We start from the raw sequence: 52,198 nt of genomic DNA on the forward strand, positions 1-52,198 counted from the left end.
CGACGACGCCGTAGAAGCCCTCATGCAGCAGGAAGCTGACGGCATAGTAAGGATTGAAGGCGGCAAGAATGCCGAAATCGTCCGAGATATGCGAAATGCCGGCGGCGGCCATGACGAGGAACCAGACGGCGGTGATCGGGCCGAAGAATTTGGCGACGGCGCCGGTGCCGCGCGATTGCACGACGAAGAGCAGCGCCAGGATCACCACCGAGATCGGCACGATATATTCCGAGAGCCTGGGCGTGACGAGCTTCAGGCCTTCGACCGCCGACAGCACCGACAGCGCCGGCGTGATCATCGCGTCGCCGAGGAAAAGCGCAGCCCCCAAGAGGCCGAGCAGCATCAGGATGGCGGTATGGCCGTTGGCGGTCTTCATCAAAAGAGCAAGCAGCGACAGCGTGCCGCCCTCGCCTTCGTTGTCGGCGCGCAGCAGGAAGAGCACATATTTGATGGTGACGATGATCGTCAGCGCCCAGATCATCAGCGAGATCAGGCTGATGACCTCGAAACGGGTGAGCCCGTCATGGGCCACCGGCTTCAACGCCTCGCGAAAGGCGTAGAGCGGGCTGGTCCCGATATCGCCGTAAACGACGCCGATGGAACCCAGCGTCAGATAGAACAGCTTTTTCGGCGTCATCTGGGATTCGGTCGGATGGCTTTCTGCGGACATGATTTCAACAGGCTCTTCGGAGCCCCAGCCTCCTTTTCCCGCATCGTTTAAAACGCAACAAAGGCTTTCGCAACGGCGTTGGAAAATTGACCGGTCGAAGAATTCTTTGATGATGCAGGCGTTTCTTTGAGGCCTTATCTCATGATCTCAACAGAGCTGAAACGTCGGATCGAGCTTCATCTGTAACGCTCACAAAGTTGCAAATCCGTTCGGCAAACTGATGCGCTGATCGAGGACCACTCGGGCTCTTAAAGCGACGAGTTTCGCAGGGGCGGCTTTCAGAATTGCCGATCGCAGACGCGGCGGCATACCAAGCCGCTTTGAACGACTTCAAATCGCGCGCTTCGCTGAGGACGTCAAATTTGATTTCATTTGTAACAGGGGACCACGCGTCGATTGAAATCCGAAGCGCGTTCAACATAAAAACATCGGGAAGACTTCCTTTTGAAACGTTTGGGTCAGCCTGTCATGTTCGTGCGTTCCGATGCTCTCTCCCGTATAAAGCCTTCTGCCACTATCGTTGTCTCGCAGAAGTTTCGCGAGCTTAAAGCTGAGGGCAGGGACGTGGTCCGCCTCAATATAGGAGAGCCGGATTTCGATACGCCCGACAATATCAAGACGGCCGCCATCGACGCGATCAACCGCGGCGAAACGAAGTACACGCCGGTGTCCGGTATCCCCGAGCTGCGCAAGGCGATCGCCTCCAAGTTCAAGCGCGAAAACGGTCTGGAATATTCCTGGGAGCAGACGATCGTTGGCACCGGCGGCAAGCAGATCCTGTTCAACGCCTTCATGGCGACGCTGAACCCGGGCGATGAAGTCGTCATCCCGGCGCCTTACTGGGTGTCTTATCCCGAGATGGTGGCGCTTTGCGGCGGCACGCCGGTTTTCGTTTCGGCCACCCAGGAGCATGACTTCAAGCTTCAGCCGGCGGATCTCGAAAAGGCGATCACGCCGAAGACCAAGTGGTTCATCTTCAACTCGCCGTCCAACCCGACGGGTGCGGCCTATACGCATGCGGAGCTGAAGGCGCTGACCAACGTGCTGATGCAGCATCCCCATGTCTGGGTGCTGACCGACGACATGTACGAGCACCTGACCTATAGCGACTTCAAGTTCGTCACGCCCGTTGAAGTCGAGCCCAGCCTCTACGACCGGACGCTGACGATGAACGGCGTCTCCAAGGCCTATGCAATGACCGGCTGGCGTCGGCTATGCCGCCGGCCCGCTCCAGCTCATCAAGGCCATGGACATGATCCAGGGGCAGCAGACCTCGGGTGCGACGTCGATCGCCCAGTGGGCGGCTGTCGAAGCGCTGAACGGCACCCAGGACTTCATCCCGGCGAACAAGAAGATCTTCGAAGGCCGCCGCGACCTCGTCGTCTCCATGCTGAACCAGGCCAAGGGCATCGTCTGCCCGGTGCCGGAAGGCGCCTTCTACGTCTATCCGTCCTGCGCCGGCCTGATCGGCAAGACGGCGCCGTCGGGCAAGGTCATCGAGACGGACGAGGATTTCGTTTCCGAGCTTCTGGAATCGGAAGGCGTTGACGTCGTTCACGGCTCGGCCTTCGGCCTCGGCGCGAACTTCCGCATCTCCTATGCGACGTCGGAAGCGCTTATCGAGGAAGCCTGCCGCCGCATTCAGCAGTTTTGCTCGAATTGCTCGTAAGAGCGTATCCTCCAGAGGTTATTTTATGAATGGTAGAGTTTCTCAAAAAGTGTCGGAAGAGTCCGGGCCAATGATATCGGCGTCGATCGACCCAGACAACGTTAGTATCGCGGACTTAGATCGGTTCGGCCACGCTATTTTTAAAGAATGGCGGCCGAAGCGGCCCTTCCTCCGCAGGCAGGACGGCGTATACCTCGTACTTAGGGCGGACGATGTATTGGGCTTAAGTAGTGACCCTCGGACCCGTCAGATAGAGACGGAACTGATGCTCAATCGGGGGGTCAACGAAGGAGCGGTCTTCGACTTCGTTCGCTACAGCATGCTTTTTTCAAACAAGGAAACCCACAGCAGGCGTCGCTCTCCTTTTACTCGGACTTTCGCATTCCGGATGATTGAAAATCTACGTCCGCAAATAAGGCAATTGACGGAGATCCTTTTTCGAGATTTGAAGGAGCTTGGTTCCTTCAATTTCGTGGGGGAATATGCTTCAAAGCTCCCAGCCGTTACGATAGCCAGCCTGTTAGGCCTCCCGCCAAGCGACATTCCCTATTTTACTCAACTCGTCTATCGCGTTGCTCGCTGCCTGAGCCCTTCATGGCGGGATGCCGACTTTCCGGACATCGAAAAATCAGCGGTCGAGTTTAAGAACTACGTGCAAGCGGTAATTGACGATCGCCGAACGGATCCGCGTGATGACTTCCTCTCATCCTACATAAACGCAACGCGAGAAGCGGAGGATCTCTCGCCCGTCGAAGGCCTAACCCAGCTGATGCTTATCATCTTGGCTGGAACTGACACGACCAAAACCGGCCTCACTGCACTGACCGGACAGCTTTTGCAACATCGACAGGCATGGGACGCACTGTTGAACGATGGTACTCTCGTGGCCGCCGCCGTCGAGGAGGGACTGCGCTTTGAGCCTCCAGTCGGATCCTATCCCCGTTCAACACTGGCAGATATTGATCTTGACGGGTTCATACTACCCAAAAATAGTCTTCTCGCACTTTGCACCATGTCCGCGCTAAGAGACGAGAAACACTATGTCCACCCTCAACTTTTCGATATTCATCGCAAGCAGATGCGCTGGCATATGGTATTTGGCACCGGTGAACATCGATGCCTTGGGGAAGCGTTGGCTCGTTTGGAATTGCAAGAAGGACTTGCTACGGTGCTTAGACATGCTCCCAATCTCTCGATTGAAGGTGAATGGCAGGCGGTACAGGGTCATGGAGGTGTGCGCCGAATTGCGGAGATGAGAGTTGGCTTCAATCGAGAAAATTGAAGCGAGTTGCTTTCTCTCGTTGGCTGATGGGAAGAAAGCGCATAGGAGTCGCCGCCAAATTCTTGTCGGACCAGCTTGGTTTGTTCGGTCGGTGTTTTTCACCGTGGATGCGGAGTAATGAGAAACTGGGTCAGACCACTGGGCTCCGTTGATTCCGCGAAATCTGCTTAGTTGGATTGGCTGTCAGAAGGAGAGGTGACCGCATGATTTGGGATCATTTATCACCTTCCCGAAGGGTTCTGCTTGATATCAAATCGTGGTCTGTATTGGTACTGGTAATTGCCTCGATATCTTTTGCGGTTCTGGCCATAGGATCTTGGCAAGACAACGAAAGCAACGAAGCGATCCTGACAGAGCTGCAATCGATCGACGTGGATTGCGCGATGCTGCAGCGGAATGTGTTGCGTGCTCACGCCGGCCTTCTTCGGAATTACCATCCTCTTATCGTCCCTCTGGGGCGACTGCGCACGAGCGTCGCAGATTTACAGCAGCTTTTTAGGCGGGCGGGCCTCGACGGGGCCGGTGAATTTTCTGAATTGCTGGCGCGGGTGAAGAGCTCAGTAGATGCGACCGACGCAGCCGTTGCAGCGTTCGGTACGCAAAATGTAATGTTCCAGGATTCGTTGGCGACCTTTAACCAGTCGATAGCTTCGCTTCCGAGGTCTTTGGATACGAGGGATTTGAACTCGCTAGAAGTCGCTGAGTTGGGCTATCTGATGCTCCAGTTTTCGTCTCAGCCAAATTTCGAGTTTGCACGGGAAATCAACCAACGTCTCGACCGGCTTCAGGTTTCGGCGAACGGGGATAAGGCAGGCGTCAAGGAGATCGTTCGCAGTGGGAGGATTATCCTGACTCTACTGCCGCGATTGAAAGACACCGTTGGAGTGATCCAAACTTCTGAAACCATCGACAACACGAAGAAGTTGCAGCGAGCATACCTTGAAGCTTATAGCTTGGCCAGCGCGGGTGAACAGCGGGTACGGGTCTTCCTCGGCGCAGTTTCGGTTTTCTTTTGCTTTTGCATAATTTCCCTAGTCCATAGGTTACATCTGCGAACCAAGGTGTTGACGAGACGACTGGACTTCGAAGAAGTGATCAAAAAGATTGGGCTTTGCTTCGAAGATGCTTCAGAAGCAAAACCGTCGTTGGAATCCTCAACGAATGCCGCGTTGGGAATTATCCAATTATTCTTTGAAGCTCATCAATGCGCGCTGGGACTGGTCAACATCAATGAGAATGACGTTGGCGTCACCTTTTTTGGAAGCACTCCTGCGCCAGAGTGGAACGAACAACGGGTGCGCGAAATTGTTTCCACGGTAGGGGCCGAGGACGGCGGGCGGATTTTCCGAGCCTATCCTCAACGAAAAGCGAGCTGCTTCGGTGAGGACTCTCCATTTCTGTGGGTGCTGCTTGCGTTCAAGGTATCCGATCGAATAGTCGCTGTCTTTGGCCTGGGATTTGATCGAGAGCATCTACAGACGCCGACCGCACGTGAAATGCAGCTGATGGAACTAGCGGCTGCATGTGTTAGCCACTATGCGGTCATTCGGCGCAAGCAGTCCCAGCGAGATATTCTGGAACGTCGTTTGAAACATGCGGAACGGCTTGAAGCAGTTGGTACGCTTGCCGGCGGCATTGCGCATGAATTTAACAACATTTTGGGTGCAGTTCTGGGTTACGCGGAAATGGCACACAACGTTCTGCGCCGTCGTACTCATGCTCGAGACTACATCGATCACATCATTTCTGAAGGCAATCGAGCGCGGTTGATTGTCAACCAGATCCTTGCCCTTAGTCGAAAGCGGGATCGAACAACAAAACCATTCGATCTTTCGGAGTTAGTGACCGTGATCGCGCCGTCGTTACGTGTTGCGTTGCCTCCGGGCGTCGAGCTCGATTTCAAATATCAGAGCGCTCCAATGGTTATCGAAGGAAACTCACTTGAGGTCGAGCAAATACTGATGAATTTGTGCAAAAACTCTGCTGAAGCATGCCGAGAGTTAGGGCGTGTGGAGGTCAGCGTTAGGAGGTCTGTCGTACGGAAACACAAGGTTCTTACAAACGGTACTATTCCCACCGGCGAGTATATCCTTCTTTCAGTTGAGGATAACGGCGCAGGCATAACAGAGGCGGTATTATCGCACATTTTCGAGCCTTTTTTTACTACCCGCGCCCGCAGCGGTGGCACGGGCCTGGGATTATCCACGGTTCACGGTCACGTTAGCGCGATGGCTGGTTACATCGACGTGGTATCAACTGTCGGCAGAGGTACGCGCTTCGACGTCTACTTGCCACCTTCGTCGAAGCAGCCGGTAAATTCAGAGAGTTTTTTTGACCCTGGAAGAATCCCGCTTGGGAACGGCGAGATTGTCGCGGTGGTCGAACCCGACTTAGCCACGCTGGAAATGTACGAGGAAAAGATCGCGGCGCTGGGCTATGAGCCAGTCGGCTTTAACACGTTGGATGGTTTAATCGACTGGGTGTTGGAAGGAAAAGAACCTGATCTTGTTCTAATTGATCAACCGTCTTTGCTGGATGGAGACGGTGCAGGGTCCTTAATCTCAAAGCTGGCAAAAGCGCCCATCATCATTATTGGCGAAAACCAGAAAAATGTTCCCCTTTCTGCGGATCGCGAGGGATCTGCCCGTTTTTTGGAAAAGCCGATTTCAGCAAAGACTCTCGCCTATGTCGTTCGTGCGAATATCAGAACTGAACGAATGGTCGGCTCGAATAGCAGCGGAATCGTGATTGCGTCATAAACCGATACGCCCTCTGAACAGAAGCCGGCCGCACAACGCGATTGCTTATTAATTTAATCCCCAGTCGCGGAATCAGCCGGTCAGTCCCGACATCCGCAACAACGCAACTCCGGTTGCGGCTGCAATCACCGCCAGTGATATACAGGCAAAAAACCGGTAAACCTGCTCTTTTGATGTTAAGAGGAGATGGATCGAAGCGATCATCAGAAGGAAAATCGTCGCAAGTGCGCCATACGCCCAATACTCGTTCGAATAAAGCCATGTTCCCAAAGCCAACAGACCGCAAACAAAAAAAACGAGTTCGAGCTTTTGCAAGACAACACCTCAAAAAGATCTCGTTGTGATCCTAGGACATCGGTCTCGCAGGTCAATACTGCGATCGCGTTTCATGCAACGGACTTGATGTATCTGCCGCGCGGCACTAGGAGACGTGAGGAACGGCCCCCTGTCTAGGGTGCAGTCGGTGCCGATCTCCGCTTCGGGGGCGCTTTGCGAAATCTCCTGCGGCTGCACCATCCTCCGCGCCAGCCTGCGAAAATTTTCGAAAACCGCCGCTATGGTGAATTCGCTCTCATGGCCTAGGGATCACCGCTTGGGCCGCCGATTCCCTCGATTCAAGAAATCAAACGGCTTCGCTTCGATGCTTCAAATGAAACCGAGAGGTAAGATAATAAAATCAGAAAGTAACAGACACCTCCCATAGTCGCGACTGTTAGCGATCGAGTCATTTCATGCTGACCAAGATCATTGCGATACAGTGGGGAATAAACAATGCGGAAGACGGCAGGATCTTTCGGGATCATTTTTCTGATGGTCCAGCCAAGCAAAGCTGCGCCGCTCTCGTTCGCTGAATTTAACCAACTCGCTCGCGAATGCGCACCTTCAGTCGCTCCATCGACGCTTGGAGCGATTGCGAAGGTTGAAAGTCAGTTTGATCCGCTCGTGCTGCATGACAATACCACCGGCGAAACTTTACATGGCAAGAATCCGGCGGATGCTACGCAAAGCGTAAACAATCGCGTCGCAGCAGGGCATTCAGTCGATGTAGGCCTAATGCAAGTGAACTCGAAAAATTTCGCGAACTTGGGCTTGACTGCCGGCAATGCAATCAACCCTTGCGTGTCCCTGTCGGCGGCGGCGGACCTGCTCGTACGGCATTATAGTGGCGGCGACACGGTAGAGTCAGAACAACTTGCCATCCGGCGAGCAATTTCGGCTTACAATACCGGCAACCCGACACGCGGCTTCGCGAACGGCTATGTGCGGAGGGTCGAAGTGGCGGCTCAGCTACTCGTCCCCCCGCTGGCTCAGTCGGGGAAAAAAGGCGACCGTGATGAGCGGAGTCCAGAAGAACCCTGGAACGTCTGGGGTTCATACGACCGCTCCCACTCAGCAGTCGGTTCGTCCGCGCCGCCAGAGGCGCAGCAGCCGAATGAGCGCAAATCCCCCGAACAAGATCAAGTTTTCGAACCGAATGATGGAGATGCACCATAATGGCATGGCTTGAAGGATACCGCGCACCGTCGAAATTCCGTGGCCTCTGGCACAGAGCTGTGCGCCTGCTGGCTCCGCACGTGCCGAGCGTCACCGGCGCGATCGGCTGGAGCTTGTTTTTCTGCGAGCCAGCTGCCGCGCAGGCCGCTGGGGGCACTGACCCCGCCACCATGGTCAACAATATCTGCACGTTTATTCTCGGTCCGTTTGGTCAATCGCTCGCCGTTCTTGGTATCGTAGCCATCGGGGTATCGTGGATGTTCGGCCGAGCTTCCCTTGGTCTGGTAGCAGGTGTTGTTGGCGGGATCGTTATCATGTTTGGAGCCAGCTTTCTCGGCCAAACACTGACAGGGGGCGGGGGATGAATGCCGATCTTGAAGAAGCCACACTCTACTTGGCGGCAACGAGACCTGCATTGTTCTTTGGGGTACCGCTGACGCTTGCTGGAGTTTTCATGATGTTGGCGGGGTTTCTCATCGTTGTTGTGCAGAACCCCCTCTATGAAATTGTTCTCTTGCCGCTGTGGCTTGGAGCGCGGCTCATCGTAGAGCGGGACTATAACGCGGCAAGCGTGGTCTTGCTGTTTCTCCAGACGGCAGGGAGAAGCGTTGACGGCCATGCGTGGGGCGGCGCGAGCGTCAGTCCCAACCCCATCAGAGTGGCGTCGCGAGGAAGAGGAATGACGTAATGTTCGGAGCAAGCGGACGGACCGAGAGATCTGGGGAAATCTACCTGCCTTACGTAGGGCACCTCAGCGACCATGTCGTTCTTCTAGAGGACGGTTCCATCTTGACCATGGCGCATATCAGTGGCCTTCCCTTCGAACTGGAGGAAGTAGAGGTCCGAAATGCGCGCTGCCGTGCCTTTAACACGCTCTTTCGCAATATTGCCGATGATAACGTCTCAGTATATGCCCATCTCGTCCGTCACAACGATGTGCCAGTACCGCCGGTACGCCATTTTCGCAGCACCTTCGCGTCAAGCCTAAGCGAAACGTTCGAGCGGCGTGTTCTGTCTGGTAAACTGTTTCGAAACGACCACTTCCTCACGCTCATTGTCTCTCCTCGCACCGCTCTCGGTAAAGTGGGAAGCAGATTCACCAGGCGCTATGGGAAGAACCCAGGCGATCTTGCGCATCAGATCCGACATCTGGAGGATCTTTGGAACGTTGTCGCTGGCGCGCTTGATGGGTATGGACTTCGTCGACTTGGCATCCGAGAAAAAAATCAGGTGCTTTTCACGGAAATTGGTGAAGCCCTTCGCCTGATAATGACTTGTCGTTTTTTACCGGTGCCGGTCGTTAGCGGATCCCTCGGCGCCTCAGTTTATACCGACCGGGTCATCTGCGGCAAGCGTGCCCTCGAGATTAGAGCGCCGAAAGATCGTTACGTTGGATCTATCTTTTCATTCCGCGAGTACCCGGCAAAGACGCGGCCCGGAATGCTTAACACACTCCTGTCATCAAGTTTTCCGCTCGTTTTGAGCCAGAGTTTCTCTTTCCTCACACGTGCACAGGCTCACGCCAAGCTCAGCCTCAAATCGAACCAGATGACTAGCTCCGGTGACAAGGCGGTCACCCAGATCGGTGAACTCGCCCAAGCAGAAGATTCATTGGCCAGTAGCGAATTCGTCATGGGTTCGCATCATCTCAGCCTTTGTGTCTATGGCGATGATCTCGATACCCTTGCCGACTATGGTGCGCGAGCCCGCACGAGCTTGTCGGACGCGGGCGCGGTTATCGTGCAGGAAAGCATTGGAATGGAGGCTGCATACTGGTCTCAGCTTCCAGGAAACCACAGATGGCGTACCCGTCCCGGAGCGATCACTTCACGCAACTTTGCCGGCTTGGTTTCATTCGAGAACTTCCCTATCGGAAGGAAGTCGGGCCATTGGGGAGGTGCGGTTGCTCGTTTCCGTACAAACGGCGGGACGCCCTTCGATTATATTCCGCACGAAAACGACGTGGGCATGACCGCGATCTTCGGGCCGATTGGCAGGGGAAAAACGACACTTATGACCTTCATCCTGGCGATGCTTGAGCAGAGCGTGGTTGACCGCAGCGGGACGATCGTTTTTTTCGATAAGGATCGTGGCGGTGAACTGCTTGTGCGCGCCACCGGGGGCACGTACCTCACGTTACGACGAGGTGTCCCAAGCGGCCTTGCACCTTTGCGCGGCCTAGAGGATACGGCAGCGGCGCGGGACTTTCTCCGCGAGTGGATCGTGGCGCTGATTGAAAGCGACGGCAGGGGGGGAATTTCGCCGGAGGAAAATCGCCGCTTAGAGCGCGGTATCCAACGGCAACTTTCGTTTGAGCCTAACATGAGATCCCTTGCGGGCTTAAGGGAGTTCTTATTGCACGGGCCCTCCGAAGGTGCGGGAGCTAGATTGCAGCGGTGGTGCCGAGGCAACGCTCTTGGCTGGGCGTTTGACGGCGAATCGGACGAAGTGAAGTTAGATCCTTCGATTACGGGCTTCGATATGACCCATCTCCTCGAATATGAGGAGGTATGCGCGCCGGCCGCAGCATACCTTTTGCATCGAATAGGAGCGATGGTAGATGGCCGACGCTTCGTCATGAGCTGCGATGAGTTTCGTTCCTACCTGCTTAATCAGAAATTCGCAGCAGTCGTCGACAAGTTCCTGCTGACCGTCCGGAAGAACAACGGAATGTTAGTTCTTGCGACGCAGCAACCCGAGCACGTACTTGATTCACCATTGGGCGCAAGCCTCGTAGCACAATGTATGACCAAAATCTTCTACCCATCACCCACTGCAGACCGCTCTGCTTACATAGACGGGTTGAAGTGCACCGAGCGAGAATTTCAGGCTATTCGCGAGGAGATGGCGATTGGCAGCCGCAAATTTCTGCTGAAGCGCGAGAGCGGAAGTGTTGTGTGCGAATTCGATCTGCGCGACATGCCGGAATACGTCGCCGTACTATCCGGGCGTGCCAATACGGTGCGTTTTGCCCAGCAGTTGCGCGAGACGCATGGAGAGGAACCCTCTGCCTGGCTGGAAAAATTCATGACGCGCTACCATGAGGCACAGGATTGATCTGGAGTTCGAAGTCATGAATATTACGAAGCTCGTAATAAACGCACTTTTCATATGCCTTGTTCTGTCGGGGACTGCCAAGGCGCAGTTTGTTGTCAGCGACCCTGCAACGGAGGCCGAAACGCTGACGACAGCGATCAATACTGCGGCGAACCTCGAGCAATTGATCACGATGGTGACAATGTTGACCTCGCCCTTTGGCGTCACCGGCATGTTATCAGCGATCGACCAGAAAAACCAATATCCCTCTGCCGGCCAACTCGACAAGGAAATGTTTTCGCCGCAGATGCCTGCTTCGACAACTGCGCGTGCAATTACCTTAGATGCCGATCGCGCAGTCGTGGGCGACGACGCTGAAGGAAATCTTTTGCGACAGCAGATTGCAGGCGCCGCAAATGCTGCCGGTGTCGCGGCTGACAATCTGGATGCAATGGACAAGCGCCTTGCGGCAAATTCTGAGACATCGGGCCAGCTCTCCCGCTCACGCAATATCATGCAGGCCACCGTCACCAACGGTTTGCTTCTCAAACAGATCCATGACGCAATTATTCAAAACATTCAGGCGACCAGCCTGTTGACGATGACCACCGCACAGGCGGGGCTGCACGAGGCGGAGGAGGCGGCGACCCAACGAAAGGAACATCAGGCAACTGCGCTTATATTTGGCGCCGCTCAACTGCACTGATCCGCTACTGTTCATTCAGGGCCCTCTTTCTCCGTAGAAAATCGAAGCTAAATCCAGGTAAGGGCAATGAATTTTAGCATTCCTGCGCCTTTTACGGCGATACATACGATATTCGACCTCGCCTTCACCGTCGGGCTGGACACGTTGCTTGGGGACATTCAACGGGCAGTCAGCGCTCCTCTCGTGGCCTGCGTGACGCTATGGATCATTGTCCAGGGCATCCTCGTAATGCGTGGGGAAATGGACGCACGGGGCGGAATCACCCGGGTAATCATGGTATCGGTAGTTGTTGCTCTTATCGTTGAGCAGGCGGAATATCATGATTACGTTGTCTCGGTTTTCGAGGATACGATTCCGAATTTCATTCAACAGTTCGGTATCAGTGGGCTTCCTTTGCAGACGATTCCTGCTCAGCTCGACACGATGTTTTCACTCACGCAAGTAGCCTTTCAGAAGATTGCTTCTGAAATTGGGCCGATGAACGATCAAGACATCCTCGCCTTTCAAGGCGCACAATGGATTTTCTATGGAACGCTTTGGACTGCGTTTGGAATCTACGATGCCGTCGGAATCCTCACCAAGGTGCTATTGGCGATCGGTCCATTGATGCTCGTTGGCTATCTCTTCGATCGCACTAGAGACATGGCCGCGAAATGGATCGGCCAGCTCGTCACTTATGGCATACTTCTGCTTCTTCTAAACATAGTGGCAACTATCGTGGTTCTGACGGAAGCGACGGCACTCGTGCTAATGCTCGGGGTTATCACTTCTGCTGGCACAACGGCGGCCAAGATAATAGGCCTCTATGAACTCGACATGTTCTTTCTGACCGGCGACGCCTTGATCGTCGCTCTTCCGGCAATCGCCGGGAATATTGGAGGGAGCTATTGGAGCGGTGCGACGCAAACGGCCGGTAGCTTAAATCGCCATTTCGCCCGGACAATCCGCCGTTAGTCCCAGCTTCACAAATGGAGGATTTCCTTGAAGTACTTTCTATTGTTTTTGATCATCGGCTTGGCGTCTTGTCAGACAAGCGATCAGTTGGCGACTTGTAAGGGGCCTATTTTTCCGCTGAACGTCGGGCGATGGCAGCCTGCTCAGTCGGACCTTCAGCCTACCAACGCAGGAGAGGCTAATGAACGGCTCTGAATACGCGCTGTTAGTAGAGCGGGAAGCATTGGCGGACCACTATAAGGAAGTAGAAGCATTTCAGTCTGCACGTGCTAGATCAGCTCGGCGAATCTCTAGAGCCTTGGCTGCTTTGGCTGTCATTGCAGTCGCAGGAAACGTGGCGCAGGCCTTCGCTATCGCCGTCATGCTTCCGCTGAACAAACTTGTTCCAGTATATCTGTGGGTGCGCCCAGACGGTACAGTTGACAGTGAGGTATCTATTTCGCGGTTGCCGGCGACGCAGGAGCAAGCGGTCGTGAATGCGTCTCTATGGGAGTATGTTCGTCTGCGGGAGAGCTACTCGGCGGATACAGCCCAATACGCCTATGATCTGGTCTCGAGCTTCAGTGCCCCAACGGTGCGTCAAGATTATCAGCAGTTCTTCAATTACCCCAGTCCTAGCTCCCCCCAAACCATCATTGGTAAGCGCGGAAAGCTGGAAGCCGAGCACATCGGCTCAAACGAACTTATGACTGGCGTCCAGCAGATCCGCTACAAACGCACTCTCATCATGGAAGGGCAAGCTCCAATAGTAACCACCTGGACCGCAACGGTACATTATGAAACGGTAACTAACTTGCCCGGCCGATTGAGGCTGACAAATCCAGGCGGCTTAATCGTTACCTCCTATCAAACTTCGGAAGATACCGTTTCGAACACGACGCGGAGCCAGCAATGATCAAGAATTTGTTTCTGGGCCTGGTTTGTATCCTCTTTGTAACCAGCGGCGCGAACGCGGAAGACACGCCAGCGGCAGGCAAACTGGATCCACGTATGCGCTATCTCGCCTACAATCCCGATGAGGTTGTGCACCTTTCAACCGCTGTTGGAGCCACATTGGTCGTAACATTTGGGTCCAATGAAGCGGTGACAGCCGTCGCCGTTTCCAACAGCAAAGATCTCGCTGCGCTCCCACGCGGCAATTATCTGTTTTTCAAGGCCAGCAAAGTGCTGCAGCCGCAGCCTGTGATCGTCCTTACCGCAAGCGACGCAGGAATGCGGCGCTATGTTTTCAGCCTCGCGACCAGAACGATGTCTCGGCTCGATAAAGAGCAGCCTGACCTCTACTACAGCGTACAGTTCACTTATCCTGCCGACGTTGCCGCTGCTCGCCGAAAAGAAGCGGAGCAGAGAGATCTTGCGGATCGGATGCGGGCGCAAGCACAATATCAGCGTCGAGCCGAGGACTTGCTCGAGCGTCCGCCAGCAGGTGGCAGCACAGATGCGAAAAATTGGAGCTATGTCGCGCAAGGAGACCGCTCGCTATTACCGCTCGAGGTTTTCGACAACGGGTATTCCACGACATTTCGCTTTCCCGGAAACGTGCGTGTACCTTCAATCTACGTGATTAACCCAGATGGCAAGGAAGCCACGGCCAACTATTCAGTTAAGGGAGATTACGTTGAAGTAGCATCAGTTTCCAGGGAATGGCGTCTGCGGGACGGCCATACAGTACTTTGCATCTGGAATAAGGCATATGACGCCGTCGGACGGAAGCCGGGCACTGGCACAGTCAGACCCGATGTAGTGCGCGTGCTGAAGGAGACGAGGTGATGGAGGACGTGAATGCCCAATCCAGAGAAGGTATCGACGCGCCCGGATCCCTCGTCACCGATCCTCATGGCCGGCGCCTCTCGGGGTCGCAAAAGCTCCTTGTTGCGGGTTTAGTCCTGGTACTGTCGTTGAGCCTCATTTGGCTCGGGGCGCGTTCAAAGAAAAGGACCGAGCCGTCTCCACCAAACACAATGATCGATGCCAACACGAAGCCCTTTCGGCCGGCCCCGATTGATATTCCCGCCAAACCGGCAATGACACCGCCAGCTGCGGAAGCAACGGTTTTGCCGTCGGATCAACATCAGCGAGAACACAACGAACTGAGGCCCGAAGAAACACCGATCTTTGCCTACAGCGGAGGTGATCAGAATGGTGTCAAATCCGCCCCACACGCTGATATTCAGAACGGTGGCCAAGACAATAGAAACGCCAACTCCCTAGCCGCGTCGGAGGATTCTGCTGAGAACGATCTCTCTGTGCGCTTGAAACCGACAGTGTTGCAGCCTAGCCTCGCTATACTTTTGCCGCACCCAGATTTCACTGTTACGCAAGGAACGATCATTCCCTGCATACTGCAAACCGCCATTGATACAAATCTGGCAGGGTATGTGAAATGTGTACTTCCTCAAGACATACGCGGAGCAACCGGAAATGTTGTGCTTCTGGATCGCGGAACGACAGTTGTCGGCGAAATCCAGCGTGGACTGCAGCAGGGAGACGCCCGCGTTTTCGTTCTCTGGAATCGCGCGGAGACGCCCTCACACGCCGTCGTCTCTCTTTCCTCCCCGGGGGCCGACGAACTCGGCCGTTCCGGACTGCCGGGTACGGTCGACAATCATTTCTGGAAACGCTTTAGCGGGGCCATGCTCCTGAGTGTCGTCCAGGGCGCAGTCCAGGCGGCAAGTAGCTACGCAGGGAATTCGACCGGCGGGACCAGCTTCAATAGTTTCCAAAACAATGGCGAACAAGCGGCCGATACGGCCCTAAGGGCGGCCATAAACATTCCCCCAACCTTGAAAAAAAATCAGGGTGACACGGTCTCGATCTTCGTCGCGCGGGATTTGGATTTCTCAGGAATCTACCAGCTTCATATGACTGGTGGATCGGTGAAACGTCGGCATCTGCGCTAATGCACAGATAGCCAAAGCTGCGAGATGCATCCAATGGAAGTAAATCCGCAATTGCGCGCCCTTCTTAACCCAGTCTTGCAATGGCTCGATGACCCGAGGACTGAAGAAGTTGCCATAAACGGACCGGGAGAAGCCTTTGTACGCCAAAGTGGCGTCTTCACGAGGTTCGCCGCACCGTTCTCTTATGATGATCTCGAAGACATCGCCATTCTAGCAGGGGCATTGCGAAAACAAGATGTCGGCCCCCGCAACCCTCTTTGCGCTACCGAGCTCCCAGGTGGCGAGCGGATGCAAATCTGCTTGCCGCCAACGGTACCCTCTGGCACCGTGAGCTTGACAATTCGACGACCGAGCAATCGTGTCTCTGAATTGGGGGAAGTCTCGGCTCGCTACGATGTTCGTCGATGGAATCAGTGGCAAATCCGGACGCAGCGACGAGATCAACTAGACGAAGCGATTCTGCGCGACTACGACAATGGCGATCTGGAATCATTTTTACGTGCATGTGTTATCGGTAAGCGGACGATGTTGCTTTGTGGGCCGACCGGAAGCGGCAAGACCACGATGAGCAAGACCTTGATCAGTGCTATTCCGCGGGAAGAAAGGCTGATAACCATTGAAGATACGCTCGAACTCGTCATTCCACATGAGAACCACGTCAGACTGCTCTACTCCAAGAGTGGGGCAGGGCTAGGTGCAGTGACTGCGGAACAGCTGCTCCAGGCAAGCCTTCGGATGCGGCCTGACCGAATATTGCTCGGTGAGATGCGCGACGACGCGGCGTGGGCGTACCTGAGTGAGGTGGTCTCAGGCCACCCCGGATCGATTTCAACCATACATGGGGCGAATCCCGTCCAAGGCTTCAAAAAGCTGTTCTCACTTGTGAAGAGCAGTGTGCAGGGGGCATGCTTGGAAGATCGCACACTGATTGACATGTTGGCAACGGCAATCGATGTCATTGTTCCCTTCCGTGCTTACGGCGATGTTTACGAAGTGGGCGAAGTATGGCTCGCCGCCGATGCCCGCCGACGCGGTGAGACGATAGGGGATCTTCTAAACCAGCAATAGAGCCGCACGGAGGTCTGCTCGCGCAGATTTTAAAGCGTTACAAGTGTAGCGCGCTGCAGCAACTCCTGTCATCAATCTGAAACCTTCCGTTAGCATTTTTGTCATGCACGGCTTGGCCGAAATTTTGCCGAACTACCCTCATAGTGAGAGAAAATGATCAGGTTGAGGCTGAGACGTACATCCTCTGCTTGCACGAATCTATCGATTCTGCAGAATCCCATACGGAGGCGAACTGGTGAAACATGTTCTTGTCATCGATGACGATGCCGCGATGCGCCATCTTATTACCGAGTATTTAACGATTCATGCCTTAAGGGTCACCGCGGTATCAGATAGCCAGCAATTCAACCGGGTACTTGCATCAGAGACGGTCGATGTCGTCGTCGTGGATCTCAATTTAGGGCGTGAAGACGGACTTGAGATCGTTCGCAGTCTCGCCACAAAATCCGATGTTCCAATTATAATCATCAGCGGTGATCGCCTTGAGGAGGCGGATAAAGTGGTGGCGCTCGAGCTGGGAGCAACGGATTTTATCGCGAAACCTTTCGGAACGCGCGAGTTCCTAGCACGCATCCGTGTCGCATTACGCGTGCGACCGAATGTCATGCGAACCAAAGACCGGCGTTCATTTTGTTTCGCCGGCTGGACACTTAGTCTCAGACAGCGGCGATTGGTATCCGCACAAAATGGCGAGGTGAAGCTTACGGCAGGGGAATTCAATCTGCTCGTCGCTTTCCTGGAAAAGCCACGCGACGTGCTTTCCCGAGAACAGCTCCTCATCGCGAGCCGAGTGCGTGAGGAGGAAGTATATGACAGAAGCATTGATGTTCTCATTTTGAGGCTCCGCCGAAAGCTTGAGCAGGATGCAGCGAGCCCAAACTTGATCAAAACTGCCAGGGGTGCCGGCTATTTCTTCGACGCTGATGTGGATGTTTCCTATGGAGGTCTGATGGCGGCCTGAAGCAGCGACGCATATGCCTTTTTCGATCTGATCCTAGGACGCGGACTCGTTAATTGAAGCGATCCAGATTCTCGTCGCGGCAAGTTTGAGCCCGGCAAGGTAGTTGTCAGCACGTCTGTCGTATCGTGTTGCCAGACCACGCATCTGTTTGATGGTTGAAGAAACGCTCGATCAGATTGCGCTGGCGATAGACCCAACGGCTGAAACTGAAGGTCTGTTTTCGGTTGGCCTTGGCGGGGATGTTTGCCCAGCATTTGCGTTGCTTGGCGAAGTTACGGATCGCGTCGGTGTCATAGGCCTTGTCGGCAAGCAGTGTCGTTCCGGGCCGAATGTCACTCAGCAGCTTTTCGGCCATAGGAGCATCGGCGGCCTGACCGGCGGTCAATGCCAGTCGAACCGGCAAACCATCAGCATCGACGAGCGCGTGGATCTTTGTCGTCAGGCCGCCACGCGAACGTCCCATGCAAGGATCGGCAGATCCCCCTTTTTTTCGTTTGCACCATGCTGGTGAACGCGGACGCAGGAAGAATCGATCATGACGATCTCTCCGGCATAATGCCTTGAAACAGCGCCGGGAAGGCGATCCCAGACGCCTGCCTTGCGCCAGCGAGAGAAGCGATTGTAGAGCGTCGTGCGCGGACCATAGCGCTCCGGTACATCACGCCAGGATGAACCTGTCCGGAAACGCCATAGGATACCATTGATCACCCGGCGGTCATCCACGCGCTCAACTCCACGGCTGTTGGTCGGCAGCAAAGGGGCGATAACCGCCCATTCCTCGTCGGTCAGTTCGTGACGGCGCATAACAATCTCCTTTCCAGGAAATTGAATCACACAACGTCATCAACATGAACCCCGTTATGGGGACACAGCCTAGAGTGAGCTGGCTGTGTTGTAGCTGGGTAGGGGCTGCCTCATTGCCTGCTGTCGAATACAATACCGCCGTCAAGTGACCGGCCTCATCATATTAGCGTTCTTTTCTTATCTTCTCTTCGGCAAAGAAAGATGCAAGTGCGGCCGTAGCCAGTTTGTGGCCAAAAGCCCTGGCGGTCTCCAATCTCAATGGATCAAAGTGATTGCGTGCGACTTCTAACAGCGATACCGGGAACATGCGAGAAGTCAGGACAACGATAGGTTTTTCGACTACTTTTGAGATCGGGTAGCTTTGAGGCCCCGTGCTAAATGATCCGTCCGCCAACATGTTCTCAAAATCGGCGAGCGCACGGCGCAAGATCATCTGCAGCGCCTTGGTAGCGCTGTACTGCAGAATCAAGTTGTCATATATCTTCGATACCTCAGGAGCGGGGGGGCGTGCCGAAAGAAAGACCTGGACTTTTTCCGGCGGCGCAGTCGAACTCAAGGCGTCCGCCGTTAGCATTGATTGCCGATCGAAGTTGTCACGACGTTTGGCGGCGATAGGAGGCGCTGGTCGTTTTTCCTTTCCGGCTCTTTCAGGTAATTGCGAAGGCGCCAAGTTTTGCGAGGAAAGAGCTGGGATTGGGTGAACGATCGGTCGCGCGGCAGCAAGCCGTCTTGCTTCACCGACAGACAAAGCAGGTTTGCGGATCCCCATCTTCAATTCCCCAAGGTATCGCCAATCAATTCTGAAATTGTTACGAGTTCCTCCATCGCAATTCTGAGGTTCCGCTCAAGGAGGCGCATCGTCGGATCATTTGTCGTGTTCAGCAATGTGAGATGCAACATGCCACGCTCTTTCATTGCAGCGAACGCGTCTCGTTCATGCATTGGAGATTGTACGACAGGCAGATTCACCAGCATGTCTGACATCGCGCGTTGTGACGTGGTTAATCGGCCAACCGGGACTCGCTGGCGTAACACGGCGGTCGGAATCACTAAGTTCTCGCTCAGCAGCAGCTCGACAACATAACGATATGTCGAAAGTGCCTCATCGATATCCAGCGGCGTTAACATTGTCGGGATCAGAAGCAGGTTTGAGCTAGCGATGATTGTGTTATTGAGCTCGCTCGAACCACCATGCGTATCGGCCAGCGCATAATCAAATTCCTGAAGCTCGGCGTCCTCATAAGCCGCTTCAAGAAGCGACATTTCTTCTGCAGCGTACACCTCGCAGGATGTATCCCAGGTGTTGCTACGCATCGCGTTTTCTTTCCATCGCGTTAACGGCCGGTTCTCGTCCGCATCGAAGAGAGCCACTCTTTTGCCGTCTCTTGCAAACGCAGCGCAAAGGCCCATGAGCGCCGTGGTTTTGCCGGCGCCTCCTTTAAATGAGCAAAATGTCAGAAGTTTCATAAGTTTATCCTGGCGACGTTGTGAACGAAAGTGCGTCTGTATCATTGTTTGTATGTGTGACTGTCTGTATAGCGAAATTATCAGGAGTATATTTCAATTGCATTGAAGGATAGTTGCAAATGTAACTATATAGATCCGAATATGAACAGTATATTCTTGAATTTATTCTGTTGGCGGCTAGGCTCCCTCAGTCTCAACTGGAGAATTTCACTCCGGAACAAATCCAGATCATTCCGTTTTCTATGGAGCAAGCCATGTCGCAAAGCGAAAAATCCACTTCAAGTGACATTGTCGACCGGCGTGAAGGCCCGAAGATTGAAGGTTTCAAGGTCGTTAGCACTCGTTTGCGATCGTCGGAATATGAGAGCTTCTCTCGCCAAGCCCGTCTGCTGGGGCTCTCCGACAGCATGGCCATAAGAGTTGCGGTTCGCCGCATTGCCGGCTTTCTCGAAATCGATGCAGAGACTCGTCAGATGATGGAAGCCATTCTTCATTCAATAGGAGCACTCTCAAACAACATTGCCGCGCTGCTGTGTGCCTATGCTGAAAATCCGACAACGGATTTGGGCGCTCTGCAAGCTGAACGAAACGCTTTCGGTAAATCGTTCGCTGATCTCGACGGTTTGCTCCGTTCCATTTTGTCCGTATCACGGCGACGGATCGACGGTTGCTCCATGCTGGCGGACGCCTTGCAGCATTAACGTAGCACTTGGGGGAATCTGTTGGATGCCCGATCGGTCTCAAGTCATCATCCGCATTGTGCCGGGAGGTGGGACGAAGACCCTCCAACAGATTATCAACCAGTTGGAGTATCTATCTCGGAAGGGCAAGTTGGAGCTGCAGCGTTCGGCCCGACATCTCGATACTTTCGTACCACCGGATGAAATCCGCGAACTCGCCCTAAGCTGGGTTCAAGAAACCGGGACTTATCACGAAAGTCGGCCAGACGAGGAAAGGCAACAGGAGTTGACGACCCACATTATTGTAAGCTTCCCTGCCGGTACAAGTCAGGTAGCAGCTTATGCAGCGAGCCGGGAGTGGGCAGCCGAGATGTTTGGGTCAGGCGCAGGGGGAGGCCGATACAACTATCTTACAGCCTTTCACATCGATCGCGATCACCCACATCTGCATGTGGTCGTTAATCGTCGCGAACTTTTGGGGCACGGCTGGCTGAAAATATCCCGGCGCCACCCCCAACTGAATTATGACGCCTTGCGCATTACAATGGCCGAGATTTCACTTCGTCATGGCGTCGTCCTCGAGGCGACGAGCCGAGCTGAGCGCGGCATCTCGGAGCGGCCGATGACTTTTGCCCAGTATCGACGCCTGGAGCGGCAGCAGGCCAATCAAATTCGTTTCGAGGATATTGATTTCGAAGAATTCTCGCCTGGGGGAAACGACGGAGAACCGGATCAATCTTTTAATTCTTCGTACGGTTCGCTGCCTCAAAACGTGTCAGAAAACTTGCGACGAAACGGCGGTCTGCAATCGGTGTCTGAAGTACGTTCCCGGGCACTGATCGGATCGAACGGCAACGGTGTCACGCCCGATCGTGTATCATCTGGAAACGATTCCCGTTCTCAATCCGGCAGCGATAAAGCCTTTGTGGACGATGGCAACTTGAGGAACGGCCCTCTCACCATCGCCGGAGACGGCCAGGATCTTGAAGGCCGTTCTGGCATGCATCGTTTGGCAACCGAACCCGTCACGCACACAACAAGCGAAGATGATGTTCGGCAACGGCCTCATCGAAAACGGCCTCGCGGTGATGAGGAAGAGCAGAGCGGCGCAAAACTGACCAGGGTAGACGGAATTCGGACGGGAGTGACAATCAGCGCCGTACCGGTTGCCCAGGACGATCCGATTACATCGCCGATCCAGCCCCCTGGATCAAATCCGTTGGATGACCCGGGGCAGACCAACATCGCTACGGACGCATTGCCTCCGACAGCCGATCGCCGGCAGCAGGGAGAGCCAAATTCTAAGCGTCCTCGTGATGATGACGCCGAGCCGAGCATTCGTAAGCGGTCAAGGGACGGGCGCAGCCAAGGGGATGAGGGAAACAGAAGGTAGAAAAGGATCGATCATGGCAGATGAAGAATTTCGTCGAGACTTCAGCCGCTCCGCTACGTTGAACTCGAATAACGAAGGCGCTACAGGCGCACCAATCCCGGATACATCGGTGTCGACTGCCTTCCGACAAAACCGCAGAGAACACTTAACGACCAGTTCCTTACGGCCATTAATTACTGGTGGGGCCGGCGACCTTCCAGGCACTTCCCCCGAAAATCAACGGCCGACAACCCATGCCCCGAATACAGCAGAAATACTCCCGGTGAGATCAGCCGAAGCTCCGGCTGGCCAATCAGCGGTCTTTCCGAGGAGCAAGGGGTATTTTCGTACGGCCATGCAATACCTGCGGGAGATTGAAATGCAGTCCACTGCCAGGGCGGACCACGAGGCGACGTCGTCGTCACGTTTTGGCAAGGGGGAAAGAAAGCAGCTGCGCGAACACGAGCAAACCGGTGATCAAAGTGAATCAATGGCGAAGCGGAGTACCAGCTCGGGAATGCAGGTGGGAACTATTGCCGCGTCTTTGGCTATGAAAGATAGCTCGACCGCGACGCCGGCTTCGCAAGGGCCGCACCGGTCTGGGATGGAGCTGGATAATATCGAAGGGACTGGAGAGAGCCGTACGCAATCTCAGCACGAAATTGCGACACAACCTATTGCCACAAGCGCTTTTGGTTCAGGTCATGATGTGATCATTCCTGGAGAGGGCCAGCCTGAAGAAACATTCGACGGCGCACCATATTGGATGGTAGAAAGCGGGGATAGCGAGACCAATAGCCTTCCGTCGATCCAACAAGGCTTATCTTGGCCAGGGTTAGATGACCTTGATTTGCTCGCCGACAGCAGTTCACCGCTCAGTACTCAGGTTGTTCCTCCTGACGTAGCCGCTACGAATTTAAGCACTGAGGCAGGGTCCGCCAGCGTCGAAAGCACCCAAATCCTCGCCGACAGTGCCTATTCCGACGACGCGACCGAAACCGGTGGCCAAACAGCTTCAGGATCGATCCATGAAGGTTCAGTTCGTTCGCTTGGCTCACCGGAGGAACGCTTCGACGCCTTTCCCGAGTTGACCGACGAGGACTTGGCGCAGATTGACGCATTCTCGCGAGCCCGCTCTCCTTCGAGGCGAGATGCTGCGCACGCTATTCATGCGGTCAGCTTGGATGATGCCTTCTCACGCAAGGATCTTGCCGCGGGCCACGACGGCCGGCTTACGAATCCTGCGTTCCGTCAGGAGGCTTCTCTGCAGGAATCGAGCCCATCAGAAACGAAGTCCGACGACTTCCCGGAATTAACCGACGAGGACCTGGCACGGATCGACGCACTCTCCGAAGCCCGCTCAACTTCGAGGCTGGATGTTGCACGCACTATTCATGCGGTCAGGTTGGAGGCCTCTCGGCAGGACCCGAGCCCATCAGAAATGAAGTCCGACGACTTCCCCGAATTGACCAAAGAGGACTTAGCCCGGATCGACGCACTCTCTGGACCCCGCCCGACTACGGGGCGGGAAGGTGCGAACACTATTCAGCCAGTCAGGTTGGACGATGCTTTCTCAGCCGAAGATTATACCGTGGGCCGCGGCGGCCGGCATACGAATCCTGCGTTCCATGAGGAAGCTTCTCGGCAGGACCCGAGCCCATCAGAGATGAAGTTCGATGGCTTGCCGGAGTTGACCGACGAGGATCTGGTAAGGATTGACGCAATCTCTGAACCGCGCTCGAAGAGATCTCGCTCCGAGCAGGTTGTCGGGGGAAAATCTCATAGGCTCAAACTGAACGAGGCTATCGAGGAGGCGGGCTCGCCCACTACCGTTTCGGGAACAAGCGCCGCCAGGGCGGCACCTATCACGCTCGAAAGCGGAGTACCTAGGTTGCCGCAGGCTACCCATACGGAACTTCCTGGCTCGGACGTTGCGGGTCCACTGCGGATCGGGAAGGCGTCGTGTGCCGATATACGGCGAGATGTTTCGGATAAAGGGAAACGAAAAGTCTCGTCAGATTATCAGATTCAGCAAGGTCCTGGCGCGTCCTATGCTTACCAGCCGCGACGCATGCCGACGGAAGCGATTTTCGATGCTGAACGGCTTGGTGACGAAGTGCTCATCGGGAATGAGCCAGTTCCGCGGTGGCCTTACCCCTGGGAGCACGTTGTTCGTTTTGAAACAGGCAAGCAGCTCTTCGAAAGATTGCAGAAGTGGCCGACTGCGGAGGAGTTGGAAAACAGTGTGATCCTCGTCAAAGCGGATAGCGCGCAACGATCCTATATGCCCCGAAATCAGCTGCTCTTGCATCTCGGATCCGAAAAGTATTACGAACGAATGAAAGCGCTCGGTCTATCCGATAATACCTTCAGCGGATTGAAGTCCGATAGCAAATATTTTTATGATACACCTGCTGGACCACGGGTAAGTGAACATGATTATGAGTTCCCGCGGCAGGCAGGCGTGCATAATCCAGAGGTGATGGTTCAGCATCATAGCGGAACCTTCTTCGCGTTTTGGCCAAAACTTCTCAGGCTGGAAAAGCTTGCGACAGTAACGAATACGTATGGCGCGGAAAATGTTTGGCTCAAATCGCCAGCCAATGCTTACATGACGCCGGAAACCTATAATTCCAAGGTTGCGAACGGCGCCGAAAACCTTTTCATCGAGTTCCTACGTCCCGCTCCTGTCCACGACCACCTGCGGGAACCTGGAACTTCAAACGCAAAAACTGTTGACGGACGAAACGAAGATCGCGCGCAACAGGCCGACCGGTTAGCAGATCAGTCGATGGGCCGGAACGGGGACGGCCGTGACGCGCAGGGTGGTAAGAGAACCTTGGAACCGCGCGTGCGCGAAAGGTATGGGCTGTAGATCCAGCTGCCCGTAAAGCAAACAGCCGTCCAATAGGATAAACGGAGCGTGGTCACGTGATGAATTCAGGCAAGTACACGCCAATAGGCCTGGCTGCGAGCATAGCATGTTCATTGGCCGTGGGGTTTTGTGCGGCCAGTCTCTATGTCACATTTCGCCATGGCTTTACGGGCGAAACGATGATGACTTTCAACGTTTTTGCGTTCCTGTACGAGACACCGCCTTATTTGGGATACGCAAGTCCTACGTTCTATCGCGGACTAGCCATCATCGTTGCGACGTCAACGCTCGTGTTGCTATGCCAACTACTGTTATCGATGCGCGAGCGCGAACATCACGGCACTGCTCGCTGGGCCGGCTCCGGCGAGATGCGGCACGCCAGGTACCTCCGGCGCTACAGTCACGTCACGGGTCCCATCTTCGGCAAGACATGTGGACCACGTTGGTTTGGCAGCTACCTAAGTAACGGAGAACAACCTCACAGCCTTGTTGTCGCGCCAACTCGCGCTGGTAAGGGTGTCGGCGTCGTTATCCCGACGTTGCTAACCTTCAAGGGCTCAGTAATTGCCTTGGATGTGAAAGGCGAGCTATTTGAACTCACATCGAGGGCGCGTAAATCAAGTGGCGACGCGGTTTTCAAGTTCTCGCCCTTAGATCCAGAGCGGCGAACGCATTGTTACAATCCCGTGCTGGATATTGCCGCGTTGCCGCCCGAACGGCGCTTTACAGAAACGCGCCGCCTCGCTGCGAATCTCATCACAGCCAAAGGCAAGGGAGCCGAAGGTTTCATCGACGGGGCACGGGATCTTTTCGTAGCAGGCATATTGAGTTGCATTGAGCGCGGCACACCAACGATCGGTGCCGTTTACGATCTGTTTGCTCAGCCGGGTGAAAAGTACAAACTATTTGCGCAACTCGCGGAGGAAACACAAAACAAAGAGGCTCAGCGTATCTTCGACAATATGGCGGGGAATGACACCAAAATCCTGACATCCTACACATCGGTGCTCGGCGACGGCGGACTCAATCTTTGGGCCGATCCACTCGTTAAAGCGGCTACAAGCACCTCGGATTTTTCCGTCTACGATCTGCGGCGGAAGAGGACTTGTATTTATCTTTGTGTCAGCCCGAACGATCTCGAAGTCATAGCGCCCTTGATGCGTCTTCTCTTCCAGCAGGTTGTATCAATCCTGCAGCGATCGCTGCCACTTGGAGATGAACGGCACGAAGTTCTGTTTCTCCTCGATGAGTTCAAGCACTTGGGCAAGCTGGAAGCTGTGGAGACGGCAATTACGACGATCGCCGGCTACAAGGGCCGCTTCATGTTTATTATTCAGAGTCTTTCGGCTTTGACAGGAACTTATGATGAAGCTGGTAAGCAAAATTTTCTCAGCAATACGGGTGTGCAGGTATTCATGGCGACTGCTGATGACGAGACGCCCAACTACATTTCCAAAGCTATCGGCGACTACACATTCCAGGCTCGCTCAACGTCGTACAGCCAAGCGCGCATGTTTGATCATAACATCCAAATCTCCGACCAAGGAGCACCGCTTTTGCGCGCCGAACAAGTCCGCCTACTCGACGACGATTATGAAATAGTCCTTATCAAAGGCCAACCTCCCCTCAAACTGAGAAAAGTGCGATATTATTCGGATTTCATATTGAAGCGAATTTTCGAAAGCCAACACGGTTCCCTTCCCGAGCCCGCATCTTTGATGTTGCCGGGAGACACAAACCTCGTTGAAGGCAAGCTCGACCAGGGAACAGCCGATACAACTTCGCAAAAACCGGTGCAGATTGAAGAGAACGACCATGGGGAAGTCGTTTCCCCCCAAAACAGAACTGTGGCTGATGGAGTAATGCCAATAGAAGTTCGCCCCCGTTCAAACGAAGTTGATGACGAGCGGGAATACCAAGGCGCGGACGCCGCAACCTCTGAGAAGCTTCCGGAAATTGCTCCGGCTCTTTTGGCGCAGCGCGAACTCCTCGACCAGATCATTTCGCTCCAGCTACGAGGTAGAACAGCCTCCGGCACTTGAAGCTCGATGTGATACCGCTTCGGATCGAGTCTTGTTAGCGCCGTCAGATGTCCCGTTTCGGGAATGCATTACCAACGTTGAAGGTTGCCAATTGATGAGACATCGCCATGAAACCGTCGGGAAGCTCAAAAACTGGATACGCCGGGTCGGCTAGATCCTCGCCCCAGGTTCGCGCAGGGGTTACGCCTGTCCTTCATCCCAAAGAGCCTTGGAACCGTTTTGCTTGCTCCCCATCTGACGGCCAAATGGATCACCGGGAAAATTTATCTGCGCAATTCGCTTACGATGGAATGAGACTGGGCGCAGCCGAGCGGTCCGCGTACGAGACATGGGATAGAGCGGACCGGCCGAGTTGGAAAGACCTGATACTGAGCGCTCGCCTGAACGCGATTGACAGTTTCGCTTGGAATGTCGATGTCGGAGAAAGTACCTCTTCAACTTTTGTTTATGATGGTGTTCCTCTGGCGGAAGGGGAACGGCATGCCTACGAGGAATGGGTGGAGCCGGGACAGCCCAGTTGGCAACAACTCGTTGTGAACGCGCGTATTGAAGAGCTAAACACCTCTGCTGCAATTCCGAATGAGTGTAGTCCCCTTCAAGAGGAATTCCGATCGGAGGCGCCTAAGCGTAAGCGGACAAGCTCCATTGGTCAAAAGAACGGTTTCCCTGAACCATTCGAATTTGATGGGATGAGACTCGGCTCGCCTGAGCGCGAAGCATATGAGAATTGGAGTAAACCGCAACCGCCATCCTGGAAAGACCTGATAGTTGACGCCCGTCTTGACGCAATCGACACCTCCACCTGGCTCAACGAATCAAATGACACCTCGGTCTTCGAGTACGAAGGCGTCCCGCTTGGGGAGGGGGAACGCCTAGCATATGAAAAATGGCTCGAGCCCGCGCAACCAGGATGGGAAGACCTGGTTGTGGACGCACGCGTTGCGGAATTGCACCAGTCTGCTCCGACGTGGTGCGAACACCAACCAGGCAACGACGTTTCTTCCAACGAGTCCGGGCGCATCTCGGGCGTCCCAATTAACGCCGAGCAGGTGTCGCGTGCGTTCTTCGTGTACGATGGAGTGGCGCTCGGAGCAGCCGAGCGCGCTGCGCATGATCGTTGGAGCAGGCCGGACCGGCCCACCTGGGAAGATCTTATCATAGTCGCGCGCCAAGCTGCTATCGAAGGCGGTGCCGTTTCGAATGGGATGATCGGGAAGACATCTTCCTCAGTCTTTTTATACGAGGGAATGTTGCTTGGGGATGCGGAGCGTCAGGCGTACGGACGGTGGAGGCAGCTAGCCCAGCCGCGGTGGCAAAATCTGGTGGTGAACGCGCGCCTGGCAGAGCTCGACCCGGCGGCCTGGATTCCCGATGAACATGATCCGTCTGAGGATGGCGGGGCGACTGGTCTTCTGTCGCAAGCAAGCACGACCAATAAGTCCCGCCTCAGTTTAGGTGATCAACCGGAAGCGCGCTCGCCTAGTCTCGCACGTGAGCCAGCACAACAGCCGACTCACGTGCAAAACCTGACGTGCGCACAATTGGAAGCAAGACGTGCTCTATATTTCGGGCCCTCTGGGAGGGATGCAGACCAAACCGCCAGCATCGCCGACAGTAATCGCCTCGACGAGGTAAGCAAAGTTAAACGGCTGGGTGCCAAGAGCCGTCGAGGCGCTAAAGCAACGGCCTATGACGTAATTTCAAGTGCGGAAAGACTGTCGTCTCACGAGGGTTGTTTGACGGTTCAGTCCACTCAGCCAGAAAAAGCCGCTTGCTCGAGAAGCGACAATATCGGCACTTATGGAAGTCGAAAAAACGAACGAGCTCGGCTTGCGACCGAGACCGGGAAATACGAGTCGGAGCATATTTTCGGGTTCAAGGTTGTCCACGATACCCTGCGCTCGACCAAAGAGGGCCGGCGGCTGGAAAGGCCTATGCCCGCCTATCTCGAATGCAAGGAACTTCATCGACAACATGTTGGTACGGGAAGGGGGCGGACCCGACTGGTGGGGCGCGGCTGGCCAGATGACGCAAGTTACCGCTCGGATCAAAGGGCAACTCTATCGGACCCTGTTGCGTCCACGGAAGGTGCAACGGCGTCAAACGGGTATCAATTAAACCAGCTAGGCTACGCACACCAGCTCGCTAACGACGGGCTGCAGAGCGAAACGCCAGATGGGGTTATCATGCCGCTTCAGGTCGCGACTACTAGCTACAACTATACGGTAAGCCGCGATCCGGTACTTTCTCCGCCCAGTAAAGAGCAAGCTCCGGAATTGTTGCACCTTGGGCCACGTGGCCAGACAGAAGCTGTACTCGCTCGCGAAACAGCATTGACAGGAAGATGGCCAACACGCGAGCGTGAGCAGCAAGTCTATCGAGAGTTTTTAGCCCTTTATGACGTCAAGAAGGACCTGGAGGCCAAGACACTTGGGTTGCGGAAGAAAAAAGCTGCGCTTGTTTCCGCGTTGAACCGGACTGCCGCCTCAATAGGCACTTCACCCTTGAAAGCCCAATCGTCGAGCGCAGAAGTTGAAAAAGCAACTCACGAGTTTGATGAACGACGGGTTTATGATCCGCGCGATCGCGGTCGGGACAAAGCATTACAACGGTGACAAAGCTGGAGATGACCATCGTTAGCGGACTTTGTATCGATGCTTAAAAATGATGGTTCAGCATTTGAACCGCAGGCTGTACTGCTACTCTTTGAAATCCCCCGCAAAAAACGCGCCGTAGTGCAATCGATCGCCAGGGCCTGAATTTCAGTTGAAACACGATGTCCATTCAACGCCTTAAGCGCAGGTGTTAGACTTCGCATATCCTTGATCCGCGTTGGAGTGTGAGTTATGCTCGAAGACGGCCAGAAAATGCAGGAACGCGAGCTTTCGGTCCTCGGTGGTGATAAGACCGAAAGTGCAGCCACCTTACCGAATGACATTTTGGTGGAAGTTGCCAAACATCTGCCGACCGACGATCCAGTCGAAACGGCAGCCAACCTCACAAGCTTTAAACTTGCGAGCCCGTCGGTTCGGGCATCGGTCGATCAGAGCGATGTCGGAACGTTCCACCGAAGCGTAAATCGACTGGGTGCCTCAAGCAAGGCATTGTATGACCTGGCTGTACCCCGGAACGGCTTTGCCGAGTATCCGAACTATCCGGAACCGGACCCTGCTGGCGAGTTTGCGCTGGCGAGCCAGCGCATCAGGACAATTGGTCCAACTTTGAAGTTCCAATCGCCCGCCAGGAAAACAGCGATCGTCAATCACATTCTCAATATGTCGGAAGGCGGTGAGCAGGCGGAGGCGATTATGTCGATGACGTCCCATTTGAGTGACCTCGAGAGGGCCGACAAGAGACGCCTTATCGACAGAGCAATTGAATACTTCAAGGTAGACGGGCCTATCAACTACGACAGTCGCCATTATGCAGCCTACGCGATTGCAGCGGCGCACAACCAGTTGGAACTCGAACACAAGTCACAAATCTTCGATGCAATGGCGAAGAGACCCCAGCTTGCGAGACTCTACGCCGACGAACGCATCCATGCGCAGGAGCATTTGGGGCTTGCGTCGACATCCGAAGGTCCGCACGAGCGGAGCAATAAACAACTGGCCACGGACATTCTTCAGATCGAACAAAAAATCCGCACTGAGCTCCTTCCCGAAACTCTCAGTGCTCACGACCAGATGGTAAAAGCGGAAGGAATCGCTGGATCGATTGAGAAGGCTTACCGCGATGCTCGCGCGAACTTAACCCGGGCACCGCGAGGGAGGTCAAATTCTGATCTCAGCCGGTAGAACTTGGTCTGAATATTCGATTATTTCTCCGACGAAAGCACTTGGTTGACGAGCGAATTTTTAAACGAGCATCGATAAAGCGTGCACAGGGAAGGCCCACCTAATGGTCAGTATAAATAAAAAAGCCCCGCAGAAATCTTCTACAGCGACCACGCGCAATTCTGATGAACGCCTGGTTGATCAGTTAGGGCAGGCGTACCTTGTGGAACGCGAGGCGCAGGAAAGGCGCGCGCGACTTGAAGCGCCGCCGGCGTTGAAAAAATATGCCTCGAAACTGCAACTCCTCAATAAGCTCGATGCAGATTTCCGTGGTGTGATCGCCCACAAGCCGTTTCGCAGCGAGCAACTGCGGGTCGATAGCAATGGAGAATTGACCCATAGTCGGGGTCTCATAAAAAAGAAGAAGAAGGTTTTCATTCGAGATCAAACAACTGGCTCCCTTCGGCTTATTCACTACGAGAGGTCTGACTGGAATAGTGTCCGTCGCTATGACTACGACCAGAACGGCGTGTTGAGCGAGAAACATATCAAAAGCAAAGCCGGTGCCTTCGAAGAAAAATGGGAGCGGGACGAAAACGGTGAACTGATGCGCACCCGATACATCGATCGGCGCAGACTTACTGGACGGGCGTTGCATCCCATTTCCGAGGAAATCGGACGTCCTTATGAGAGTGGCCTGGAGAAGAGGCTTTATCGCGTTTTAACGCGTCGGGAGGGCTCCCAACAAAAGACTTTCGAACGCGATGACAAGGGTAATCTGGAGCTCATTGCAAGCAAACGGATGGGCTATTCGATGTCTTCACAAAAGGCACCGGATCGACAAACATCTAGAACAAGTATCCGCAAGCTTGGCGGAGCTTTCAGTGAATCATATAGATCCCGGCTGGATAAGGACGGCCACGAGTTAGGTCGGGATGTCTCCGCACATCGAAGCCTCCTCAACAAGCGTTCAGCCGTCTACGATGACGCTACAGGGGAGCTAAAGAGCAGCAAGCACACGTTTGGGAAGATATACAAAGCGGAAGCGACATACCTGAACGCCGAAATCAAAGAGGTCTCCAAAAAAATCCTCGGAGTTACGGTCGGTAAAGAATTGAAGACATTAAGTGGACGCGAACTCGAGGCTCAAGTATTACGTGCCGCGGAACGTGCCCTCCATAAACAGGCCTGGCAGCACCCTTCAGCTAACCCCTCGCGGTCGCAGCGGGAAAATACCAACAGTCATCTTGGAAACGAACTTGATGGGCCGCTCGAATCGGATATGACCGTCGTCCATCAAGCCGGATCCGGGTTCGTCGGCGACGATCGCCACGTTCATGATGGCGGTGGATCCAGGTTGAATGAATTGCACGAATCGCGATCGTCGAATGATAGGGAAAAGCTTAGTTCGCCGAGAGCCGAAATTTGCGACCGCTCGATGAATCGGGATCGCACCGGCTCAGGTACTTTGTCGCGATGATAGCTAAACTAGGGGGGCACACACCGAGTTGTCAAGTCGCCCCCCGGCAAATGAGCTCATCCCTGCTGCCATATTCCCAAACTACCAACGTTTCGCGTCAAAATGATCACTGAGAAATCCGTGCCATCCCCGAAAATAACTGCCACGAGTGTCTCATCGAAGCCCACCTGCCGTGTCGTGCGGCCCGGCAGCACCTATGCCGGAAAACAGGGTCTCAATTATTTCGAAGGGATTGCGGCCGAGACAGTGGGCTCGACGGGGATCTGCATGCATCTTTTAACCATACCGCCGGGCGCCCGCGCCAAGGCGCATTTGCACGCCTCGCATGAGACAGCGATCTATGCGATTTCCGGAGAGACGCATTGCTGGTTCGGCGACCAGCTGGAAGAACACGTCATCGTTCGCGAAGATGAGATGTTCTATATTCCGGCTGGCGTTCCGCATCTTCCCGCCAATCTCAGCGACCGGCCGGCGACAGCGGTCATCGCCCGCACCGACCCGAAGGAGCAGGAAAGCGTCGTCCTGTTGCCGGATTTGGAGGGGTATGTGCCGCGTTGAACGCCACCCGGCGGACCCAACCTGGTGCAATGCTACGAGTCAGTTTACTGTAGGGTAAGCATCCGGTGAAGGCCGCAGGTTAGGCTGCTTTAGCTTTCAATCCGTGCGGCTGCCAATTCCACGGAAGCAATTGCTCGAGCTTACTGATTGGCGTGTCGGCGATGCGGGCCAGGAGGTCAGCAAGCCAAGCCTGCGGATCGACGTCGTTGAGCTTGGCACTTTATGCCGACCGGCGAACTATGCCTATTAATCAAGTTTTTTCCAACGTTTCCGGCAGCATAGCGGTCGCCCAGTCGGCATAGCTTAGGGTCTCTCCGTCGCAATTGACGCGAAGGAGAGGACACATGAACACAACTGACTATTTGAATCGCAGCGCCCTATATCGGAAGCTGCTCCACGGTCCGTATCGGGAGTTTGCGCGTGTTTACGCCGCCAGCATGTCGAAAGAAGGCTTGGGTCGGCAATGCACGTGGCGCTCGCTGAGCCTGTTTCGAGACCTGATGGACTGGCATGTTGGCAATGGATATGCCCCGCAGGATTTGAGCGAAGCTTATGTCGATCGTTTTCTTGAGCATCGCTTCAAACACTGGAGTCCCGATACGGGCGACCGATCGGCACTCCGACGCGTGCTTTCAGCGTTACGGGAAGAGGGCTTAATACCAGGTGCGCTTCCGGTTGAGCGCACTGAGCACGAGCAGATCGTCGATGTATTCGGGGCATATCTCTCGAATGAGAGAGGGCTCGCCGCCTCGACGGTGGGGAGCTACAAGCTTCTGTCACTTCGATTTCTGCGGGAGGTCTGTCCTGCCGGCGCGAATGGGTTTGCAGCGCTCACCCCGGAGATTGTCATCGGGTATGTCGAACGACATGCGCTCGATGGCTCCGCCGACAGCGGCAAGGCAATGTGCGGAGTCGTGCGTGCCTTACTGCGCTACTTGCATTTGAAGGGCTTCATTTCGACGGCGTTGGCCGATTGCGTGCCATCCATCCGCCGCTGGCGACTTGCCGGCCTTCCAACCTTCCTGCCGCCAGAGAAGGTCCAGAAGGTTCTCGATGCCTGTGACCGGACGACGGCAATGGGACATCGGGACTATGCGGTTCTGATGATCTTGGCCAAGCTCGGTTTGCGCGCTAGCGAAGTTGCTACCCTCAATCTCGATGATATCGACTGGCAGTCGGGCACGATTCTCGTACACGGAAAGGGACGGCGGCAAGCGACTATGCCGCTGCGTCACGACGTCGGAACAGCTATCGTGGCTTATATCCGGCATGGGCGTCCCGCTTCGGCGTGTCGGCGAGTTTTCTTGCGAACACTTGCGCCGCACGTGGGCTTTGCCTCCGGCTGCGCCATCACGATGATCGCGAAGCAGGCACTCGAGCGGGCAGGCATTGATGGCTATGCCCATCACGGCGCCCATCTTTTCCGCCACAGCCTCGCGACCGACCTTTTACGGTCGGGTGCCAGCTTTGCCGAGATCGGCCAACTGCTCCGTCATCGAAGCATCGACAGCACAAGGATCTATGCCAAGCTCGATGTTGACAAGCTGCGTGGACTGAGCCTGCCCTGGCCGGGAGGTGTCCAATGAGCCGGCTTCGCACTGCCCTCAACCGCTATGTCGGCATGCGCCAAGGGCTGGGATACAAATATGATGGGCCGGCACGACGGTTGTCGGCATTCGTCACCTTCATGGAAGCCCGCGGCGCCGAGACCATCACGTCGGACCTGGCAATGCAGTGGGTGACGTCGATGGGCCGACAGCCGAGTTGGTCCATCCGCCTGGCTGATGTGCGCTGCTTTGCCCAGCACCTCAGTCATTTCGATCTTCTGACGGAAGTGCCACCGAGCGACGCAGTGCCGCCGGCACGGCGGACAAAGCCCTACATCTATAGCGACATTGAGATTCAGGCGCTGCTGGCGGCAGCACTGTCGCTGCCGCCAGCCAACGCCCTTCGACGCTGGACGTATCACTGCCTGTTCGGACTGATAGCGGTCGCCGGACTGCGCCATTCTGAAGCGCTCGGCCTGCTCCGGGCCGACGTCGATCTCGAGCAGGGCGTCCTCACTATCCGAGAGACAAAGTTCGGCAAGTCACGGCTGGTGCCGCTGCATGCCACGACAATCGCTGTCCTTACAAACTATGCTGCCCGACGCGATGCACACCTTGGCACGCCGCGCAGTCCCTATTTCTTCGTCGCCGAACAGGGCGGCAGATTGCTGCATCAATACGTGCACCGGGTGTTCTGGCGACTATCCCGGCAAATTGGTTTACGGCAGGAGGGGGATCGCGGTGGCCCGCGGGTTCACGATCTTCGTCACCGTTTCGCCGTCCAAACCCTGATCAACTGGCATCGCGCTGGCGAAGATGTGGAACGCGAGCTGCCGGTACTCTCGACCTTCCTCGGCCATGCCAATGTTCGCGACACCTACTGGTATCTGTCCGCCGCGCCGGAGCTGATGAATCATGCCGTTCGGCGATTGGATAAGCGGTGGGAGGTTCGGTCATGAGACGAACGAACGACTTAGCCGTGCTGATCGAGCGGTGGTTCACAGATCGGCTCATGAAGCATCGAGGTGTAAGTTCCAACACCATTGCCTCCTATCGAGACACGTTCAGGCTCCTGTTTGCGTTCGCGCAGGCGCGCCTTGGGAGGTCCCCATCTCAATTGACACTGCGGGATTTGGACGCTCCGTTCATCGGCGCATTCCTGGAAGTCCTCGAGACGCAGAGAGCCGCCTCGGTGAGGACCCGGAATCTCCGCCTCACAGCCATTCGATCTTTCTTCCGATATGCGGCGTTCGAGGAGCCGGCACATAGCGCCCACATCCAGCGCGTGCTCGCGATCCCCAGCAAGCGATGCGACAAGCGGCAGCTTCAGTTCCTAACCAGGCCCGAGATTGAATCGATCCTGGACTGCACGGATCGAAGCACGTGGCTGGGACGCCGCGATTACACTCTGCTATTGCTGGCCGCGCAAACGGGGCTGCGGGTTTCGGAAGTCATCGACCTCGACCGAGACTCGGTAATGCTCGGCCGCGGTGCGCATGTGCAATGCGTCGGTAAGGGCCGCAAAGAGCGAAGTACGCCGCTCACAAAGGTTGCACAGGAAGCCCTCCGGCGTTGGCTCAAGGAACCAGGGAAGCGAGGCGCAACGGCTCTCTTTCCGAATATGCACGGTGGCAGGCTCAGCGCCGACGGCGTGCAGGCACTGCTGAACAAATATGTCGCCAAAGCGCGCGAGCACTGCGTCTCCCTCCGCTCGAAGCGGGTGTCGCCCCACGTCTTGCGGCACAGCGCTGCCATGGAGCTACTACAGGCGGGCGTCGACTGCTCGGTCATTGCCCTGTGGCTGGGCCATGAGGCGATGGAAACGACGCTGACCTATCTTCATGCACATCTTGAACTGAAGGAATCGACACTCGCAAAGCTGAAGCCGTACGAACGCGCCAAGGCCGAGCGATTTCGACCAAACGACCGGCTTCTGGAATTCCTGAACGCCCTCTGAGCATGAGAACTATGCCGAGTGCCAACGACGGGTCTTCGACCAAAACGGCAAGAGAAGCGCGTTTCAACTGGTAAGTTGGAAGAGGTGCTCGGCATAGTTCGCCGGTCGGCATAAACCGCCTTATGCCGCGCGCGGCATAATGCTGTCATGATCAGTGTCGCCATGAAGGCGGCGCGATCGGCACCTCGATCCGATCCGGCGAAGAGCCATGACTTCCTCCCGAGAGCAAAGCCTCTCAGCGCTCGTTCGGCCGCGTTGTTCGTGAGACAAATCCTGCCCTCGTCGAGGAAAGACGTGAAGCCGTTCCAGCGCTTCAGCATGTAGTCGATCGGCTCGGCGACTGGAGAACTGCGCGACAGTTTTGCCCGTTCGGTTTGAAGCCAGCAGTGCAGTTCGCCGACAAGCGGCAGGCTGTCCTTGCGACGGCGCTCCAGGCGTTCCGCTGCGGCAAGCCCGTTGATCTGCCGCTCGATGTCGAACAGGGCATCGATCCGTTTGACGGCCTCCAACGCCATAGGCGAGATCGGTGCGGCGCGGCTGCCGCGTTTGGCATTCGTGGCGATGTCGGCCAGCACGAAGAACTTGCGCCTCGCGTGCGACCAGCAGAGCGCCTGCGTCAGCGGCCCCGGATCGCGGTCTACCTTGAACAGCGGATTGTAGCCGCCAATATGTTCTGCCGAACATATCGGGGGCTATGTTGCGGCCGTCCATATGTGGCCCTGCTGACCTATACCCTTTGTCAACTGAGTATTTGGGCCCGATTTGACGCAACATAAATCGCAAGTTTGGCAGCCGGACCTTTTCTCGTTTGGAGGTTCGACATGGATCACCCTTCCTTTTCCGACCAAGCCGCTGATGCCCTATTTACCGAAGTGCCATTTGCTGACGAGCGGAACCGCTATTTGCATCACTGCGCCACACTCGGAGCGAGACCCGAAGTTCTCAGGGTCAAACGCAACGAACTCCTGTGGATCGCGCGACATCTCGGTCCAGAGGCTGCGGCCGGCGTCGGCATGGCGGAGTTGTTGCCGATCGCGCAGGCTCGGCAGAATGTTCACGGTGCGGCTACCGCTGCACGTCGGGTCGTCGATATCGGGCGCCCCTGGCTGAAGTTCCTTGGCTGGTGGCGTGAGCCCACTGTCATATTGTCGTACCAGGCGCAACTCGACCGGTATGTTGGCTGGATGCGCGACGAACGCGGATTGACACCGTCGACGGTGGAACAATGGGGGCGCATAGCCGGCAGATTCTTGCTGTGGTGCGAACAGTCGAGCCACCGGCTCAAGGATTTGAAGGCAGAAGACATCGACAACTATATAGCGACCCAAGGGGCCGGACGCTGGGGTCGTGTCTCGATTGCATACATCGTCTCAGCCTTGCGCGGATTTCTTCGATATGCGGCAAAAGAGGCTTGGTGCTCAGACCGCCTGGTGTCGTCAATATCGCGGCCTCGGCTCTATCGACAAGAATCTCTGCCATATGCCCCAGACTGGTCGGACGTCCAAAAGATGTTGGCTGATGTCGATACCGACCGGCCCCGCGATATCCGAGACCGCGCGATCCTAATGTTGCTGGCGGTATATGGTATGCGGCGCGGCGAAGTAGCCGCGCTGCGGCTCGACCAAATCGACTGGGCGGGGCGAACGCTTCGGCTTTTCCGCTTAAAGCGCCGACAAGCCCAGATCTATCCGCTGGTGCCCTCCGTTGCGGAAGCATTGGCACGCTACGTGGACAGAGTCCGCCCGCCGTCGTCGTGCCGAGAGGTTTTCCTCCGGATGCAGGCGCCTCGACATCCCTTAGGGGCCTCCAGCATTTATAGCGTCGCCAATCGGCGATTTGTTGCGCTCAACTTTATGGACCGCCTCTTAAGGGCGGTGGAGCGTCGTGACCGGAAGAAGTTGACCGACGTGCAAGCCGTCAGCGGTTGCGCAAACGACGATGATATCCGTCTCCAGCGCAGTGTCTTGGCCCAATGCCTGATTTTATACAGCCGAGTTCAATAAGCGAAGTGGCGCACACTGTCATCAGAACTTTCCTGCCAACCGCCCGAGGTCTCCAAACGAACAAAACCGCCTTACAACGGGCCTTGCTTCAAGATATTACCGAAACGTGCTCCCTCATGAAAAGGTCGCGAATAGGTTGCGGCTATCATCGCTCTTGATCATGGCGCACCTCATAAGCGACCCAAGGCAAAGCACGATGTCGCCTTATGTGGGGTGGCAGGATATATTGTGGTGTAAACGAGCTAAGTACAAGAGCTTTGAAGCGATTTTTGAGCACGTTTTTGCTATATTACCAGATGGTGTCCGGGTATGTTTAAAAGTGATTAATACAGCCTATCTAATTACAATTTTTATTTAAGATATTAAAATAATAATAATATCCGCGCCTTTAAATAATAAAGGTGAAAATTTTATCGCCAATCGTCGTCGTGCAACAATACGTGAGCCTGCACTTATTTTCCAAATTATATAAATAGGAAATACAAGCAGATTGGAGCAATTAGAAAGGGCGCCAATAATATTCACTACTAACATTTTATAAAAAGAACAAATACATCTGTCGACTATGCCGTACGAGTTGGTCGGGCAAAGCGGAGACTCGCCACAAGTTGAAGTCGTGAGAGGCGATGGGCACATCGTCAGAGCTGAGTGCGGCATCGAGCTCGGAAAGATTGCGCCTGCCTATCTCTCCGAGAGCAGCGAGCAACGACGTTTCAGTGCATTCCTGTACTCGCTTTCCGAGATTGTACATGCCTCTGTGTTCGATGACTTGAAGAGGCAGAGTCTCTTCAAGACGTTCAAGGAGGTTCGGTACCGAGTGCCGGGCGAGACCTCATCCGCCGTGACACCATTTGGGAGATCCCATTCGAGCTTCCACTCGGGCCAACATGTGCCTTTCACGGGGAACGGTTTGCGCTGGCAAAGGATATCGTTTTCCATCGGTTTCGGAAGGCTGCCAGATAAATATGAGCTTTTCTAAAAAGGATTCTTGTAATAATTAATCCTTATCCGGCGGGAGTCTTAAGTACTTAATGATGTTGAAAGAATTTATATTAAAAATATTCTATTCTGAATTATTGATTAATTAAATAAAGTATATAAAATATAAATAATTTTCGGTGAAAAAGATTCCATAGTTATTTATTCAATAATGCAGTGGCTCATGGAGATATTATATTATTTCTGGCGTTGTGTATTGAAATAGTCGCCGGAGTGGCGGATCATAGACACTAAAATAGAAAAAACTAAGTAACAACTGAAGCAATTATGACTTCTTTCCCTTCCTACGGTGACTATGGATGTAATAGAACAGCGGCAGATCGGAGCGATCACTTGCTCAGATCGGGCAACAACACGCCGAGATCGCCAAGAATTGCAGAGAGAGCATCCTCATTCGGTATGGCGAAGACGTTGGTTCCAGTGGGCTTCGTCTCACGGGTACCGACCCAGAACGCGATACCATTCTCCTTGTTGCCAACAGCGGTCAGCATATCTTTATCGTTTTCGCCGTTGCCGCACGCTATATGTAGGCCGATCTCACGAGGGAGTAGATTGACATAAGCAAAATAGCCTTTGCGCTTGCCTGGCGTTTCCTCGGGCATAACGCAATGACCCTCGGGTACTGCGGTCGCCCGGAAAGTGCGTCCCCAGGAATGATCTACACGCGGAAGAAGCGATGAAAGCAGATCTCCGGCCGATTGGTAACGTGGATGAGAGTCCCACATCTGACAGCCATAGAAATGCTCCATCGGAATGTTGCGGATTTCTGGGTTGCCGCCAAATTCGCTCTCCATAACCGCATGAATGCGGCTCCAGTTGGGCAGGGGAACGGATTCAAAACGTTGACCTTTGAAGATTGTGACCGTTCCGTCATTCCCTTGAAAATCAATACCTGGAATGTCTTTGAAGGGCGAAGCAGCGATTTCGCCGCAGTGGCGAGCGGACGTCAGCAGTAGGTAATGTCCCTTCCGGGCGATCTTGGTCAAATTGTCGATGATATCGATGGCAGGATTAATTTCCCAGCACTGACGGTTTCGATCTTGCTTAAAGGCGGTGCCATCACCATCGAAGGCGAGCAGAACCCGGAGAGAGGGATCCGTAAGACCGCGTGCTACCCGTTCCGCGATATCCGGAATGACCTCAACAAGAGACATATTCAAAGCTGGTGTAAATACGATCTGAATGAAGCCTTAAATGTAACGCAGCGCGGCAAGCATTAGTTGACTTTTTGGTGAGAGAAATAACTCTTAGCAGGGATTAGTTGGCCAGCCATTATCAATGTGGGGCCAGGCTGACAATGTTTGCGTGCAAGGCCGGATTATGTCGATGTAGACCTGCAGACCCGTTGACTTCCTATAAACACCGCCAATCATCCACCTCTCCCTTTCCAAGGTCTTGCCTTTTTTGCCTTGCTACCATGCCAGCCAGCGACGCGATGTGCGCTGCCGCGGTCGCCTTCCCGGAGGGTAACTGGAAGAGAGAACTCGCTGCGCTGCAGATTTTGCATGATCCTGTAGATGTGATTACGGCCGCTGTCGCCAGAGGTCTTAGCGGCATATGTAATGTCGTTGCTGCAATGGATGCCGAAAAAGTGACAGGCCTCGGCGACGTCATTCGGCGGATGCCTGCTCTAAATCACCGAATTGCCGTCGCCGCCGGTGAAACTCCAGTGCGAGACCTCGGAATAGGGTACCAGTGCGCAATCTGCCACCCCGACATAGCAAGTGCTATGTTAGCCACTTCCGACGGGATCAGCCATGCTGTCCGTGAAAAGATCGAGAAAGAAGTTGCTCAGGATATTGGAGAAGGTGCCATCGTATACATCTTCATTCAGCCGAGGATGAGTTCCAGCAACTCTCCGGTTTCTGTCCATTTCACCCTCCAGTTTGCGAGTTCTGGAGCTCTCGTCGAAGCCAGAATGATAGAGAGTTACAATTTTATGAAAGGCGATGGCACAGTGACTGCAGAGAAATTGAAAAGTCATTGGAAGCAGCACGGTATTCGCAGACCAAGTCCACGTCCGCCCAGGTCCAAATTTGAACTTCTTTTCGCTCCGGTCCCCGACAACAGTAAACTTGCCGCCGCCGATTTCACCCATCTCGGCTTGGTCGAGCGGGATAGAGAATTGCTTGGCAGTACGGTCTTCGGAATTGCCGCCAATAAACCTGGGACGGTAGTTTATCAGTGTGACAAGGTTCTGTGTCTGGAAGTGGATGTCGAGTCACACCGCGCGTTGGAGGTGCTTCACCGCCTTGGGGAGCAGGTATATAGGGCTGGTTGGGGCACGAGTTTCGGTCTTCACACAGGCCCTTCATCTTGTCTTAATCTTTCCGCTGCTGCACTCGCCACCTTTTTCAAACGGACTGATCTTTGTTCCGTCCCGCTGAGTGATGTTTTTTGTCTCTTCTGCGACCATGCCAGCCGTTGCTACGCCGCCAAAGAAGACGGACTTCCACTCACCGCCTTCTCCCTCGAAAATGAAAGTCAGTTTGAACTCGTCGACCCCCAGGTTGTCAGAAAATACGTTCTCGGTCTTTTCGACGCCCCGACAATGGTTGAGCCCCGCGATATCAGCAGAGCGAGCTTCTGCAGCCAATATATAACTTTCCGGGAACCACATCCCTGTAAGGAGTTCAATGAAATTGGTGTTCTGATCCTCGATGCTGCTGCTAAAATGCTCGAAAGTTATGCCGAATTCCTGGAAGACGATGGAAGCGATGATAATGAAATTGCGAGCGTTAAAGATGTATTTGGCTTAATTGATAGGACATTATGAGCACGATACAAAACAGAAGCAGTAACGGAAGTTTCCAATGTGTTTGATATTTGTGTTGCCATTGTATGTTGAATTCCTTTTGTCAATCTTATTGCATGTTCGAAATTGCATAAATTTGGGCCGTAATTTTCCGACTTTTTTGAATTTTCGTTCATCTCTTTAATTGTTGATGTTGTCTAGGGAGACAGCTTTATTGAATTTCAATGACATGTCGCCATTTACGTGTACATCAGAATAAAAAGATAATTCCGGCAAATAGTTTCAATTTATATATATTACATCCAGATTTACATTAACAAAGCATGCCTTCTATAAACAAAAGGAAATTCTATATTCTCTCAATACTCCATATCTACATGATGGATCTTCCCTATAACCGCCCCCGTTTCCCCCCGTTTGCTATCACCGGTCTACCTAGTGCGGCCAAACTGAAACGAGCAATTTCTCGGGCCTTTGTCTGCTATGACCAGTTTTGCGATGAACTCCTACAATATCAGCAAAGGTGGACGGATTGGGTGTTCGACCACGGATTTGCAGAAGCCATAGAAGACATGGCTCTGGTGTTCCAGATTGAACCTTGCCTTCATGGTCCCCGAACAGGCACACTGGAAGTGCTGAGATCTTGTCGCACGAAGGTCTTCATTTATACGTCGTACCGCAGGTTGCGCCACTTTGTTGAGAACCAGTGCATTGCTCAACCTGGCGACGCCGTCCTTGCTTGCATGATCCCGCCCTACGTGAGTGACCTCTCACTGCAGGAAATGTCTCGAGCCCACAATAGTTTTTGTCCAGGCAGTCACACGAGCATTGCAGACGTGCAGTGCTTTATTGCCATCCAACTCAGCAGCCTATTTGTTGAGGAGGGTACATGTGATGTGCATGGGCGAAATGGATTAAAAACAACCTGCCGCTTCTTTCGTCGTCCCGCTGAGTGCTTCAGCCGTTACGACATAGTTGCAATAGGGTCTGTGCTCTTTCACAACGCATTGCATCAGCCAGCGAACTACAATGAGGATCTTTCTTGCTTCGATCTGCGGTACGACTATCAGGTTTTCCTCCATGAGCGCGATGCCAATGATGGTGTGGGGCATTATCCGGAAGGCACACCACTACCTAGTGTCGCCATCGTAGGTGGTGGGCTCTCTGGCCTTGTTGCTGCTGCAGAACTACTTGACGCTGGCGTCAGGGAAATAGCCCTTTTTACCCCAGTAGATGAGGTTCGGAGTTTGGGTGTATCGCCGATGTCAAACGGCGACGCTCGCCAGGTCTTGACGTCATTCGGTGTCATGCCCATCTCCGGCAACCAAGTTTGTCTGTCATACTATCTGGATAAGTTTAGAATTCCGTCCAGCCTTCGTTTTCCTTGTGCCGGCAACGATCACACAGCACTCTACTTCCGGAAAAAACGTTACGAATGGCCGGCTGGACAAGCTCCACCAGGTGAATTCCAGCGGATATCTGCAGGGTGGGAGAAACTACTATACCACGGGTGTGAACGGAACGGCAGGAGGCTGATCGCTCCGATGGATATCTTTTCCATGCTGAGAGGTCGGCGTTATGAAGAAGCCTCGGAAGCAAGGCGGGCTTGGCTCAGGGAGTTTGATAATTTCACTTTCCATGCCGCTCTGGTCGAGATCTTCAGCTGCGGTGTCGAGAGTCCTGGTGGGGCGGCATGGCAAACAACTGATTTTGCTGCTTTCGGGATGATGAGATTGGGCGGCGGCCGAGTTTCTTCCTGTTACACCCTACTGTTTTCGACAGTCCTGGACTGGATAATCAATGGGTACGAGGAGGACCAGTATATCTCTGTTGGAGGGGTTCATCTTTTGCAGGCTCTGATGCGCATTGAGATATTCAAGAGAAAAGTAGGATTCCATTTTGACCCCCTGCGTGGACTAGCCAAGGAGGGCGGGAAAGTGAAGGTATGCATGAAAGATGGCCGTTCGCGCGTTTTTGACCAGGTCATCATTGGCGGGCGAGGTGGGCCCGATGCAACTAATATCACTCCGGTTAGCCATGTGACCTGTGTCGGCTATGATATCGAAGCCCCCGCTGGAAACTCGTCTGCTACTGTTAACGCAGCACTTTTCATGATCACAAAGCAAAAATTCTGGCTTGATGACGATATCCCAGCTTTGATCTGGACGGATGGGCTCGTCCGTGAGCTCTGTTGTATTGACATCGAATCGCCATCGGGAGAGGGGCTTGTTATTTTTCATTATGAAATGAACGACTATCTATCCCGCCCGTTCCAGTCCGATGAGAAGAAGAGAAGGTGCTTGGATTTAGTCAGAGAACTTGCTGCTGTCTTTCCTGAATTGGCTTGTCATTTGGTTCCAGTCAACGAAGATTACGAAGAATATGTCTTCGACGGCCACTTGAAGGATGGTTTCAGGGCCTCTTTATGGAGGGAAAATTCTCTTAAAAAATGTCAGTACAGCCAAGATCCGCATATGTATGATTCTCCGTTAATGGAGCATGGGGCAGTTTGCCAGATTGACAGTAAGGACTGCGTAAACGGAGCTTTGTTCGAAGAGCAGGTTAAGACGGGCATCATAACGGCCTGCACCGTCATTCGCAGCACCGGCGGGACACTATCTTCACTCCATCCCCTGGATTGGAATAAAATATATTTTCCTGCTTAAGTATATTAATGTATTAGTGCGTATTAATCCCGTAAGCCTGTAAGCTGCAGTAGCGGCGCTCAACTTAGCTTTCCATGAATAATAATGTTTTTCCTTTATTTTTGATTGAATCCTGCTTAAAAAATATTCTTTGAGTGGGCTTAAAATGACATTAATCAGATTCCAAAAATTTCCATCTGTGACCATTAGCGCCTTGATCGATGACATTAAAGTCTTCACATCTCCAGAGAAATGCCTTCGTGATTGCTTGTCTCCACGTGCTTTCGCATCTTGACAGCTAATAGCGGGCCCCTTGACACACTAGCCGGCCACGCAATTCGAGATATTCCCACTAACCCCAATGAGGTCACTGCATTCGTCATTGGCAGCCGCCCCACTTGCATTCGCCACTGTGCCGTTTGGGGTCCACTAGCCGCTAATTAGGACTGCATATATTTTGGACGAGCTAAGGGGTCACTATCACCTTCGGTTTGAATTTCCTTTTCACAAGACTTTAATGTTGCCAATTGAGCAGGCTGAAAGAAAATCCGCAATCAACGGAGAAAGGTTAACAGCCAAACAAAAAAAGAATGCTTCATCATTGCATAGGGTCTACAACGACCATTACTTTCGGCGGTGGGCCTTCTACTATTTTTTTCTTAGTCTTCGGCCAGCCATTTGTTAACTTCCTATATAAATCGCTTCACCAGAAGAATGAATTATTTAGATCATGCTGTAATGCTTCAATGCTGTAAGTTCTAAATGTTTGTTTCGTTTTGCAAGAAATCTATTTTGCTAACAGCACTTCTTTTATTCTCAGGATGGAACTAGCCGGAATAAACGTTGTCGGAATGGCCCAGACCTTTGGAGAGGCCTCGCTCGTTGTCTCCGACCTATTTCGGCGGGCTAAGGTCAAGAAGAAGAAGGCCAAACGTGTGTCGCCGGGCGATTTCCTCCCTGACCAAATTGCAGAGCTTGATGATCTGAGCGTCACTCCTCTGGCTATAACTTCTCCTGGGCCTCCCGTGATGGTCAATGATCACGGAATTGCCACGAGGGGACGCTTTGTCGCTGGACCGGAATATTCAGACCTACGGGGTTAATACGCAGTTCTAAACAAACCTACGGGATTAATACGCACGTGGCTCTATAATTTCGATTCATCTCGCCGCCGGAGATGATGTCGGCTATTTTCTCGTTGGTACAATAAGTTGCGAGCCACCGTGCGATTGTTTTTAATTTTCTATATAGTACTTTAACGTCTCTCTATGGCGATTTGTAATGTTTGGAATATTATTGTCTGTTAAGGCGCCTTTGTAACAATATCAATGTAAAAGCATTATCAGTATTGTGTGAGATCTCTATAAATATCGAAATGATTTGCCTATTTTCTGAAAATTGGCGGCAGAAATAATGCTGTAATAATTTATTTCAACACAAGTAAAATACATCGTGGCGTACGCTACACAACTCCTAACAGGAGCATAGGGGCTACGCCGGAAAACATAGAAATCCTACCAAACTTATAGTTAAAGGTGGCCTGCAGGGGACCTCAAGTCGCCGAGGTTTCTTTCTTCAGATTTACTATAGCAGGCTTCATATCACCCTCTTCACGTTTCTGGTTGGGTCCCGAGAGCCGCAGGGTGAGGTCTGGCTCCGGTGACGGTACCGCCGGTCGTGGCATCACGCCAGCATTTTTGGTGAACTGTGTGATGCCGCAAGCAATGACGTCATAGGAGCGGTTTCCAGTGCCTTGCCGCACGAAGAAGGTGCAGGCTACCTCCCTGCCGTACACATTTGTCACTTTTAACTCCAGCAGGTGAATGAACAAGGTACTTGCAAAAATGGCGATAAAACCTTCCAGATCAGGTTCTTCCACGCGGCGGTGCGGCCAAGCAATGTTGTGAGCACGGACCATCTCCTGGAGGGCGAGGTCGCTACGATAGGGTTGCATCGTGGTCGCCAGCACGGCCTCTAATCCAAACGTGATGGATTTTTCCTCCAGTACTTTCTGCATCTTCTCGCGAGATAGATAGACAAATACATGTCGGTCGTTTTCTCTGGCCAAATCCGGTTGATCGACAAGCATGGGGGGATGATAACATACTTTGTTTTTTAGAAGATGGGCCAGTTGTTTAAGTATGACCACCGGCGGACGGTTTTCCTCCAAATCAAGCACGCCTTGGGCCCACCTTTTCTGGAAATCCATGAGAGTTTTGCTATAGACTTGGCTATAGATTAAAAATGCAAATTGGATCTCATTGAACAAGTTAAGCTGGTTCCAGGCTTTTGTGAGATCTCGTGGTTGAAAGCGTTGAAGGAATAGTAATCGAGGAGGCATTGTGATGTGAGGTTGGGGATAACTGTGGAATAACGGCAAGTTCAGTGCCATTTAAAGTACGCCGCCGGCAAGTGGCATCAATCAGCCACAGTTTCCGGTCGGGAAAGCCAGAGGCAATCTGGCAATAATCACCATCGCATCAAAATCGATGCTCGGACATGGCGGCCTTAAAACCTGGATCAAGCGAAAAATAATGCCTGCTTGATTGGTCACGAGGTCATAGTAGTGGGCTAGCATTTTTGTCTTTTTTGTTTGGCTTTAGTGAAAGTGTATCTAAAAGATACCTGAAATGGGGAGGGGTGGGGTAGAGCTTAAAGTTTGCCGAATATTGGGTTTCGTGAAAGCTGCACGGGCAACTTGTTGATGGTTGCACTCTCGATGCTATTTATAATTAAGATGTAATTATTGCCGCTACGTGTAGTTATTGCCGATAATATCATAAATTCTATTGATGTATGTGGTATATTTTGAAATTGCATATGTCTGCTCATACAAATAATTTATTTCAATTACGCAATTACTCTTATGCCAATAAAATGTGGATTATATAGCAAGTGTAATCTTAAATACAATTTGGACCTATACGACTTAATATTGCCACGCCAGGCAACCAGTCCATTCGGATCTTGCTATAAGTGCCATACTGATACAAGTTTTAGATTTGAAGCCCATCAATCGTTTTAGAGCCCAAAAATCAAAATGGGCCGAAATAGCATTTATCTAAAAGAAGGAATCGTGGCTAGTTAAGTGCTTTGAATGAGATCCCATGGAAAAGCGACACCTGTGTGGTGCAGACAGGCCTAACGTGGTGCACAGGTTGAAAAAGTAGTGCCTTTTCGCAGCATAAATAAAGGTAGGCGCGTGCGACCATAATTAAAGGAAAAAGAAAGATGCTATTGACGATGTGACACCATTATTGGACAGCAGAACCTATTCCCACTCGTGCTTTTGCAAAGATGCAAAACCCTTAAAGGCCATTTTAAGTACAGACACGTGCCGGTCTATAATTATTTTACAAATGTGAGACGTGGAACATCGATAGTCGTATAATTTATGAATATTGGGTTTTGCAGCTATACCTAACTGATATTCAACTCATATAAGCAAAAGCATCTATAAAGGGAATGGTGCTTCCAGTTCTGGGTGCACGCCACTATTGTTTCCTACTTTGCTAACATGGCGGAATTTGACCTATGTGCTCTCTTTTCCAGTCTTAAGGTAGGCGACGTATCGTCCAGCGATGAGCTAAAGAAACACATCCAGAGCGCCTCAAAGGAGCGGACCCCCCTGACGGAGCCGGGTGAGGGCCAGTCGATGGATGTTGACGAAGAGGGCGGTCGCCAAGACCCTGGGATACTGTACCTCTACGTCGATTGCCCGACGATGATGCGATGCTTTTATGGAGGGTCTTTGCCCTACAATTCCACGCACGGCGCGCTCATCACCAATCTTCCACCATACCAGAAAGATGTAAGTCTCGGTGAGGTGTGCAGGGGGCTTAGGCAGGCATCAGGATTCTTTGGATACGAGGATGTTATCCGGAGCGCCTACTTCGCCGCACTTTCTGTCCCCGGGTACTTCGTCAAGCTGGATGGGCAGATGGAACTAACTTCAACAAAGGGAAAGTCTCTGACCTTCGACCTTTATGCCAGCAACCAGCTCAGGCTCGAACCTGGTGCGTTGGTGAGGCATGGCGAATGCAAATTTGGAATGGAGTGATGGCAGTAGCTGTTCTGACGGTGCCCAGAGGCTGGAGGTGGTACCTGTTTCACGCTAGAAATATAAATGTAATAAACTCATGGATCTGGTTGATGTAACCTGCGCCATGGATGCACTTGTTCTTTTTTGGTTCCGATGGATGGGTTGTTTGCTTGAAATGAAACCTGCCTGTTCGAAATTTGGTTATCACTTTTTCCATTTATGTTTTTAATTATTTGTGTATTAAAGAAAATAGTTCACATAGCCGCAATATATGACCGAAGCTGGCCCGCAATGCCGCAATAGATGATTAATTTGTCAAACTTAGCTATCAATATCTCGATAGAAGTGCCCACATGTTTAAACTAGGCAAACTCGTTCTCCTTGAAAACTGATAATAAAGACAAGAAAATTAGCCCACTCTAAAAAGTCACATAGCAAATTCAACATAAAGAAACCAGAAGTCAGAGGAAAGACTTTTAATCCTTGATTATTTGAACGAAATAGCCGCAATACGCCAAAGTGTCGCCTTCATGATTGTTCAATAATTTCTGTAGCAAATGGAAAACGTTTTACAAACAATGTGGCCTTGGAGTAATAATCGGAAGAAAAGTTCATAAGTCAGATAATTTGCGTTGCTGACACTAGTGACCAAGCACCTTTAAATACCTCTGCTTCCCATGCATTTTTCCAAGTTAACCTAAAGTGGCAGTTGAATGGCTCGTTATTTCGGTGGTAGCTCTCAACGGCTTCATGTCGATGATTTTCGTTTGATCAAGGAGCCCACTCGACTGAAGGCTCAGCTTGTTAATGTGGTGGAAACCTACAAGGCTGCACAAACAGAGACGTTAAAGTACTATATACCATCTGCAACTGAGCGTGTGGCTCATATGGAGGCAGTCCATGTCAACAATGCAGAAATGGGGCTGCATCCGGCCGGGTTCAAGTATCCTCTGTCCTTCGTCTTTACCTCCCTGGCCGTGGCTAAAGCCTGCAAGGAGAACAAGCATCTCGTGTGCGAGGAGCATTTGGAGGGAGATCTGATATCGTGCGTCGTTCCTCCCTATCAGACAAATGTCTCACTCGCTGCTTTAAGGGAGATCCACAATTCCATTTCGGGAGGAGGGTACCGGAATCCAACAGACATGGATTATTTTGTGGCGATCTTGCCAGATGAAAATTTCGACTATCAGAGCTGTGAAATTGTCACCAAAAATGGCGGCGAAGGCCTTTGCAAGATTTATAGCAGACAACTGGAGGGGCCCTTAGCTTATGAGGCCATACTGGCAATTGGCAAGGTCCTGTTGGAATAGGCAGTGCACCGCTGATCCAACGGGAGTTTCGATTATATTTCGTATTATCTTACATGACTTAAGATCATGCATGTTTCGCTTGTTCTCCCGTGTGTCGGTTACGTTATTGTGTTAAAATAACGGGATGATGATATCAAGTGCTATTGTAAAATATGTTATATTTTGAATATCTATAATATAAGCGCTGTGTGCGCTCGATGGGTAGTTAAATGATCATGATATATATTTTTGGGTAATCAATCGCATTGCAGTGCCGTGTGCTTATTGAAGTAATATAGTGTTAAAATTATTTATTTAATATCTGATAACATATCAAAGGGTACAACGTGATAACAAAGACGGTGGATACAGCGTTTATTGGGATATCCGCTGGCCAGTTATACGTAAATAATACAGACAGAGTTTGAGAGAGCACGCAGATTGTAGCCAAGTTGAGTGACTTGCCGGTAGCACCGAAGCTAAGCTCAGGTGTTCCAAATTGACTGGCGTCGAGGTGACGAGCACGACGACCTTGCCGGACAATGCGGTCGCAGGGGGCTCAAGGCGGGTGGCTTGTAACGGACCTTGTGCTTCTTGTTGTAGCTTTCGTTGAGCATAACCATTGGGAAGGTTGCTGAACAACGGTAGCGCACCTTTTTCAAGCGAGGGTGGCAGAAGAACATATTTGCCCGTCGGCAGACGGCGGTGAGCATGACAGCTGCTAAGGGAGTTACTGGAATCGCGTGAGCGGTGAGCATGCCGTCCTGACTATCGGCGCCCAATCAACAGGACATCCTCAACATGTTTTCCAATTCCTTGAAACCTATCTTTATAGCATTGATCTCCAACCGATCTCGATTGAGGCCAAATTTAATATTCAAAAGAGAGTTTAGTGGAAATGGAATATAATCCCGTGGCGGAAGAAGAGCCTTCAAAAATGGCAGTCCACTAGGACAGTCAATAATATCCAAAAAGCATTGAAATTGGGTTGGGCACGAGAGGCTGACGCGGATGCCACTCGATTGCTAATGGAGTGGTTCCTTTTCTAGCATATCGAATCCATCGCTTCACTATATCCTTACCTGATTGGCTGAGCTGCGAGACCACCAATAACTTCCACTAATATCGAAAGTGTGGCTGCTTTGATTATGATGCTTTGTGAGAGGTTCTCTCCCCAATAAAGTCAAGTTGACAGATTCGGATACGCCCGGTTGAGATTTTATTTCATTTTTTATCTATTTCGCATCTCGAAAAGTTCACAGAAATCAACAAGGAGGAGGCCAGGTGTTTAAATAGGTTCCAGCTGCTCTAAAGTGATCAGAAGAGAATTTACAGCTGGAGGCACAAAGCACTAATCCTGCTAAAGCATGAGCATGGCAGATGAGTTGGAGCGTCAATTGGAAGGCATTTCTCTCGTTACAGTCCTGGGTCCGGATGTGAGGGCCGAGCTTGAGGCGGCGCTACGGGACTACCGCGATGATCTCGACTTCTGGAAAAGCAACGGTTACGCGGTGGCGGATCTCGATCAATCTGTGACGGTCGACAAGCTTCTTTTTATGTATATGGATGAACCAATAGCAGACTTGTGTGTAAAGAATCGCATCCTCGTTTGCAACAGCAATTCAGTCGCGAAAATTACTTCGCTTCCACCATACCTGCCTGGGGTTACAAGGGCCGAGGCGTTTGAGAAACTTAACTCCATTGTTTGTGGAGGTCCTGCATCTGGATCTCTTCAATCTGCTTGTTGCGACTATTTCGTGGCGTTCCTCCCCAGCAATTGTTTTGAGAAGACCGGTGAGATATCGGTGCGCACAGTGGACGGCGAGTGTGGCCCCTTCGATGTCTTTACCCGGCAGCGTCAGCCAGAGGATCAGAGCGATATGTTTTTTAAGTATGAAGAGATTGTATGTGCTGGAAAGAGTCTATTTTTTTGAAACTAGTGTGTTTTATCTGTGTAACATGTTATGGAGTCTGATCGTATGATGTAATAGCTAAATTTGGTATTAATAATGATTGATCGTTATATAAGAATTGTTATTAACATAATTAAGTTTAGAGTAAAGCAAGAGGGAAATAAATTAAAACACTTTATTCAGTTACAAACAATTATGAAAATACAAACATAATACAAACATAATACAAACGTCGCAGGAGAAAGATGACACCGTAGGATATTTATGAGCCAAGGATAGACTTGCCAGAAGGCGAGATCGTCCTCATAGCTTAGTCGCCTTGGGCGGGCCCTAACTGGTGGGCTCCATCTTGAGAAAAAACAGCTCCTTAGTCAGGAAGGTGGCTTCCAGAACAGCGCGACCAACCTTATAGATATCGTCGGCATACTCCGGCAGGATCTCACCGAGAACCGGTGTCGCAATATCTTCGGTGACTTCACCATACTGGACGATGAC

37 protein-coding genes and 4 pseudogenes (1 of these 41 only partly in view) are annotated in these 52,198 nt (G+C 52.9%); 32 read left to right on the forward strand and 9 right to left on the reverse strand.

All coding sequences use genetic code 11. The annotated features are described in order from the left end of the window. Positions 1–670 carry the start of a potassium transporter Kup gene (locus tag EXN68_RS25355; RefSeq protein WP_012476026.1) on the reverse strand. The gene continues 1,229 nt to the left of window position 1, outside the view, so the window shows 670 of its 1,899 coding nt (coding positions 1–670); it begins with the start codon at positions 668–670; its stop codon lies off the left edge, out of view. A 468-nt stretch (positions 671–1,138) separates the two neighbouring features. Between EXN68_RS25355 and EXN68_RS25360 the strand changes: the two are divergent. From EXN68_RS25360 to EXN68_RS25370, 3 genes and pseudogenes are all read left to right on the forward strand, one after another. Beyond that, a pseudogene (locus EXN68_RS25360) lies at positions 1,139–2,339 on the forward strand (pyridoxal phosphate-dependent aminotransferase). 25 nt (positions 2,340–2,364) lie between these two features. After that, entirely contained in the window at positions 2,365–3,621 is a 1,257-nt protein-coding gene (locus EXN68_RS25365) for a cytochrome P450 (protein WP_234886495.1), read from the forward strand. A gap of 203 nt (positions 3,622–3,824) precedes the next feature. Next, on the forward strand, positions 3,825–6,380 hold the full coding sequence (locus tag EXN68_RS25370) for a two-component system VirA-like sensor kinase (RefSeq protein WP_010900341.1): 2,556 nt from the start codon (positions 3,825–3,827) through the stop codon (positions 6,378–6,380). Between the two features lie 72 nt (positions 6,381–6,452). On the opposite strand, the gene EXN68_RS25375 is transcribed toward EXN68_RS25370, so the two are convergent. Beyond that, positions 6,453–6,695, reverse strand: a complete 243-nt coding sequence (locus tag EXN68_RS25375; RefSeq protein ID WP_077768110.1) for a hypothetical protein — start codon at positions 6,693–6,695, stop codon at positions 6,453–6,455. Positions 6,696–7,151: 456 nt separating this feature from the next. On the opposite strand from EXN68_RS25375, the gene EXN68_RS25380 reads away from it, so the two are divergent. The 12 genes from EXN68_RS25380 (at position 7,152) to virG (ending at position 17,499) form a co-directional block, all read left to right on the forward strand. Next, positions 7,152–7,874: a type IV secretion system lytic transglycosylase VirB1 gene (locus EXN68_RS25380; protein ID WP_010900342.1), complete on the forward strand. Its 723-nt coding sequence runs from the start codon at positions 7,152–7,154 to the stop codon at positions 7,872–7,874. Continuing rightward, the gene (virB2, locus tag EXN68_RS25385) at positions 7,874–8,239 is read left to right on the forward strand and encodes a pilin major subunit VirB2 (protein ID WP_010900343.1); all 366 of its coding nucleotides are present in this window, start codon (positions 7,874–7,876) and stop codon (positions 8,237–8,239) included. Before EXN68_RS25380 ends, virB2 begins: the two co-directional genes overlap by 1 nt. Beyond that, positions 8,236–8,562, forward strand: coding sequence for a type IV secretion system protein VirB3 (locus tag EXN68_RS25390; protein WP_010900344.1), 327 nt, complete (start codon positions 8,236–8,238; stop codon positions 8,560–8,562). Before virB2 ends, EXN68_RS25390 begins: the two co-directional genes overlap by 4 nt. After that, complete coding sequence (gene virB4, locus EXN68_RS25395) at positions 8,562–10,931, forward strand: type IV secretion/conjugal transfer ATPase VirB4 (protein WP_077768109.1); 2,370 nt, start codon at positions 8,562–8,564, stop codon at positions 10,929–10,931. The genes EXN68_RS25390 and virB4 overlap by 1 nt, the downstream gene beginning before the upstream one ends. 16 nt (positions 10,932–10,947) lie before the next feature. Then, positions 10,948–11,616: a pilin minor subunit VirB5 gene (gene virB5 / locus EXN68_RS25400; protein ID WP_012476031.1), complete on the forward strand. Its 669-nt coding sequence runs from the start codon at positions 10,948–10,950 to the stop codon at positions 11,614–11,616. A 66-nt stretch (positions 11,617–11,682) separates the two neighbouring features. Next, positions 11,683–12,570 carry a type IV secretion system protein gene (locus EXN68_RS25405; protein ID WP_010900347.1) on the forward strand — a complete coding sequence of 296 codons (888 nt, stop codon included), beginning with the start codon at positions 11,683–11,685 and terminating at the stop codon, positions 12,568–12,570. A gap of 87 nt (positions 12,571–12,657) precedes the next feature. Then, the gene (locus EXN68_RS28220; RefSeq protein WP_371338341.1) at positions 12,658–12,765 is read left to right on the forward strand and encodes a type IV secretion system lipoprotein VirB7; all 108 of its coding nucleotides are present in this window, start codon (positions 12,658–12,660) and stop codon (positions 12,763–12,765) included. Next, positions 12,752–13,465 (forward strand): type IV secretion system protein VirB8, encoded by a 714-nt coding sequence (locus tag EXN68_RS25415; RefSeq protein WP_012476032.1) that lies wholly within the window; start codon positions 12,752–12,754, stop codon positions 13,463–13,465. Before EXN68_RS28220 ends, EXN68_RS25415 begins: the two co-directional genes overlap by 14 nt. Then, positions 13,462–14,340: a P-type conjugative transfer protein VirB9 gene (gene virB9 / locus EXN68_RS25420; protein WP_012476033.1), complete on the forward strand. Its 879-nt coding sequence runs from the start codon at positions 13,462–13,464 to the stop codon at positions 14,338–14,340. The genes EXN68_RS25415 and virB9 overlap by 4 nt, the downstream gene beginning before the upstream one ends. Continuing rightward, complete coding sequence (gene virB10, locus EXN68_RS25425; RefSeq protein WP_012476034.1) at positions 14,340–15,470, forward strand: type IV secretion system protein VirB10; 1,131 nt, start codon at positions 14,340–14,342, stop codon at positions 15,468–15,470. Before virB9 ends, virB10 begins: the two co-directional genes overlap by 1 nt. Before the next feature lie 33 nt (positions 15,471–15,503). After that, on the forward strand, positions 15,504–16,538 hold the full coding sequence (gene virB11 / locus EXN68_RS25430; protein WP_012476035.1) for a P-type DNA transfer ATPase VirB11: 1,035 nt from the start codon (positions 15,504–15,506) through the stop codon (positions 16,536–16,538). 235 nt (positions 16,539–16,773) lie between these two features. Next, the gene (gene virG, locus EXN68_RS25435; RefSeq protein ID WP_012476036.1) at positions 16,774–17,499 is read left to right on the forward strand and encodes a two-component system response regulator VirG; all 726 of its coding nucleotides are present in this window, start codon (positions 16,774–16,776) and stop codon (positions 17,497–17,499) included. A gap of 33 nt (positions 17,500–17,532) precedes the next feature. On the opposite strand, the pseudogene EXN68_RS25440 reads toward virG, so the two are convergent. From EXN68_RS25440 to EXN68_RS25450, 3 genes and pseudogenes are all read right to left on the reverse strand, one after another. After that, positions 17,533–18,303: pseudogene (locus EXN68_RS25440) on the reverse strand (IS5 family transposase). Between the two features lie 163 nt (positions 18,304–18,466). Next, entirely contained in the window at positions 18,467–19,072 is a 606-nt protein-coding gene (locus tag EXN68_RS25445; protein WP_010900354.1) for a conjugal transfer protein VirC2, read from the reverse strand. Positions 19,073–19,074: 2 nt separating this feature from the next. After that, positions 19,075–19,770 (reverse strand): conjugal transfer ATPase VirC1, encoded by a 696-nt coding sequence (locus tag EXN68_RS25450; protein ID WP_012476039.1) that lies wholly within the window; start codon positions 19,768–19,770, stop codon positions 19,075–19,077. A gap of 254 nt (positions 19,771–20,024) precedes the next feature. Here EXN68_RS25450 and virD1 point away from each other — a divergent pair, with 254 nt between their 5' ends. The 8 genes from virD1 to EXN68_RS25490 all read left to right on the forward strand — a co-directional run bounded on the left by virD1 (position 20,025) and on the right by EXN68_RS25490 (position 32,553). Beyond that, on the forward strand, positions 20,025–20,471 hold the full coding sequence (gene virD1 / locus EXN68_RS25455) for a T-DNA border endonuclease subunit VirD1 (protein WP_012476040.1): 447 nt from the start codon (positions 20,025–20,027) through the stop codon (positions 20,469–20,471). Positions 20,472–20,496: 25 nt separating this feature from the next. Continuing rightward, positions 20,497–21,843, forward strand: a complete 1,347-nt coding sequence (locus EXN68_RS25460; RefSeq protein WP_012476041.1) for a T-DNA border endonuclease VirD2 — start codon at positions 20,497–20,499, stop codon at positions 21,841–21,843. 358 nt (positions 21,844–22,201) lie between these two features. Next, positions 22,202–24,697, forward strand: a complete 2,496-nt coding sequence (locus EXN68_RS25465) for a virA/G regulated protein (RefSeq protein ID WP_173992072.1) — start codon at positions 22,202–22,204, stop codon at positions 24,695–24,697. A 59-nt stretch (positions 24,698–24,756) separates the two neighbouring features. Further along, a complete protein-coding gene (gene virD4, locus EXN68_RS25470; protein WP_012476043.1) occupies positions 24,757–26,739 on the forward strand; it encodes a type IV secretion system ATPase VirD4 in 1,983 nt (660 codons plus the stop codon). 245 nt (positions 26,740–26,984) lie between these two features. Beyond that, positions 26,985–29,354, forward strand: coding sequence for a virA/G regulated protein (locus tag EXN68_RS25475; RefSeq protein WP_236771576.1), 2,370 nt, complete (start codon positions 26,985–26,987; stop codon positions 29,352–29,354). 231 nt (positions 29,355–29,585) lie between these two features. Then, positions 29,586–30,536 (forward strand): hypothetical protein, encoded by a 951-nt coding sequence (locus EXN68_RS25480; RefSeq protein WP_077768107.1) that lies wholly within the window; start codon positions 29,586–29,588, stop codon positions 30,534–30,536. A gap of 103 nt (positions 30,537–30,639) precedes the next feature. Continuing rightward, positions 30,640–31,995, forward strand: coding sequence for a hypothetical protein (locus tag EXN68_RS25485; protein WP_012476046.1), 1,356 nt, complete (start codon positions 30,640–30,642; stop codon positions 31,993–31,995). A 102-nt stretch (positions 31,996–32,097) separates the two neighbouring features. Beyond that, complete coding sequence (locus tag EXN68_RS25490; protein ID WP_012476047.1) at positions 32,098–32,553, forward strand: cupin domain-containing protein; 456 nt, start codon at positions 32,098–32,100, stop codon at positions 32,551–32,553. Between the two features lie 79 nt (positions 32,554–32,632). On the opposite strand, the pseudogene EXN68_RS25495 reads toward EXN68_RS25490, so the two are convergent. Beyond that, a pseudogene (locus EXN68_RS25495) lies at positions 32,633–32,773 on the reverse strand (transposase domain-containing protein); the annotation flags it as partial. Between the two features lie 124 nt (positions 32,774–32,897). On the opposite strand from EXN68_RS25495, the gene EXN68_RS25500 reads away from it, so the two are divergent. From EXN68_RS25500 to EXN68_RS25510, 3 genes are read left to right on the forward strand one after another with little or no spacing between them, the layout of a single operon-like run. Beyond that, positions 32,898–34,139, forward strand: coding sequence for a site-specific integrase (locus EXN68_RS25500; protein ID WP_012476048.1), 1,242 nt, complete (start codon positions 32,898–32,900; stop codon positions 34,137–34,139). Next, positions 34,136–35,059, forward strand: coding sequence for a tyrosine-type recombinase/integrase (locus EXN68_RS25505; protein WP_077768106.1), 924 nt, complete (start codon positions 34,136–34,138; stop codon positions 35,057–35,059). The genes EXN68_RS25500 and EXN68_RS25505 overlap by 4 nt, the downstream gene beginning before the upstream one ends. Continuing rightward, positions 35,056–36,057 carry a tyrosine-type recombinase/integrase gene (locus EXN68_RS25510; protein WP_077768105.1) on the forward strand — a complete coding sequence of 334 codons (1,002 nt, stop codon included), beginning with the start codon at positions 35,056–35,058 and terminating at the stop codon, positions 36,055–36,057. Before EXN68_RS25505 ends, EXN68_RS25510 begins: the two co-directional genes overlap by 4 nt. Before the next feature lie 140 nt (positions 36,058–36,197). Here the strand turns inward: EXN68_RS25510 and EXN68_RS25515 are convergent. After that, positions 36,198–36,734 (reverse strand): annotated as a pseudogene (locus EXN68_RS25515) (IS66 family transposase); the annotation flags it as partial. Between the two features lie 144 nt (positions 36,735–36,878). Between EXN68_RS25515 and EXN68_RS25520 the strand changes: the two are divergent. Further along, the gene (locus tag EXN68_RS25520; RefSeq protein ID WP_077768104.1) at positions 36,879–38,060 is read left to right on the forward strand and encodes a tyrosine-type recombinase/integrase; all 1,182 of its coding nucleotides are present in this window, start codon (positions 36,879–36,881) and stop codon (positions 38,058–38,060) included. 1,328 nt (positions 38,061–39,388) lie between these two features. Here EXN68_RS25520 and EXN68_RS25530 read toward each other — a convergent pair. Next, positions 39,389–40,213 carry a hypothetical protein gene (locus EXN68_RS25530; protein ID WP_010900201.1) on the reverse strand — a complete coding sequence of 275 codons (825 nt, stop codon included), beginning with the start codon at positions 40,211–40,213 and terminating at the stop codon, positions 39,389–39,391. Between the two features lie 263 nt (positions 40,214–40,476). Here EXN68_RS25530 and EXN68_RS25535 point away from each other — a divergent pair, with 263 nt between their 5' ends. Together EXN68_RS25535 and EXN68_RS25540 are read left to right on the forward strand one after the other, a co-directional pair. Beyond that, positions 40,477–41,835 (forward strand): hypothetical protein, encoded by a 1,359-nt coding sequence (locus EXN68_RS25535; protein ID WP_077768103.1) that lies wholly within the window; start codon positions 40,477–40,479, stop codon positions 41,833–41,835. Positions 41,836–42,191: 356 nt separating this feature from the next. Further along, positions 42,192–44,480, forward strand: coding sequence for an FAD-dependent oxidoreductase (locus tag EXN68_RS25540; protein ID WP_161991480.1), 2,289 nt, complete (start codon positions 42,192–42,194; stop codon positions 44,478–44,480). Positions 44,481–46,011: 1,531 nt separating this feature from the next. On the opposite strand, the gene EXN68_RS25545 is transcribed toward EXN68_RS25540, so the two are convergent. Then, positions 46,012–46,851 (reverse strand): RolB family protein, encoded by an 840-nt coding sequence (locus tag EXN68_RS25545; RefSeq protein WP_077768174.1) that lies wholly within the window; start codon positions 46,849–46,851, stop codon positions 46,012–46,014. A 1,263-nt stretch (positions 46,852–48,114) separates the two neighbouring features. Here EXN68_RS25545 and EXN68_RS25550 point away from each other — a divergent pair. The 3 genes from EXN68_RS25550 to EXN68_RS25560 all read left to right on the forward strand — a co-directional run bounded on the left by EXN68_RS25550 (position 48,115) and on the right by EXN68_RS25560 (position 51,724). Beyond that, positions 48,115–48,519 (forward strand): RolB family protein, encoded by a 405-nt coding sequence (locus EXN68_RS25550; RefSeq protein ID WP_161596388.1) that lies wholly within the window; start codon positions 48,115–48,117, stop codon positions 48,517–48,519. Positions 48,520–49,214: 695 nt separating this feature from the next. Beyond that, positions 49,215–49,811, forward strand: coding sequence for a RolB family protein (locus EXN68_RS25555; protein WP_077768172.1), 597 nt, complete (start codon positions 49,215–49,217; stop codon positions 49,809–49,811). A gap of 1,352 nt (positions 49,812–51,163) precedes the next feature. Further along, positions 51,164–51,724, forward strand: coding sequence for a RolB family protein (locus EXN68_RS25560; protein ID WP_161596389.1), 561 nt, complete (start codon positions 51,164–51,166; stop codon positions 51,722–51,724). Positions 51,725–52,198 lie beyond the last annotated feature (474 nt).

The sequence above is a fragment of the Martinezella rhizogenes genome (genome assembly GCF_007002745.1).
Classification (GTDB): Bacteria; Pseudomonadota; Alphaproteobacteria; order Rhizobiales; family Rhizobiaceae; genus Agrobacterium; species Agrobacterium cucumeris.

Excerpts from the sequence above, each read along its gene's own strand:
- EXN68_RS25415 (WP_012476032.1), top strand. The coding sequence starts at position 12,752 with ATGAACGGCTCTGAATACGCGCTGTTAGTAGAGCGGGAAGCATTGGCG.
- EXN68_RS25560 (WP_161596389.1), top strand. The coding sequence starts at position 51,164 with ATGGCAGATGAGTTGGAGCGTCAATTGGAAGGCATTTCTCTCGTTACA.
- virB11 (WP_012476035.1), top strand. The coding sequence starts at position 15,504 with ATGGAAGTAAATCCGCAATTGCGCGCCCTTCTTAACCCAGTCTTGCAA.
- virD1 (WP_012476040.1), top strand. The coding sequence starts at position 20,025 with ATGTCGCAAAGCGAAAAATCCACTTCAAGTGACATTGTCGACCGGCGT.
- EXN68_RS25405 (WP_010900347.1), top strand. The coding sequence starts at position 11,683 with ATGAATTTTAGCATTCCTGCGCCTTTTACGGCGATACATACGATATTC.
- EXN68_RS25390 (WP_010900344.1), top strand. The coding sequence starts at position 8,236 with ATGAATGCCGATCTTGAAGAAGCCACACTCTACTTGGCGGCAACGAGA.
- virB5 (WP_012476031.1), top strand. The coding sequence starts at position 10,948 with ATGAATATTACGAAGCTCGTAATAAACGCACTTTTCATATGCCTTGTT.
- EXN68_RS25535 (WP_077768103.1), top strand. The coding sequence starts at position 40,477 with ATGCCAGCCAGCGACGCGATGTGCGCTGCCGCGGTCGCCTTCCCGGAG.
- EXN68_RS25475 (WP_236771576.1), top strand. The coding sequence starts at position 26,985 with ATGGATCACCGGGAAAATTTATCTGCGCAATTCGCTTACGATGGAATG.
- virB9 (WP_012476033.1), top strand. The coding sequence starts at position 13,462 with ATGATCAAGAATTTGTTTCTGGGCCTGGTTTGTATCCTCTTTGTAACC.
- EXN68_RS25510 (WP_077768105.1), top strand. The coding sequence starts at position 35,056 with ATGAGACGAACGAACGACTTAGCCGTGCTGATCGAGCGGTGGTTCACA.
- EXN68_RS25490 (WP_012476047.1), top strand. The coding sequence starts at position 32,098 with ATGATCACTGAGAAATCCGTGCCATCCCCGAAAATAACTGCCACGAGT.
- EXN68_RS25380 (WP_010900342.1), top strand. The coding sequence starts at position 7,152 with ATGCGGAAGACGGCAGGATCTTTCGGGATCATTTTTCTGATGGTCCAG.
- EXN68_RS25555 (WP_077768172.1), top strand. The coding sequence starts at position 49,215 with ATGGCTCGTTATTTCGGTGGTAGCTCTCAACGGCTTCATGTCGATGAT.
- virB4 (WP_077768109.1), top strand. The coding sequence starts at position 8,562 with ATGTTCGGAGCAAGCGGACGGACCGAGAGATCTGGGGAAATCTACCTG.
- virD4 (WP_012476043.1), top strand. The coding sequence starts at position 24,757 with ATGAATTCAGGCAAGTACACGCCAATAGGCCTGGCTGCGAGCATAGCA.
- EXN68_RS25365 (WP_234886495.1), top strand. The coding sequence starts at position 2,365 with ATGAATGGTAGAGTTTCTCAAAAAGTGTCGGAAGAGTCCGGGCCAATG.
- virB10 (WP_012476034.1), top strand. The coding sequence starts at position 14,340 with ATGGAGGACGTGAATGCCCAATCCAGAGAAGGTATCGACGCGCCCGGA.
- EXN68_RS25520 (WP_077768104.1), top strand. The coding sequence starts at position 36,879 with ATGGATCACCCTTCCTTTTCCGACCAAGCCGCTGATGCCCTATTTACC.
- EXN68_RS25370 (WP_010900341.1), top strand. The coding sequence starts at position 3,825 with ATGATTTGGGATCATTTATCACCTTCCCGAAGGGTTCTGCTTGATATC.
- EXN68_RS25530 (WP_010900201.1), bottom strand. The coding sequence starts at position 40,213 with ATGTCTCTTGTTGAGGTCATTCCGGATATCGCGGAACGGGTAGCACGC.
- EXN68_RS25450 (WP_012476039.1), bottom strand. The coding sequence starts at position 19,770 with ATGAAACTTCTGACATTTTGCTCATTTAAAGGAGGCGCCGGCAAAACC.
- EXN68_RS25500 (WP_012476048.1), top strand. The coding sequence starts at position 32,898 with ATGAACACAACTGACTATTTGAATCGCAGCGCCCTATATCGGAAGCTG.
- EXN68_RS25505 (WP_077768106.1), top strand. The coding sequence starts at position 34,136 with ATGAGCCGGCTTCGCACTGCCCTCAACCGCTATGTCGGCATGCGCCAA.
- EXN68_RS25485 (WP_012476046.1), top strand. The coding sequence starts at position 30,640 with ATGGTCAGTATAAATAAAAAAGCCCCGCAGAAATCTTCTACAGCGACC.
- EXN68_RS25465 (WP_173992072.1), top strand. The coding sequence starts at position 22,202 with ATGCAGTCCACTGCCAGGGCGGACCACGAGGCGACGTCGTCGTCACGT.
- EXN68_RS25445 (WP_010900354.1), bottom strand. The coding sequence starts at position 19,072 with ATGGGGATCCGCAAACCTGCTTTGTCTGTCGGTGAAGCAAGACGGCTT.
- EXN68_RS25540 (WP_161991480.1), top strand. The coding sequence starts at position 42,192 with ATGATGGATCTTCCCTATAACCGCCCCCGTTTCCCCCCGTTTGCTATC.
- virB2 (WP_010900343.1), top strand. The coding sequence starts at position 7,874 with ATGGCATGGCTTGAAGGATACCGCGCACCGTCGAAATTCCGTGGCCTC.
- EXN68_RS25550 (WP_161596388.1), top strand. The coding sequence starts at position 48,115 with ATGGATGTTGACGAAGAGGGCGGTCGCCAAGACCCTGGGATACTGTAC.
- EXN68_RS25480 (WP_077768107.1), top strand. The coding sequence starts at position 29,586 with ATGCTCGAAGACGGCCAGAAAATGCAGGAACGCGAGCTTTCGGTCCTC.
- EXN68_RS25460 (WP_012476041.1), top strand. The coding sequence starts at position 20,497 with ATGCCCGATCGGTCTCAAGTCATCATCCGCATTGTGCCGGGAGGTGGG.
- EXN68_RS25545 (WP_077768174.1), bottom strand. The coding sequence starts at position 46,851 with ATGGCACTGAACTTGCCGTTATTCCACAGTTATCCCCAACCTCACATC.